General features: G+C 38.9%; 57 protein-coding genes (1 of these 57 running past the window's edge). 20 read left to right on the top strand and 37 right to left on the bottom strand.

Translation table 11 applies throughout. The features are described 5' to 3' along the window. Positions 1 to 275 carry the 3' portion of an acetate--CoA ligase gene (acsA, locus tag ACI48O_RS16110; protein WP_435562859.1) on the top strand. 1,447 nt of this gene lie to the left of the window's left edge, so 275 of the gene's 1,722 nt are visible here — the last part of the coding sequence; its start codon lies off the left edge, out of view; it ends in the stop codon at positions 273 to 275. A 143-nt stretch (positions 276 to 418) separates the two neighbouring features. Here the strand turns inward: acsA and ACI48O_RS16105 are convergent, their stop codons facing one another. After that, the gene (locus tag ACI48O_RS16105) at positions 419 to 1,189 is read right to left on the bottom strand and encodes a phytanoyl-CoA dioxygenase family protein (protein ID WP_435562858.1); all 771 of its coding nucleotides are present in this window, start codon (positions 1,187 to 1,189) and stop codon (positions 419 to 421) included. A gap of 209 nt (positions 1,190 to 1,398) precedes the next feature. On the opposite strand from ACI48O_RS16105, the gene ACI48O_RS16100 reads away from it, so the two are divergent. The 5 genes from ACI48O_RS16100 (at position 1,399) to ACI48O_RS16080 (ending at position 6,734) form a co-directional block, all read left to right on the top strand. Then, positions 1,399 to 2,913, top strand: coding sequence for a glycosyl hydrolase family 28-related protein (locus tag ACI48O_RS16100; RefSeq protein WP_435562857.1), 1,515 nt, complete (start codon positions 1,399 to 1,401; stop codon positions 2,911 to 2,913). Between the two features lie 594 nt (positions 2,914 to 3,507). Next, positions 3,508 to 3,897: a DnaJ family domain-containing protein gene (locus ACI48O_RS16095; RefSeq protein ID WP_435562856.1), complete on the top strand. Its 390-nt coding sequence runs from the start codon at positions 3,508 to 3,510 to the stop codon at positions 3,895 to 3,897. A gap of 104 nt (positions 3,898 to 4,001) precedes the next feature. Beyond that, on the top strand, positions 4,002 to 4,754 hold the full coding sequence (locus tag ACI48O_RS16090) for a YwaF family protein (RefSeq protein WP_435562855.1): 753 nt from the start codon (positions 4,002 to 4,004) through the stop codon (positions 4,752 to 4,754). A gap of 152 nt (positions 4,755 to 4,906) precedes the next feature. Beyond that, the gene (gene rluF, locus ACI48O_RS16085) at positions 4,907 to 5,614 is read left to right on the top strand and encodes a 23S rRNA pseudouridine(2604) synthase RluF (protein ID WP_435562854.1); all 708 of its coding nucleotides are present in this window, start codon (positions 4,907 to 4,909) and stop codon (positions 5,612 to 5,614) included. Between the two features lie 175 nt (positions 5,615 to 5,789). Then, on the top strand, positions 5,790 to 6,734 hold the full coding sequence (locus ACI48O_RS16080; RefSeq protein ID WP_435562853.1) for an HD-GYP domain-containing protein: 945 nt from the start codon (positions 5,790 to 5,792) through the stop codon (positions 6,732 to 6,734). Between the two features lie 33 nt (positions 6,735 to 6,767). Here ACI48O_RS16080 and ACI48O_RS16075 read toward each other — a convergent pair whose 3' ends face one another. Then, positions 6,768 to 7,661 (bottom strand): GNAT family N-acetyltransferase, encoded by an 894-nt coding sequence (locus ACI48O_RS16075; RefSeq protein WP_435562852.1) that lies wholly within the window; start codon positions 7,659 to 7,661, stop codon positions 6,768 to 6,770. A 19-nt stretch (positions 7,662 to 7,680) separates the two neighbouring features. Further along, positions 7,681 to 8,094, bottom strand: a complete 414-nt coding sequence (locus ACI48O_RS16070) for a MarR family winged helix-turn-helix transcriptional regulator (RefSeq protein ID WP_435562851.1) — start codon at positions 8,092 to 8,094, stop codon at positions 7,681 to 7,683. A 129-nt stretch (positions 8,095 to 8,223) separates the two neighbouring features. Between ACI48O_RS16070 and ACI48O_RS16065 the strand changes: the two genes are divergently transcribed. Further along, positions 8,224 to 9,672, top strand: coding sequence for an MFS transporter (locus tag ACI48O_RS16065; RefSeq protein ID WP_435562948.1), 1,449 nt, complete (start codon positions 8,224 to 8,226; stop codon positions 9,670 to 9,672). Positions 9,673 to 9,750: 78 nt separating this feature from the next. Here ACI48O_RS16065 and ACI48O_RS16060 read toward each other — a convergent pair whose 3' ends face one another. The 15 genes from ACI48O_RS16060 to ACI48O_RS15990 all read right to left on the bottom strand — a co-directional run bounded on the left by ACI48O_RS16060 (position 9,751) and on the right by ACI48O_RS15990 (position 22,800). After that, positions 9,751 to 10,467 (bottom strand): SIMPL domain-containing protein, encoded by a 717-nt coding sequence (locus tag ACI48O_RS16060; protein WP_435562850.1) that lies wholly within the window; start codon positions 10,465 to 10,467, stop codon positions 9,751 to 9,753. A 147-nt stretch (positions 10,468 to 10,614) separates the two neighbouring features. After that, a complete protein-coding gene (locus tag ACI48O_RS16055) occupies positions 10,615 to 11,280 on the bottom strand; it encodes a GyrI-like domain-containing protein (RefSeq protein ID WP_435562849.1) in 666 nt (221 codons plus the stop codon). A 191-nt stretch (positions 11,281 to 11,471) separates the two neighbouring features. Continuing rightward, on the bottom strand, positions 11,472 to 11,630 hold the full coding sequence (locus ACI48O_RS16050) for a hypothetical protein (protein ID WP_435562848.1): 159 nt from the start codon (positions 11,628 to 11,630) through the stop codon (positions 11,472 to 11,474). Between the two features lie 12 nt (positions 11,631 to 11,642). Continuing rightward, a complete protein-coding gene (locus ACI48O_RS16045; RefSeq protein ID WP_435562847.1) occupies positions 11,643 to 11,810 on the bottom strand; it encodes a hypothetical protein in 168 nt (55 codons plus the stop codon). 159 nt (positions 11,811 to 11,969) lie between these two features. Further along, positions 11,970 to 12,671, bottom strand: a complete 702-nt coding sequence (locus ACI48O_RS16040) for a hypothetical protein (RefSeq protein WP_435562846.1) — start codon at positions 12,669 to 12,671, stop codon at positions 11,970 to 11,972. Next, complete coding sequence (locus ACI48O_RS16035) at positions 12,668 to 13,417, bottom strand: hypothetical protein (RefSeq protein ID WP_435562845.1); 750 nt, start codon at positions 13,415 to 13,417, stop codon at positions 12,668 to 12,670. Before ACI48O_RS16035 ends, ACI48O_RS16040 begins: the two co-directional genes overlap by 4 nt. After that, a complete protein-coding gene (locus tag ACI48O_RS16030) occupies positions 13,389 to 14,300 on the bottom strand; it encodes an ATP-binding cassette domain-containing protein (protein WP_435562844.1) in 912 nt (303 codons plus the stop codon). Before ACI48O_RS16030 ends, ACI48O_RS16035 begins: the two co-directional genes overlap by 29 nt. Further along, positions 14,300 to 14,680 carry a GntR family transcriptional regulator gene (locus tag ACI48O_RS16025; RefSeq protein ID WP_435562843.1) on the bottom strand — a complete coding sequence of 127 codons (381 nt, stop codon included), beginning with the start codon at positions 14,678 to 14,680 and terminating at the stop codon, positions 14,300 to 14,302. The genes ACI48O_RS16030 and ACI48O_RS16025 overlap by 1 nt, the downstream gene beginning before the upstream one ends. A 203-nt stretch (positions 14,681 to 14,883) precedes the next feature. Then, positions 14,884 to 16,296, bottom strand: coding sequence for an NAD-dependent succinate-semialdehyde dehydrogenase (locus ACI48O_RS16020; protein WP_435562947.1), 1,413 nt, complete (start codon positions 16,294 to 16,296; stop codon positions 14,884 to 14,886). Between the two features lie 102 nt (positions 16,297 to 16,398). After that, the gene (locus tag ACI48O_RS16015; RefSeq protein ID WP_435562946.1) at positions 16,399 to 17,235 is read right to left on the bottom strand and encodes an amino acid ABC transporter ATP-binding protein; all 837 of its coding nucleotides are present in this window, start codon (positions 17,233 to 17,235) and stop codon (positions 16,399 to 16,401) included. A gap of 4 nt (positions 17,236 to 17,239) precedes the next feature. Next, positions 17,240 to 17,947 carry an amino acid ABC transporter permease gene (locus tag ACI48O_RS16010; RefSeq protein WP_435562842.1) on the bottom strand — a complete coding sequence of 236 codons (708 nt, stop codon included), beginning with the start codon at positions 17,945 to 17,947 and terminating at the stop codon, positions 17,240 to 17,242. Between the two features lie 43 nt (positions 17,948 to 17,990). Further along, a complete protein-coding gene (locus ACI48O_RS16005) occupies positions 17,991 to 18,839 on the bottom strand; it encodes a substrate-binding periplasmic protein (protein WP_435562841.1) in 849 nt (282 codons plus the stop codon). A gap of 164 nt (positions 18,840 to 19,003) precedes the next feature. Then, positions 19,004 to 20,203, bottom strand: coding sequence for an MFS transporter (locus tag ACI48O_RS16000; RefSeq protein ID WP_435562840.1), 1,200 nt, complete (start codon positions 20,201 to 20,203; stop codon positions 19,004 to 19,006). Between the two features lie 96 nt (positions 20,204 to 20,299). After that, entirely contained in the window at positions 20,300 to 21,433 is a 1,134-nt protein-coding gene (ald, locus tag ACI48O_RS15995; RefSeq protein WP_435562839.1) for an alanine dehydrogenase, read from the bottom strand. Positions 21,434 to 21,471: 38 nt separating this feature from the next. Continuing rightward, positions 21,472 to 22,800 carry an aminotransferase family protein gene (locus ACI48O_RS15990; RefSeq protein WP_435562838.1) on the bottom strand — a complete coding sequence of 443 codons (1,329 nt, stop codon included), beginning with the start codon at positions 22,798 to 22,800 and terminating at the stop codon, positions 21,472 to 21,474. 899 nt (positions 22,801 to 23,699) lie between these two features. Between ACI48O_RS15990 and ACI48O_RS15985 the strand changes: the two genes are divergently transcribed. Together ACI48O_RS15985 and rpoN are read left to right on the top strand one after the other, a co-directional pair. Then, positions 23,700 to 25,091, top strand: a complete 1,392-nt coding sequence (locus ACI48O_RS15985) for a sigma-54 interaction domain-containing protein (RefSeq protein ID WP_435562837.1) — start codon at positions 23,700 to 23,702, stop codon at positions 25,089 to 25,091. Positions 25,092 to 25,257: 166 nt separating this feature from the next. After that, positions 25,258 to 26,565, top strand: a complete 1,308-nt coding sequence (gene rpoN, locus ACI48O_RS15980) for an RNA polymerase factor sigma-54 (RefSeq protein WP_435562836.1) — start codon at positions 25,258 to 25,260, stop codon at positions 26,563 to 26,565. Between the two features lie 74 nt (positions 26,566 to 26,639). On the opposite strand, the gene ssuE is transcribed toward rpoN, so the two are convergent. The 9 genes from ssuE to ACI48O_RS15935 form a co-directional block, all read right to left on the bottom strand. After that, positions 26,640 to 27,185, bottom strand: a complete 546-nt coding sequence (gene ssuE / locus ACI48O_RS15975; protein WP_435562835.1) for an NADPH-dependent FMN reductase — start codon at positions 27,183 to 27,185, stop codon at positions 26,640 to 26,642. Positions 27,186 to 27,296: 111 nt separating this feature from the next. Then, positions 27,297 to 27,638: a hypothetical protein gene (locus ACI48O_RS15970; RefSeq protein ID WP_435562834.1), complete on the bottom strand. Its 342-nt coding sequence runs from the start codon at positions 27,636 to 27,638 to the stop codon at positions 27,297 to 27,299. 104 nt (positions 27,639 to 27,742) lie between these two features. Then, a complete protein-coding gene (gene sfnG / locus ACI48O_RS15965; RefSeq protein WP_435562833.1) occupies positions 27,743 to 28,822 on the bottom strand; it encodes a dimethylsulfone monooxygenase SfnG in 1,080 nt (359 codons plus the stop codon). A 304-nt stretch (positions 28,823 to 29,126) separates the two neighbouring features. Then, the gene (locus ACI48O_RS15960; RefSeq protein WP_435562832.1) at positions 29,127 to 29,582 is read right to left on the bottom strand and encodes a flavodoxin; all 456 of its coding nucleotides are present in this window, start codon (positions 29,580 to 29,582) and stop codon (positions 29,127 to 29,129) included. A gap of 561 nt (positions 29,583 to 30,143) precedes the next feature. After that, a complete protein-coding gene (gene cysI, locus ACI48O_RS15955; protein WP_435562831.1) occupies positions 30,144 to 31,859 on the bottom strand; it encodes an assimilatory sulfite reductase (NADPH) hemoprotein subunit in 1,716 nt (571 codons plus the stop codon). Between the two features lie 27 nt (positions 31,860 to 31,886). After that, positions 31,887 to 33,716, bottom strand: coding sequence for an assimilatory sulfite reductase (NADPH) flavoprotein subunit (locus tag ACI48O_RS15950; RefSeq protein ID WP_435562830.1), 1,830 nt, complete (start codon positions 33,714 to 33,716; stop codon positions 31,887 to 31,889). A gap of 704 nt (positions 33,717 to 34,420) precedes the next feature. Further along, positions 34,421 to 34,954, bottom strand: a complete 534-nt coding sequence (locus ACI48O_RS15945) for a DinB family protein (protein WP_435562829.1) — start codon at positions 34,952 to 34,954, stop codon at positions 34,421 to 34,423. Positions 34,955 to 35,082: 128 nt separating this feature from the next. Continuing rightward, positions 35,083 to 35,508, bottom strand: coding sequence for a DoxX family protein (locus tag ACI48O_RS15940; RefSeq protein ID WP_435562828.1), 426 nt, complete (start codon positions 35,506 to 35,508; stop codon positions 35,083 to 35,085). Positions 35,509 to 35,552: 44 nt separating this feature from the next. After that, positions 35,553 to 36,332 (bottom strand): DODA-type extradiol aromatic ring-opening family dioxygenase, encoded by a 780-nt coding sequence (locus tag ACI48O_RS15935; protein WP_435562827.1) that lies wholly within the window; start codon positions 36,330 to 36,332, stop codon positions 35,553 to 35,555. A gap of 187 nt (positions 36,333 to 36,519) precedes the next feature. On the opposite strand from ACI48O_RS15935, the gene ACI48O_RS15930 reads away from it, so the two are divergent. From ACI48O_RS15930 to tatC, 4 genes are all read left to right on the top strand, one after another. Next, entirely contained in the window at positions 36,520 to 37,059 is a 540-nt protein-coding gene (locus ACI48O_RS15930; RefSeq protein WP_435562826.1) for a helix-turn-helix domain-containing protein, read from the top strand. A gap of 260 nt (positions 37,060 to 37,319) precedes the next feature. Then, positions 37,320 to 38,939, top strand: a complete 1,620-nt coding sequence (locus tag ACI48O_RS15925) for a PhoX family protein (protein ID WP_435562825.1) — start codon at positions 37,320 to 37,322, stop codon at positions 38,937 to 38,939. Between the two features lie 55 nt (positions 38,940 to 38,994). Further along, positions 38,995 to 39,195 carry a twin-arginine translocase TatA/TatE family subunit gene (locus ACI48O_RS15920; RefSeq protein WP_435562824.1) on the top strand — a complete coding sequence of 67 codons (201 nt, stop codon included), beginning with the start codon at positions 38,995 to 38,997 and terminating at the stop codon, positions 39,193 to 39,195. Between the two features lie 88 nt (positions 39,196 to 39,283). After that, a complete protein-coding gene (gene tatC, locus ACI48O_RS15915; protein WP_435562945.1) occupies positions 39,284 to 39,991 on the top strand; it encodes a twin-arginine translocase subunit TatC in 708 nt (235 codons plus the stop codon). 325 nt (positions 39,992 to 40,316) lie between these two features. On the opposite strand, the gene sdaAA is transcribed toward tatC, so the two are convergent. From sdaAA to ACI48O_RS15890, 5 genes are all read right to left on the bottom strand, one after another. After that, positions 40,317 to 41,222 carry an L-serine ammonia-lyase, iron-sulfur-dependent, subunit alpha gene (sdaAA, locus tag ACI48O_RS15910; RefSeq protein WP_435562823.1) on the bottom strand — a complete coding sequence of 302 codons (906 nt, stop codon included), beginning with the start codon at positions 41,220 to 41,222 and terminating at the stop codon, positions 40,317 to 40,319. A gap of 71 nt (positions 41,223 to 41,293) precedes the next feature. Beyond that, on the bottom strand, positions 41,294 to 41,953 hold the full coding sequence (gene sdaAB, locus ACI48O_RS15905; RefSeq protein WP_435562822.1) for an L-serine ammonia-lyase, iron-sulfur-dependent subunit beta: 660 nt from the start codon (positions 41,951 to 41,953) through the stop codon (positions 41,294 to 41,296). A gap of 355 nt (positions 41,954 to 42,308) precedes the next feature. Beyond that, positions 42,309 to 43,325: an ABC transporter substrate-binding protein gene (locus ACI48O_RS15900; RefSeq protein WP_435562821.1), complete on the bottom strand. Its 1,017-nt coding sequence runs from the start codon at positions 43,323 to 43,325 to the stop codon at positions 42,309 to 42,311. 271 nt (positions 43,326 to 43,596) lie between these two features. Next, positions 43,597 to 44,352, bottom strand: coding sequence for an ABC transporter permease (locus ACI48O_RS15895; RefSeq protein ID WP_435562820.1), 756 nt, complete (start codon positions 44,350 to 44,352; stop codon positions 43,597 to 43,599). Further along, positions 44,285 to 45,127, bottom strand: coding sequence for an ABC transporter ATP-binding protein (locus tag ACI48O_RS15890; RefSeq protein WP_435562819.1), 843 nt, complete (start codon positions 45,125 to 45,127; stop codon positions 44,285 to 44,287). Before ACI48O_RS15890 ends, ACI48O_RS15895 begins: the two co-directional genes overlap by 68 nt. 247 nt (positions 45,128 to 45,374) lie before the next feature. On the opposite strand from ACI48O_RS15890, the gene ACI48O_RS15885 reads away from it, so the two are divergent. After that, on the top strand, positions 45,375 to 46,427 hold the full coding sequence (locus ACI48O_RS15885; protein ID WP_435562818.1) for a cytochrome-c peroxidase: 1,053 nt from the start codon (positions 45,375 to 45,377) through the stop codon (positions 46,425 to 46,427). Positions 46,428 to 46,517: 90 nt separating this feature from the next. On the opposite strand, the gene ACI48O_RS15880 is transcribed toward ACI48O_RS15885, so the two are convergent. After that, complete coding sequence (locus ACI48O_RS15880) at positions 46,518 to 48,509, bottom strand: DUF2325 domain-containing protein (protein ID WP_435562817.1); 1,992 nt, start codon at positions 48,507 to 48,509, stop codon at positions 46,518 to 46,520. A 212-nt stretch (positions 48,510 to 48,721) separates the two neighbouring features. Between ACI48O_RS15880 and ACI48O_RS15875 the strand changes: the two genes are divergently transcribed. The 4 genes from ACI48O_RS15875 (at position 48,722) to ACI48O_RS15860 (ending at position 51,481) form a co-directional block, all read left to right on the top strand. Further along, the gene (locus ACI48O_RS15875) at positions 48,722 to 49,744 is read left to right on the top strand and encodes a 4Fe-4S dicluster domain-containing protein (protein WP_435562816.1); all 1,023 of its coding nucleotides are present in this window, start codon (positions 48,722 to 48,724) and stop codon (positions 49,742 to 49,744) included. Next, positions 49,728 to 50,390, top strand: a complete 663-nt coding sequence (locus tag ACI48O_RS15870; protein ID WP_435562815.1) for a formate dehydrogenase subunit gamma — start codon at positions 49,728 to 49,730, stop codon at positions 50,388 to 50,390. Before ACI48O_RS15875 ends, ACI48O_RS15870 begins: the two co-directional genes overlap by 17 nt. Positions 50,391 to 50,566: 176 nt before the next feature. Then, positions 50,567 to 51,055: a cytochrome c-type biogenesis protein CcmH gene (locus tag ACI48O_RS15865; RefSeq protein WP_435562814.1), complete on the top strand. Its 489-nt coding sequence runs from the start codon at positions 50,567 to 50,569 to the stop codon at positions 51,053 to 51,055. 114 nt (positions 51,056 to 51,169) lie between these two features. After that, positions 51,170 to 51,481 carry an ArsR/SmtB family transcription factor gene (locus ACI48O_RS15860; RefSeq protein ID WP_435562813.1) on the top strand — a complete coding sequence of 104 codons (312 nt, stop codon included), beginning with the start codon at positions 51,170 to 51,172 and terminating at the stop codon, positions 51,479 to 51,481. Positions 51,482 to 51,524: 43 nt separating this feature from the next. Here the strand turns inward: ACI48O_RS15860 and ACI48O_RS15855 are convergent, their stop codons facing one another. Continuing rightward, a complete protein-coding gene (locus tag ACI48O_RS15855; protein ID WP_435562812.1) occupies positions 51,525 to 51,974 on the bottom strand; it encodes a DUF5392 family protein in 450 nt (149 codons plus the stop codon). Positions 51,975 to 52,368: 394 nt separating this feature from the next. On the opposite strand from ACI48O_RS15855, the gene ACI48O_RS15850 reads away from it, so the two are divergent. Beyond that, positions 52,369 to 53,256 carry an MBL fold metallo-hydrolase gene (locus ACI48O_RS15850; RefSeq protein WP_435562811.1) on the top strand — a complete coding sequence of 296 codons (888 nt, stop codon included), beginning with the start codon at positions 52,369 to 52,371 and terminating at the stop codon, positions 53,254 to 53,256. Positions 53,257 to 53,322: 66 nt separating this feature from the next. On the opposite strand, the gene ACI48O_RS15845 is transcribed toward ACI48O_RS15850, so the two are convergent. Continuing rightward, entirely contained in the window at positions 53,323 to 53,685 is a 363-nt protein-coding gene (locus ACI48O_RS15845; protein ID WP_435562810.1) for a Na-translocating system protein MpsC family protein, read from the bottom strand. A gap of 155 nt (positions 53,686 to 53,840) precedes the next feature. Then, positions 53,841 to 55,010 carry an SLC45 family MFS transporter gene (locus ACI48O_RS15840; RefSeq protein WP_435562809.1) on the bottom strand — a complete coding sequence of 390 codons (1,170 nt, stop codon included), beginning with the start codon at positions 55,008 to 55,010 and terminating at the stop codon, positions 53,841 to 53,843. Between the two features lie 206 nt (positions 55,011 to 55,216). Between ACI48O_RS15840 and ACI48O_RS15835 the strand changes: the two genes are divergently transcribed. Further along, complete coding sequence (locus ACI48O_RS15835; RefSeq protein ID WP_435562808.1) at positions 55,217 to 55,894, top strand: SOS response-associated peptidase; 678 nt, start codon at positions 55,217 to 55,219, stop codon at positions 55,892 to 55,894. Positions 55,895 to 56,164: 270 nt separating this feature from the next. Here the strand turns inward: ACI48O_RS15835 and ACI48O_RS15830 are convergent, their stop codons facing one another. Continuing rightward, positions 56,165 to 57,268: a cytochrome-c peroxidase gene (locus ACI48O_RS15830; protein ID WP_435562807.1), complete on the bottom strand. Its 1,104-nt coding sequence runs from the start codon at positions 57,266 to 57,268 to the stop codon at positions 56,165 to 56,167. Positions 57,269 to 57,671: the final 403 nt, after the last annotated feature.

Genomic DNA, 57,671 nt, shown 5'->3' with positions numbered 1-57,671 from the left:
TTGCAGAAGCTGGTGTTATTGGTGTACCAGACCCTGTTCGTGGTGAAATCATTAAAGCGTTCTTAACATTGCGTCCTGGATATGTTGAGAGTCAAGAATTACTTGAGGAGATCCGCAACCACGTTAAGACAAAGCTTGCCGCTCATGCTGCACCACGCCTTTTTGAAATCCGCGAGTCTATTCCGAAGACACGTTCCGGAAAAATCATGCGTCGTGTTCTTAAAGCTTGGGAGCTTGGCCTTCCAACAGGTGATTTATCAACAATGGAAGATTAATCTTTAAATAAAAGGTGCCTGACCTCAGTTGTTTAACAGAGGATCAGGCACCTTTTATTGTCGCATTCTTTAGCAAATTACCGCACCGGGGGACTGTCCCCCGACGCAGTAATGCATTAATGTGGTGGTGGCGATGAACTTGGCTAGATTTTATATTCGTGGTTTTCTCCTGGTTTTCTTTCAAAATCAGGTGGAAAGCTGATTCGTTTATTTTTATAATATTCTTCTCGGTAATCCCCTTCAGATAGTTTGTTAAACGTTAAGAAGATCATTCTTCTTGTTGTATCTGTTAGGTTAGCTCCTGATCGATGCGGTGTATAGGAATCAAAAATGATCATATCCCCTGGCTGCATTGGATAAGATACCCAATCTAATGAATCAACAACCTCTTTCGGAAGTTCTTTAAACATTGGGCCAAGAAGTCCTTTTTGGTGTTCACCTAATGCACACTCTAAACAGCCATTCTTCTCATTGGCCTCATCTATACAAATAGCAACAGAAATATGCAACGTATGGCCAAACTCGTCCCAGCCTGCCAATACATCCTGATGCGGTTTGAAACCTTCTCCACCTGGAAGTTTAAAATTTATTTTCTCCTTATAAAGTACAGCCTGTTCACCAAACAATTGCGAAACAAGCTCTAACATCTGTTTACCATTTACTAAATCGTCAAGCTCCTTATGGTATGGAAGAAAATTTTCAATTCTATTTAATATTTTCGTTCCATCCTTCAAACTGTTCTCATAATATTTCATCCATTTTCCTTTTGTTTCAGGTAAGTTTTGAACTTCATCAACCCACTTAATTAGTTTTTCTTTCATCTCATCACTAAATAGCTCCTGGCGAGGAATAAAGAGACAGCCGTTTTGTTGCCATTTCTTAAGCTGTTCTTCCGACAAACCCTTAAGTATCATATGTTATGTTTCAATCCTTTCTTATGGAATCTATACAATATATGTAACTTACTTTATTTGTTGAAGAGTTGATTTTTAATCAGCAAAATGCTTAAAACAGATATGATTTTTTCTGCCGAAAGCTATACTATTATGAACCCAAAATCAAACTCAATTTATAAATGGTACAATGATAAGTAACCATAGCGCTTAATTTGGAGTGAGCCAGTATGTTCCATTTAGAAAAAACTCATGATCCCAGAAAAAACAAACAACTATTGGCACAAATAAATGAAGGCCAGTTCGATTTGAATGAAGCCGTTAAAGAGACAGAACAGTTGTTTATTCAGTTAAATGAGAACCGACTACCCAATTTAAAAGTTTATCCCCCCTCCACTTCCATTCCATTCACTCAAAAAACAATCGAATGGCTTTGGCGCCTTTTTTCCAAGCCTACAAGAATTTTAGATCATACTCAGATTTCGGTTGATTCTGAGGGCAACATCTACCCTGATTGGAAGGAAAAGCTGGATCAAGAATTTAGCCGACTAAATAGGAACATAACAAGAGAAGTGAATGTGGTTGATTTTGGTGCAGTAGGAGACGGAAAAACAGATTGTACGATCGCGTTTAAAAAAGCAATCGGAAATGGACAGGTTAAAGTTATTGTCCCAGAGGGTATTTATATCACAAAGGGAATACAGCTTCCTTCATGGACCATTTTAGTTGGGGCTGGTAAAGGTGTTACCACCATTAAACTGAATGATGTGGCCGTTGTAGGTACCAGACTTATCACAAACGCAAACCATTGGCGAGGCAACCACCATATTTTCGTGGGAGCATTAAGTCTAGACTGGAATGTTGAAAGGCTCGGCAATGTCGCAAAGACATGTACTTGGGGGAATCATTCAAGTTGTTTGACGTATGCAAAGGTTAAGTATGGCTGGGTAAGAGATGTGGAAGCCATCAATCCAGGTCTCCATTGCTTTGATATTACCTCTACTCTGTATAATTATGCAGGAGATGGACACAGGGCCCGGGGCGGAAGCCAGTATGTGTGGCTCGATGGACTAACCGGATTCGGCTTTGGGGACGACGGGATCACCACCCATCATAGTGATGATATTTTGATTACTTTTTCCCACATGTGCGATCCAAGCGGTCGGGCTCATCAGAAAGGGTTCTCTAATTCGAATGGGTTTGAGATCGATGACGGATCTCGAAATGTCGTGCTTGTAGGAAATTCTTCAACAAGATGCTTTGGTGGCGTAGAAATTAAAGCGCATCAAAATTCCTCGGCTGCATCAAATGTTCATATTGTCGGGCATCTTTCCATAAACGATAACCGTTCATATAATTTTCGCCATATCGGTCATCACAAAAGTACTGATGTTGAATCTAAAACTGCCTATAATATTGTCGCGACTAATTTAGTTTCTGTTGCCCCTGTCTGGTCAGATTTATATAAGGACTCCACACCACGCGGGTTAGTGGTATCCGCATATAAAAATGTTGCCATTAACCATTTCACTTTAATAGGTGACCCCGATTATGATTATCAGGGAAACCCCGTTTGTGCGATTCAGTACCGAGCAAGAGATGTGCTTCTAAAAAACTTTACCTTTTCGGGCTTTCAAAGTGCCGGTCAACCAATTAAGGTATTCGGAGGCAAGAATGGTGCGGAAGCTGTTAGGATGATGAAGATTAAGGTGGAAGCTGATAAAAAAGCAGTCGTCGTGGATTAAGGGATATCTAAGTATTACTGGCGGAACAAAGTAGGTATTTTAGCCTTTATTGAAAAATTCATGTGACCACTTTGACGTTTTTCGCTCTTGGTTTTGGTCACATAAACTCTTCATGTGACCACTTTGACAATTTTTCCTGTTGGTATTGGTCACATGACCCCTTCATGTGACCACTTTGATGATTTTCCCTCTTAGTTTTGGTCACATGAGCCCTTCATGTGACCACTTTGACGATTTTCCTTCTTGGTTTTGGCCACATGAGCCCTCCATGTGACCACTTTGACGATTTTCCTTCTTGGTTTTGGTCACATGAACCCTCCATGTGACACTTTGACAATTTTCCTTCTTGGTTTTGGTCACATGAACCCTTCTTGTTACCACTTTCATGGTTTCCATTTCGCCATTTGTCACAAGCAAGGACTCTACTTTTCATGAGACTATTTGACCACCTACAAGTCTTTTCCAGACCATCTGGCTCATTATTAACCGGCAGCTATTCAATCAGCTTGTTTTAGCAATTATTAAAATTTTGATACAATCGGTTTGAACATAATACAGTTGCTTTTTATCTATCACAATGGAGGTTAAATATGTATGGACGTTTTTTCAATCATTGCTGAGGATAAAATTCGTCGAGCAATGGAAAAAGGTGAATTTAATAACCTTCCAGGGCAAGGAAAGCCAATGAAGCTCGAGGACTTATCCCATATTCCAGAAGATCTTCGAATGGTGTACTCAGTTTTAAAGAACGCTAATATAATAGATGATATCGATCGCCTAAAGGAAGAGCTAATGACAATCGATAACCTGATTGATCTTTGTGAAAACAATGATGATTTGAATCGTCTAAAAAAACAAAAGCATGAAAAACAACTTAGGTTTGAAGCTTTATTAAATAAAAGAAAAACATTGGATTCACCTGCATCAGCATTTTATAAAAAGCGAGTGTTAGAACGGTTTAAAAACAATACAAAAAATAAATGAACTCTTGATAATACCAGAAATTGAAAATGGTCCATAGGGTCCACCCGTTAGATTTTGATATAGCCTTATCGTTTGGTTAATATATTAATTAGAGGTGGTATAATATGGAGTGGTTTGACCGCAGTTATGTGCATTTTCCATTTAAAATGTATTCTGGCAGTCATTTAACAATCATGACCATCTTTATTTTAGTAAGTATCGGAATATATCTAATTAGGGACAAATTAAATGATACAATTTGGCGAAAAGTAGAAGTCGGTACTGCTTTGTCTTTAATTGTGGTTGAAGGAACCTATCATGTGTGGATGTTTGAAAATGGAATTTGGAACGTTAGTCATTCAATTCCCTTAGAATTGTGCAGCATCAGTGTTTTATTAAGTATCGTTTTACTCATCACTAGAAAATCGATTATCTTAGAAATATTATTTTTTACTGCTTTGTTAGGCTCTACACAAGCTATATTTTTCCCTTCCTTACATTATGATTTTCCCCACTTTCGTTTTTTTCACTTTTTCTATACACATTTGATGGTAGTTTGGGTGGCATTATATTTCACGTGGATACAAGGATTTCGACCCACCATTCGATCCGTTTTAAAATTGTTTGTATTCTTAAATATCCTTATGCCAATTATGCTATTCATTAATAAGTTCACTCAAGGTAATTATTTATATTTGAGCCATAAACCTAAGCATACCAGCTTGTTGGATATTCTTGGCCCTTATCCTTGGTACATAGTATCTATGGATGTTTTATCACTCATTTTAAGTTTTTTAGTTTGGTTGTTATTTCGGGAAAAAGCAAGCTCCGTTATTGATAAAAAGCTTTCTCATGAAAAATCGATCGGCGGAGTATGAGTCAAAAAAGTGCCAATAATATTCCCGATATTTCTGGATCATAAATTAATGATTGTGGTTATACTTAAAGTATTATAAAGTGAATTTTATAATATAGAAGGAAAATGTTATTTCAATGAAGATTCCATTCTCCACTTAGAGGTGTAGTTAGCATGCGTATTAATAAATTTATTAGTGAATCCGGAAAAGCCTCCAGACGCGGAGCAGATAAATTAATTAGTGAAGGAAGAGTTACGATCAACGGAAAAGTTGCCACCGTAGGAAGTCAGGTCAATCCTGGTGATGATGTACGAGTTAGTGGAAACCCGATTCGGATGGCCAGAAATTATGTGTATATTGCCTTAAACAAACCCGTTGGAATTACAAGCACAACCGAAAAAAATGTGAAGGGAAATATTATTGATTTAGTCAATCATCCTTTAAGAATTTTTAATATTGGTCGTCTTGATAAAGAATCTGAGGGTCTTATCCTCCTTACCAACGACGGCGATATCGTAAATGAAATATTACGTGCTGAAAATAAGCATGAAAAAGAATATATCGTTACCGTAGATAAGCCAATCACTCCCGATTTTTTGAAAAAGATGTCCGAGGGAGTCAAGATATTAGATACGAAGACGCTTCCATGCGAAGTAACACAGCTATCAAAATATGTTTTTCAAATTATTCTAACTCAAGGATTAAACAGGCAAATCCGACGGATGTGTGAAGCACTTGGATATGAGGTTTATCGACTTCAACGGACCAGGATCATGAATATCCATTTAGGCACCCTCCCACCTGGGCAATGGCGTGATTTAACTAAGAAAGAACGCACGCAATTATTCAGAGAATTAAACTATGAACCAAAAGAGTGGTAAAAAAAAGATGAACTTACAGTATTCAAACTGTTGAAGTTCATCTTTTTTTCTAAAACCGTCACAATGTGCCCATTTTTTTGTAATGAATCTAATAGAATATCATTAAAAAAAGTTGTATCTTATAATTATCATTTTAACTATGAAAAAATACAAATAAACTTTGAGGTGTTTTCGTTTGGATACAAAGATGTATTTCTTTTTAGAAAATACAGTTCTTTTCCGGAGCCTTTTTTTTATTTTTTTAATAGCAGTCCCGGTAATAAATCTATTTTCGGATGAATTTAATTCCATGTATGTATTGATCGTTATTTTTTTAGGAATTGGCTATTCTTCAAAAGCAAAGTGGTTTTTAATCTTGATGAGTTTTTTTGTAGTAAGCCTTAGATCAGCTATTATTTCAGACTTTGAACACCCTTCTGCATTTATCATGCGTTTGCTGGTTTATTTGGTCGTCACCTTCATTTCAGCCGAAGTAACAAATCAATACCTATTGCAGAAGCAAAATAAGACCGAACTAATTATGGCTCTTTCTAAATTATTGGATTCAAGAGATACCTATACGGCCAATCACTCTGAAAATGTGGCTAATTATTCTTTAATGATCGCCAAGGAAATGGGTTTATCAAAAGCCCAAGCTAAAGCTATTTATATTGGTGGATTATTGCACGATACCGGAAAAATTGGTGTTCCTGAATCCATTCTCCTTAAACCAACGGCATTAACGGATGACGAGTATGAAATAATTAAACAACATCCCCTATTGGGGTTCGAATCTCTAAAACACATTTCTTATATTAAAGACTCTGGAGTTTTAGATATGATTCTCTATCATCACGAGCGATATGATGGCTCAGGATATCCGCAAGGTCTTAAAGGGACTGAAATCCCACTTGCCGCCCGGATAATGGCCATCGCGGATTCATTTGATGCTATGACCTCAAGACGCGGTTATAATGATGTATTAGATGTCCATTATGCAATAAATGAAATAAGCAAAAACAAAGGTACACAGTTTGACCCTGAAATTGCTGATGTTTTTTTGAACATATTGAAAAGAGAAGCGAATTATTCTCAAACCATTGTGAACCAACAAGCTAAAATAAACATTAAAATCCCTTAAACCTCTTGATCTAGAAGTTAGGGATTTTTTTATTTATAGAATATATTGATAGCACGCTACTGCTTCAACTTGTTTAAATCCTTCTTGGATATATAAAGCTTTAGCCCGATCGTTCTCACCATTGACGGATAGCAAGGTCCTTTTATAGGATTTTTCCCTGGCCAAGCACAACACTTCTCTTAACAACATTCTTCCTAAGCCTTTACCTTGATACTCGGGAATAATCGCGACCGGCCCAATCCACATAACTGGTTGGTCCTCGTATTCATCTTTCGCTCCCCTTATAATGCCTACGGGCTTATCCTTATGAAACAGAATTTTCATACCACCCTCGATATAACTCTCATCTAGATTCATTTTTGCCACCATTTCCGGTGTAATCGGGGTTTCATTTCCTAATAAATTCGCAAAGGCAGCATTTCTTATTTCACTCCAGATTCGTTCATCCTTACCTGGTTGATAGGATCGAATCATATAATCCTCAGGTAGTTCCATTTCTGGAACTTCCAAGTCTTCTCTTAAAAGTAGAAAGGCGTATCTTTCGATAGAAAAATTTAATTGCTCAACATAATTTGCCAAGTTTTGATTCTCAACTGTGATGAAGATAAAAAATTGATCTAACCCCTCAGTATGATTTAACAGTGCTTTAAGTAAATTGGCATAAATGGTACTATCGTCGACTTCAGCATGGAAAATTCTAAACCGCGCTTTTTTTCCTCGACGATGATAGTCATTTATGATCAGAGACGCCGTCGCAATGATCTTGCCATCATCATTTGTAACGATATAAGTGGGATTTTCAGAATCGGGTTCAAAATCTTTTAAATGATGATCATATAAATAGGATTCATCTATTTCCGCTCTATGTTTTTTACAATAGAATAAAAATTCATTCACTCTTTCCCTTTTCAAAGCCTCCAATATCATTCTTGCCACCGCCTGCGCATTAGTCTTCAACCAATTTTTTGAGTAAACAAATCAATTGATCTTCTTCATCCATCGTTAATTTATTCGTTAATCTTGTGTTGGCAGCTTTTAATATTTTGCGAAGGGTTGGGAGAAAATCAATTCCCTTTTGTGTTGGATATAAACGATAAGAACGGCGATCATTTTCATCTATCTGCCGTTCAATAAAACCAGCGAGCTCCAATTGCTTTACCGTCCTGGCAGTAGTTGCTTTATCAAAACGCAATTCAGAAGTTAGCTGATCCTGGTTCTTTCCAGGCTGCATGATAATTTCTATTAAAAAACTATGTTGGCCACCGCTGCCAATATTGTATTTTTTCAATTCTCTCGTTAAGTATTTTTGACTTTGACGGTTAATAACGGAAATAAGCTTCCCAATCGGTTGTTTTTGCATAGTGCAACTCCTAGTAAACCTCTTTTATAAAATTGTACCTTAAAATTAGTTGCGTACGCAACTAAAATAAGATAGACTCGAATTAGTTGCAGACGCAACTATTGTTTTTAAAAAATGGGGTGCTTTATGATGAATGCTCAAGTTAAAACCTATCAGGACGATTCCTATGTCCAAAGCAAACGCTGGACGATATTAATCATTTTAAATTTGTTTATTTTTATGTCTACTTTGGATGCTAGTATAGTCAATATCGCTCTACCCGTAATCTCGAATAATTTAAGTCTACCGGTCTCACAAACCCAATGGGTAGTGACGAGTTACTTAATCACGATATGTACGTTTATCCTTTTCTTCGGAAAATTAGGAGACATGTATGGAAAAATTAAGATTTTTAAAATAGGTTCTGTCGTGTTTTTGATCGGCTCGTTCCTATGTGGATTTAGTATTAACTTACCTCTGTTGATCCTTTTCAGGGCCATCCAGGCCATTGGAGCATCGATGACAATGGCAAACAGCCCGGGGATTGTCACTGATATTTTCCCGCCACGCGAACGCGGAAAGGCGATGGGGCTTACTGGAACCTTCGTCTCACTTGGGAGCATTGCCGGTCCAAGCCTTGGTGGAGTACTTTTATCTGTTTTCGGCTGGCAATCAATATTTTGGGTTAATATTCCGATTGGTGTCATTGCGATTGCAATTGGTTGGAAAATGCTGCCGAAAGATCTTAGTTTTCTAAAAGTTAAGTTGGATGTATCAGGCAGTGTCTTGTTCTCCATCTTTGTCATTTCTCTTTTTTCTGGTCTATTGCTTGGACAGCAGCTTGGTTATCAAAACAGCTGGATTTTGTTGGCCTTTGGCCTTGCATTGATTACTTTCGCCCTGTTCTTAGGAGTGGAATTGCATAAATCTGAGCCGATGCTGCAATTATCTATTTTTAAAAACACGCTGTTTTCACTTAGCATTGTTTGCGGATTTCTCGTTTTTGTCGCGACATTCTGCTTCAATATTATTGGTCCATTTTACACGCAAAACATCCTGAATTTATCTCCGCTTAGCGCGGGCTTCTTATTAATGCTATTTCCGATTACAATGGCGATTGTCGCACCGTTTAGTGGGGCTTTGTCAGATAAAATCGGCTCAGAGCTTTTGACATTTGCAGGCTTACTTGTCATGGTTATCACCCAAATTGGTTTTGCTTGGCTCGACAGTAAAAGCTCGATTTTCAGTGTAGGGTTCCTTGTTGCGTTAATAGGAATTGGAAACGGGCTGTTTCAGTCACCAAATAATTCTTTAATTATGTCGACCGTTCCAAAGCCACATTTAGGCATTGCAGGAAGTGTGAATTCATTAATTCGAAATTTAGGTATGGTGGTTGGTATCTCTGTAGCAACGACCACCCTATTCACCGTTATGAGTCAAAAAGCTGGCTATCGTGTAACCGGATTAGTTGCTGACCGTCCTGATCTTTTTATAGAGGGCATGCATGTTGTGTTTATTGGTTCCGCAGTTATTTGTCTTGTTTCAGCCATATTAACGGGATGGAGATTAGTAAAAGCGCGACAGGTGGCAGTAAAATAGAGTTGATGGTAATTTCATACAAATAAAACAAGCAGTCTTCCTGAATGAGACTGCTTGTTTTATTTTCTGTAAAAAAAATCAATTTCTCTCCCGATATTCATAAACAACTGTTACATAAGCATCAATCGTATATTCGCCCTTTTGGATCGGTGGAGTTACTGCTGCAGCTTCTGCAGTGAGCTTATAAGAAAACATTGGGTATACTTCGGGTGGCTGAACGTTCTTTTCGATTATCTTTATAGGTATTCTTTTTAATGCAGCTCCGATCGTTTGAGCCATTACTTCTGCTTTTTCTCTTGCATCATTCAGCGCTTTTTTTAGTGCTTCACGATAATAAACCTCCGGTGTTGCTACGATAAACTGAATGTTTCCGGCCCGATTTGCTCCATTTTTAAAGGCTGTATCGAGGATTAAACCAACTTTTGCGATGTCTTTAACAGTAACCTCTAACTGATGTTCTACTTGGTAGCCCCTTAAAATTTGTTTCCCTTCTATATAATCATATTGGGGCTGGATGTTGTAGATAATCGTTTTAATAGATGCTGGATCAATTCCTAACTGTTTTAAAGCTTCAATTACTCGAGTTGAAATGACGGAATTTTCTTGTTGAGCCTGGAGAAGTTGTTGATTTTCAGTTACAACACCGATCGAAAGCTTTGCCTGGTCAGGTCTCACCGTAATCTGCCCTTTGCCCTCTACTGTCATCGAATAACCATTATTGTTTCGATCCGTTTGATGCGGATGTGAAATATTTTTGTAACCCTGCATTCCGACAGGATTCATCCCATATTGCATTAGAACTCACCTTCCCAGATTCAAAGTATGAATACTTAAATGTATGAAGGAAATGAAGTTTGTATCCTCAATTTGATTAGCTCTGGTATTATTATTGAAAACACAAAAAACCTCTTCGCAATCAGTTAGAGGCTTTTGAGTGGGTTTCTAGTTCGTTTTTTCAACAGGTATTCTTATAACTGTCTTTAATTTTTCAGGCTTTGTTCTTCGTGGATCAGATAAATAAATTTCGTGATGTTGGCGAGTTTTCCCTTCACGATTCACCGTAGAAATTGCATTCTTCAAATGATTCGCTTCCGTGAAAACGTCTATTTTCTCTATTGTTGCAGGTTCTTCATCGTAATGGCCAACATGCAAAATTTGCACGCACATTCCTTCTGTAAAGGTATCCAAATAGGCCTTTGATGGATCAAGTCCAGGCTTTTTCCTTCTCACCTCATCACAAGCCCATTGAAAAACTTCTTCAGTGACAAAGTCAGGCTGACGAATCATCGACGTCCAGCAAAACAAATCTTTGTTGATAAATTCAGGCTTTTTATTATCGGACATCCACCATAATCCTTCAAGCGGAGGGACTACATAATCAAAATAGCCCGCTGGTTGATTCCCGCTTTTCTTGCTCATTTTGATTGTATAGGAGAAAGCATAAAGCAGTTCAACGGCCTGTTGATATTCTCCATTTTCGTCATTTGGATTCCCTTTGCCATCGACCATGATAAATTTCATTTCCGGAACATCAATTAATACAGGCTTTTTAGGTGGCAGGTATAGATCCTTATACTCTTTTTTAAAATCCACCTTTTCAGTTTCCATAATAAACACCCCTTAAAATATTGTTGAATCTAGGAGTTTATTCCATGTAATTCTATTTTACAGTAAGTTAAATGTAAATTTGGTGGACAAAAATCAACGGTTTATTTGTGTTTTCTAATTTATTTCAAAAAAATGTTCATAAGTAAATAAACAAGCGCCACCCATAGTCTGGATAGCGCCTTTTTATTATTTTAGTTATCCGGTTCTTCTTGAAAATGTTCATTCAAATATGGATTTTCAGTTGTTGCAAAATTAACAGACTGAAGACTAAGTTCAGCCTCCACTCCAAAATGTCCATTTTCTTGATTCTGTTCTTGAGGGTTGGTTTTTTCGCGTTTGATTTTTTTCATTTTTACCTCCAATCAATACTGGCTACGGTCCGCAGTAATATCCTTGTATGGCATAATTCTTTTTTTTGCTTCTTCGAAGGTTAAGCCATCTGTCTCTGTATCCTCCATAAAGCGGTTGATCACCTCTTGGGGATAACCATACTCTCGAAGTAATTGGTTTAATAATTCTTTTTGATCCATGGTCTACCTCCACATCCCATATTTACAAAACATAGTTTTTCACTTAACAGCTTTTTTATGTTCGTTAAATATTCCTTCTCAAAAAAGAATGATTGTTGGGATCAGATACGAAAAAGGATGAAAACTCACAGTTTTCACCCTTCCAAACATGAACCATTTTTAATTTACAAATTGGAGGTTTACGTATTTTTTTTCGATAAGTTCCAGGTCTTTCGGTATTTTCAAATACAAAATGCTCTGTCCATCAATAAAACTAGAATTATTATTTGTCCAACCTGTTCCGGTAAATTGGTTGATCGCAAAGACACTTCCTAGCTGTGAGAATTCAATTTTGACAAACTCAGGATTGATAATTTTAAGTGTGTCTCCAGTTAATCTGACCCTTATTGGATTTATCAACTTTGTAACATCCCAATCATTTACTACTGATCTGGATTTTAAAAAAACTGCCTCTATTTTTTGATCATTGGTTTCCTTCTTTTCAACAACTATCTGGTTATAAAATTCTCCTTCTTTTTCTACTTCTATATGAAGAGTTTTTTCTGAATAATTGAAGGTCCATTGTTTATTTATTAATGCAGGATTAACCTCGTTAATTCTTCCTTCTACTGCTGCATAGTATAATTCTTCATTTTCCTTCGAAAGGTCTTCACTATTATCTATTTTTTCGTAGGTCATTTTATTTACAGGAAGTAAAGTAACTATTCCAGCGCTGATCAATAAGATGACAACATATCCTGCAAATATCCACTGAACTCGGTTATTAATTAGAATTTTTCTATTATTAAAGATCTTTGCTATAAAAAATGAGATAGCAATTAGGATGAATAGGATAAATAGAAAAGGTATGAATCCAATCATTGTTTTACCTCCATTCTATTCGAAAATGCAAACGCACTGGCAAACAGGAGACACACCATGACGATTACCTTAGTGATGAACATGATTAATGATGACTCCTTAAAGAAAAATTCAAAAACAAATGATACTATTTTTGCTTCACCTAATCCTTCGTCAAGAATTAACATCCCGAAAAAACTTGCAGGCAGGATGAAAGCAAATACTTTATGAATTTGGACGAGGGTTCCTGCGAAATATCCAAGCGCACAAAATAGGAAAACGTAAAAGCTTGTTGAAGTAATCCCAATAAGGAATTCTTTTGGATTAGACATGACGGTATGACTATTTAAAAATTGTTGATCAGAAAAATAATAAAAAATTATAACTAATAGATTGGTTGATAAGATGGCAAGAATCGCTCCTAAAAACCCTACCGTTATCAAGAATAACGCATTTGAAAGATTGCTGCTCAATCTATTCGTAACAAAAGAAAAATCAATATCTCTGTTCACTTTTGTCGTTACGTTAAATGCTGTCACAAACGCCCAAATGAACGTAAAAATAACCACTATGTCTCCTGAATAATAATGGACCGACATCTCAATATTGTCACTACTCGCCCCTGACATCCCAACCCCATTAAATGAGAACAAAATCGCTAGTACCTGTATAAATACGAGATTGAAGAAAACTGGTGTGTAGGCCTTTAGTTTATAAAAATATTGTTTTTTTACCACATCAACAAGACTTGGATTGGTTAAAGACATAATCGATTCCCCCGTTCGGATTACCAGTTAAATAGATACATAGATCGTTTAAAGAAACAGGTGTTACCAAAACCCCATCGACAAAAACCTGGTCCAATTCAGCCTGAGAAAAATCGTTTTTTACTACGACATATGTACTGTCTAAGCCAACACTTTTCGAATATAAGACTTCTCTGTCATCGGCCCATTTCTTAACAACCGTATCTTTACCTTGAAAACCAATTGCCCATTCTTTTAAATCCGCTGCCGGCAGATGAAGCAATTCTTTTCCATCTTTAATCAGTAAAATATCTTCCAACAAATCCTCCATTTCGTTCAAGTGATGGGTGGAGATTATGATGTTCCGAGGATGAGCTAAGTAATCCTTTAGCAAAGCGCGATAAAAATCCTTTCTAATTCCCGCATCCATTCCTGATGTTGGTTCATCAAATATCGTTAACGGACAGTGTGCCGCTAAACCTATAATGGCAAGAAACGTACATTTCATTCCCTTTGATAACGAGGTGTAAGTCTCTTTGGTGTTAAAAGAGAAATGATGAAACAGTCGGTCGGCTAATTCCACGTCCCAATTTTCATAAAAGCTTCCTGCAACATCCAAAATCTCCTTTAAGGATAAGGATGCAGGAAGATTCATCTCATCATGGATAAAGATCAGGTTTGCAGAAACAGTTAGATTGTTAAACGGCTTTTCCGAAAAAACATTGATTTCACCTGATGTTTCCTCAAAATAACCTGAAATAATTTTTAACAGAGTTGTTTTCCCCGCACCATTCCTGCCGATGAGTCCGGTAATTTTATTTTCTTCCAGTTTAAAGGAGATGCCATTTAAAGCTTTACTATTTAAGAAAACCTTTGTCAGTCCATTGCATTCAACCACAGCCATTACTCTGCCGCCTCCCCTTTTTCTGTTGTTTTTATCATTTCAATTAATTCTTCTTTACTCACATTTAACCGTTCCGCTTCTATTACAATTTCTAATACTAAACGTTTTAGTGTTTGATTTTTTCGTTTGTTAAGAATCATTGCTTTTGCTGAAGAGGAAACGAACATCCCAAGTCCCCGCTTTTTATATAAAATCTGTTCTTCCGCCAAAATATTTAGACCTTTTGCAGCAGTGGCCGGATTGATATTAAACATATCTGCAAGCTGATACTGGGAGTATATTTTTTGATCACTTTTAAAATTGCCATTCAAAATTTCTGTTTCTAGCCACTCTGAAATCTGTAAATAAATCGGCTTCGTGCCATCAAAAATTGGAAGCAATCCTTTTTCCTCCTCCCTGATATAGTGCATTAGTGTTGTAATGTAGTATATACTATATTGTTAATATACACAATAATTTTTGAAATGATTTCCATTCGATTATCCAACAAAAAAACGCTAGAGCTTGTTAATATAGCTCCAGCGTTTTTTATAAGATTGCTTCTTTTTTAATGATCATTGTCAATTCAAGTAAACACCAAATGTTACTTAAGTGAAATGGAAATAAGCTTCGTTTCCAAGAATTCCTCAATCCCATGATGTCCACCTTCACGGCCAAGTCCACTTTGCTTAAAGCCTCCAAACGGAGCTTGCGCCACTGAAGGAAGACCGTCGTTTAAGCCCACAATTCCATATTCCAATTGTTCACTCACTTGAATTGCCCGGCTTAAATTTTGGGTAAACACGTAGGCAGCAAGCCCAAACGGCGTGTTATTTGCCCTCGCAACTACTTCTTCTGCTGTTTTAAAAGTAGCGATTGGTGCCAACGGGCCAAATGTCTCTTCGTTCATACAGAGCATATCATCCGTAGCATTTATCAACACAGTCGGCTCAAAGAAATATCCTCCATTTATCGAAAGTCTGTCCCCACCCGTTTTGATTTTTCCACCTTTTTCTACCGCATCAATAATTTGATTTTCAACCTTGTTTAGGGCAAGTTCATCAATTAGGGGGCCAATCGTGGTCCCTTCCGCCAAGCCATCACCAATTTTTAGTTCTCTCACTTCTGTTACATATTTCTCTGCAAAAGCATCTACAATGGATTCCTGAACATAAATTCGATTAGCACAAACGCAGGTTTGTCCCGCATTTCTAAATTTAGAGGCGATCGCTCCCTGAACTGCTTTATCTAAATCTGCATCGTCAAAAACAATGAACGGGGCATGCCCGCCTAATTCAAGGGACACTTTTTTCACGGTATCTGCAGCACCCCGCATTAAGATTTTCCCAACCTCAGTAGATCCTGTGAAGGTAATTTTTCTTACACGGTCATCTTTAAGCCACACTTCGCCAATTTCCTTCGGATCACCCGTGATGACCGTAAACACTCCCTTTGGAATGCCTGCCTTTTCGGCAAGTTCTGCTAGCTTCAAGGCTGTTAAAGGGGTCTGTTCTGCTGGTTTAACCACTACGGTACAGCCTGCCGCTAAGGCTGGCGCTGCTTTCCGGGTTATCATCGCCGCAGGGAAATTCCATGGTGTGATTGCAGCCACAACGCCAACCGGTTGTTTCAACACAATAATCCGTTTATGTTCATGGGAAGCTGGGATGGTTTCCCCATAAATTCTTTTCCCTTCTTCTGCATACCAAGATACAAAACTATTGGAATAAACGACTTCACCAATCGCTTCCTTCAAGGGCTTTCCTTGCTCGCGTGTCATGATTTCACCAATTACTTCCTTTTCTTCATCAATAAGCTTGTACCACTGCATTAAGTGTTCGCTCCGCTCTGCTGCTGTCATTTTCGACCAATTGGAAAGGGCCTCGTAAGCTGCATCCACTGCCTGTTTTGCTTCTGACGCTCCACCATTTCGCACAGAAGCAATAACTTCCCCCGTTGCTGGGTTGACTACAGAAATTCCGGACAAAACATCTGATTCAACTGATTCTCTACTCATATATGATTGGTTTATTGTCATTTTCTTTTCTCCTATTCTGTAAAATTATAGAATCGAGGAAACCAACTAGATCGTTTCCTCGATTCATTGTTTAAACTATTATTAAAGATTAGAAGTTGCAGGAATTCTTCCTAATTCCTTTCGTTTCCCCATACTAACTGGCAATTCATCATTTGAATAGGTTCCCGTCATCGCTTCAGGATGTTCTACCTTATTAATAAAGGCTCTCGTCCGTTCATGCTTAGGAAAGTGGAACAACCTCTTCGGATGTCCTTCTTCAACAATGACGCCTTTATCCATAAAAATAACCCTGTCACCGACCTCTTCGGCAAATTTCATTTCATGAGTCACGATGACCATTGTCATCCCTTCATCAGCAAGCTCCTTCATAACATTTAATACTTCCCCAACCAGTTCGGGATCAAGGGCAGAGGTTGCTTCGTCAAATAGCATGACGTTTGGTTCCATTGCTAGCGCTCTGGCAATGGCAACCCGCTGCTGTTGTCCCCCTGAAAGTTGACTTGGATAATGATTCATGCGATCAATTAAACCAACTTTTCTTAAATACTTTTCGGCCGTTTTTCTTGCCTCTTCTTTCGATTTTTTTCGAATTTTCATTTGTGCGGCCATGACATTTTCGATTGCAGTCATTGTTGGGAAAAGATTAAATCTTTGAAAGACCATGCCAATCTCAGTCCTCAATTTTGCTACGTGTTTTTCATTATATTTTTTAGAAGGCTCTACAAAGTACTCGCCTTCCACTTTCACAAAGCCTGAAGATGGTGTTTCTAGAAAATTCAGACATCTCAATAAAGTCGATTTCCCAGAACCAGAAGGACCAATAATAACAACCTTTTCCCCTCGCTTCACTTTAAAATTGACTCCTTTTAATATCTCATTAGATCCAAATGATTTATGCAATTCTGTAACTTCGATCATCACCTCATGCATGTTTTAATAACCTCCGTTCCAATAAACGTATAATTTGGGCCATAGGTAGGCTGATTAATAAATAGGCCACTGCTAGTAAAGTATAGGACTCGATTGTTAAAAATGTTTGTGATGCGTAGGATTGTGTTCGTAATAACAACTCATTGACGGTAATGAAAGCTAACAATGATGTATCTTTAATCATCATGACCAGATAATTTCCTAGAATAGGAATGGAAGATCTGGTCGCTTGCGGCATGATGATGGACCACATTGACTGACGTTTCGTATAGCCTAAGGCTAAGGCGGCTTCATTTTGACCTTTATCGACTGCCAAAATCGACGAGCGAATGACTTCGGATAAGTAAGAGCCGTAGTTAATCCCTAAGCCTAACATACCTGCCATAAATGGACTGATTGTAAATTTATAATCCGGAATCCAAACTTGCAAGAGTAATGTGATAAGAAGCGGGACCACATAATACATATACACTAGTTGAACAAGCAAAGGGGTTCCACGAATAATCTCTAATATTGTGACCAATACACCATTTAATAGTTTTGATTTTGACAGACGCCCAAGCGCAATGACTACCCCTATTACAATTGCCAACGCAAATCCACTGATGGTTGCTTTTAAGGCAATCCACATTCCCTCTAGCAGGATTGGCAATAAATCAGATAAAGCTGTATTGAAATCTAAATTCTCGATAATGTTCATCGGAAACACCTCTTTTCAAAATTTCTCCAACACCCTGATTTTTCTATTCTTTACCTGGTACGTAAAAATCCTCATTTAATCCATATTTCTTTAAAACTTCTAAAATAAATCCTTCTTCCTTTAATGCTGCTAATTCTTTGTTAATCGCTTCAACTAAAGCCTTGTCTTCCTTACGTGCTGATGCAGCAATTTTCCCGGATGCTTGAGCTTCATATGGCGAAACCATTTTTAAATTCAACGATGGGTCCTTTTTAATACTGTAAGCTGCCACAACACCATCCGTTAAGGTTGCGTCGATCTTCCCTGTATTTGTTGCGAGGAGCAAGTCTGCTGATGAACCAAAAATATCAACTCGGCCAATTTTGCCTTCCTTTTGTAAGCTTTGAGCCAATTCTAGAAAAGAAACTCCCTTTTGTGCTCCAACTACTTTATCCTTCAAATCTTCAATTCCCTTAATTGTAGAATCCATAGGAACGACCAATGCCTCCCCCTGCTTGTACCAAATGTCGGTGAAAAGGGCGATTTTCTCTCGTTCTGGTTTTCGATACATTCCGTCAGCAACCAAGTCTATGTTTCCATTGTTTAACTCAAGTAATAGATTCTCAAACTTAACCTCTTTCATTTCTACCTTCTGAATTCCTAAACGCTTAGCCACTTCTTTGATAATTTCAGCATCAATTCCAGCGAATTCCTTTGTATCTTTGTCTATGTAAGCAAAAGGAGCATCATTCGAAGAACCAACTACTAGTACTCCTTTTTCCTTCGCTTTTTCCAACGTATCTTTTTTTTCCTCGGCTGCGCTAGTAGAATTCGTTTTACTGCTGCTTCCACAACCTGCTAGTATCGCTGGGATCAAGGTAACCATCAGGATCAATGTAATTAATTTTTTCATTTGTATGCCCCCATTATTATTTTTTATTTTTAAGTTGATAGATTTTCTTTTTCATAATGTCCCCTACTACCCTACTTCCTTTCCTTCTCTTTTTTGAGGTTAACATGTATTTTTTGAATATACTAACCACATGTCAGATTTTCTTACATGGTATTTTTATAAGATTAATAGGTTAACTGGGTAAAGGGCTTTTTTTGCCCTGCTTTTCTGCCATGAAGGTAAAAATATAAGAAAATACACGCTAACACTACGATTGCTGCTATGACATATACACCTCTAAAACCTACGATAGGAATGAAAAACCCTAATAAAAATGGGCCTATCCCAATCCCGCCATCGATAAAAACAAAGAATGTGGACGTAGCCAGTCCCATCCGGTGACGTGGCGATACTTTTACCGAGATAGCCTGTGCACTTGACAGAAATGTTCCAAAACCAATTCCGACAAAGGCTGCAGAAATTAAGAGAAAAAAACCGTGTTGTGCCTGGCTAAGAATCGCCAGTCCGATTGAGAACAATAGGAAGGATGGATACATCACGAAATTCTCTCCTTTTTTATCAAACCATACACCTGTGAACGGTCTTGAAATTAAAATGAATAAGGCATATACAATAAAGAAAAAGCTGCCGGCCTCAACTAGACCGATTTCCATTGTATAGGAGGTTAGAAAGCTTAGAACAACGGAGTAGCTTAAGCCCATAAAGACGCTAATGAAGGCAATGGGAAGTGCATTCCATTCGAAAAAGCTGGAGAACTTGATGCCTTTCAATTGCTTAACCTGTTCTTTTGAAAGCTCCATTTTCGGTACTTTTAAAAAGAAGGAAGAAAGGAAGCATATCGATAAAATCACGGTGCACACGATAAAAATAGAGTGGAAATTAGCTATTTGAGCCAAGTACATTCCTAAAAATGGACCAATCGCTGAAGCGAGTGTCGTACTCATCGCATAATATCCCGTACCTTCCCCGCGCCGCTCATCCGGAATAATTCTTGAAATAATCGTTCCCGTTGCAGTGGCTGCCACTCCAAACCCTGCCCCATGTAAAAAGCGAACAACGAAAAGGAAGAATAAACTATTAACGATAAAATAGAAAAGAGTCGTAATAAAGAAAAATATTAAACCGAAATAGAGCATCCTTTTCATACCAACATGCTCGATTGATCTTCCGGCAAAAAGTCGACCGATAAGTGCACCAAGAATGAAAATACCTGAAGCCAGTCCCGCCTCACTGGGGGACGCATCGAATTGATCGGTAGCATAAATCGTCATGATCAGCATTAATAAATAATAGGTTAAATAGATAAAGAAATTTGTTAAAGAATTAATTAAGAAATCCTTCGTCCATAATCGCGGTTTATCCATCTTCCTTTCTCCTTTGGTTAAAAATAATAAATTTACGGCTTACTTTTGGATATAACCGGTATAAGCAAGCATATTGCATGCTTATACCGGAATGAATTAAACATTCAACATCGGCTTAGTTAAAAGGTTTTCAATTGAAATGTATGGATATCCATGGGCTTCCGCTACGGATTGATAAGTCACATTCCCTTTGATAACATTGATTCCTTTAGCTATGGCCTTATTTTCTAAAGCTGCTGCTTTATAGCCTTTGTTTGCAATCTGTACGCCATAAGGCACTGTCACATTGGTTAATGCAATCGTTGAAGTACGAGCAACCGCACCAGGGATGTTTGCTACAGCATAATGGATGACTCCGAATTTTTCATAGGTTGGGTTGCTATGGGTGGTAATATGATCAATCGTTTCGATGGAGCCTCCTTGGTCGATCGCAACATCAACGACAACTGAGCCAGGCTGCATGGCTTGGATCATTGCTTCGGTTACAATTCTCGGTGCCCGCGCCCCTGGAATGAGTACCGCACCGATTAATAAATCAGCGTTCTTAACAGCGGCTGCAATATTAAAGCTATTGGACATCAGCGTGTTTAATTTTCCTTGGAACAGATCATCCAATTGCCGAAGTCGATCTACGTTTGTATCTAGTATTGTTACATTTGCGCCTAAGCCTAATGCCATTTTTGCCGCATTTGTTCCAACTATCCCACCCCCGACAATCGTTACTTCAGCAGGTTTCACACCTGGAACACCACCCAACAGGATCCCTTTCCCACCCTTATGCTTTTCAAGATACTGTGCCCCGATTTGGACTGACATTCTGCCAGCTACTTCACTCATCGGCGTTAATAATGGAAGTGCCCCATTATCGAGCTGGATCGTTTCGTAGGCAATCGCGATTACCTTATTATCGATTAATGCTTTTGTTAATTCAGGTTCAGGCGCAAGGTGAAGATAGGTAAATAGAATCATGCCTTCACGGAAGTAGCCATATTCAGATGGTAGAGGTTCTTTTACTTTCATGACCATATCCGCTGACCAAACATCCTCAGCAGAAGTTACGATCACGGCTCCCGCCTCGATATAATCGTGATCAGCAAAGCCGCTGCCAATACCTGCTCCCGCTTCAATCCATATTTCATGCCCGTTTTTCACAAAATCTGTTACTCCTGCTGGTGTAATGCCAACACGATTTTCATTGTTTTTAATTTCTTTTGGAATTCCAATTATCATGGTATCCACTCCTTTTGTTAGTTTTAGTAGAAAAAAATTTAGCCTAATAGCTCTTGTTCAACTGCTGAAATGGCATCATCTAATATTTGGATCAATTGATCAATCTCTTGTTTATTTATAATGAGCGGTGGAGAGAAGACGAGCGTGTCTTGATCAAAGGTCACCGTACGAATAATTAAGCCTCGTTTGGCTGCTTCGGTAACAATCTTCGGTGAAACATGTGTTTCAAAGCTTTCACCAGTCTGTTTATCTTTAACAATTTGGATTCCACCCATCAGGCCTAGTGCCCTTACATCACCAACAATTTGGTGTTTTTCCTGAAGATATTTGAATCCTTTCAAGAGCTCCTGCCCCATTAGTCTTGAATTCTCAACAAGATTATCTCTTTCAATAATTTCAATATTTTTTAAGGCAACACTGCAGGCGGTTGGATGGCCGCTGTACGTATACCCATGAAGCAGTGTTCCATTGGATAGTTTGATTAAATCCTTATGAACCTTTTCTGATAGGAGTACTCCACCAAGTTGCGCATATCCACTGGTGACTCCTTTAGCGAAGCACATTAAATCAGGTGTAATTCCATAATGCTCAACCCCAAAGAATGTCCCTGTTCTCCCAAATCCTGTAATGACTTCATCGGCGATCATTAAGATTCCGTATTCGTCACATATCTTTCTTACCTCTTGCAGATAACCCTCTGGAGGGAGGTTGACTCCCCCGGCCCCTTGTACGGGCTCCGTGATAAACGCTGCGATCGTTTCTGGTCCTTCTTGCTCAATCACTTTGTGAAGTTCTTCAATCGATGATCCATCAACATAATAGAAGTCAGGCGCTAACGAGTTGGTGAAATCCCGAAATGGCTTTAAGCCTGTTGCACTCGTTGCTCCCATGGCAACACCGTGATATGACTTTGTACGGGAGATAATTTTCTGGCGGTTCGGCTGCCCTTTCAAAATCCAATAATGGCGGGCTAATTTAAATGCCGTATCATTCGATTCAGACCCACCGGAAGTAAAGAAAACAGCGTTTAAATCTCCTGGTGCGATTGAAGCAAGCTTAGTTGCTAAGCGAATCGCCGGCTCATTGCTAAAAGTTGTAAAGCATGAGCTGAATGCAAGCTTTGACATTTGGTCATAAGCGACTTGGGCCAGTTCCTGATTTCCGTGGCCGATGTTAACATTCCACAATGAGGACATTCCGTCGATGACTTTTTTTCCTGACACGTCGGTTAAATAAATTCCCTTTCCTTCTGTAAAAATAAAGCTGGGTCCCTTCTGTTGCTGATCGACCAGTGATGTAGTTGGATGAACGAAGTGCTTTTTATCTAATTCAACTAATTCTTCTGCCGCTGTTATTTCTTTTAACATGTAAACACTACCTCTCTCTATAAAATTTTGATTTTACTAACTTAGTAGCAAAGTTCATGCCAAAATTGAATTTGTTTAAAAATAAGGGTTTTATGGGTTATTTTTTTGGTGGTTGATTCATTTTTGAATCATTTTTAGCGATTTGTGATTCATTTCTTGATTGTAAACCCTTTAATGATTTATATTTGAATCAACAGAGTGTGTTTGGTAGGTTTTGGGTTGGGTTAGATGGCTATTGGCCGTGCTCCTCTCATATGCTCACGGGCTGATATTGATTACGTTTTCGGTTTCTTGATTGGACTTTGGTCTGTGGGGGCAGCTCTATTGGCCACTTTTTCGGGTTCTGGTACTGGTTTTGGCCAGTGAGACCTCTCTATTGGCCACTTTTTCGGGTTCTGGTATCGATTTTGGCCAATAAGACCTTCTCTATTGGCCACTTTCTCGGGTTCTGGTACTGGTTTTGGCCAGTGAGACCTCTCTATTGGCCACTTTTTCGGGTTTTGGTACCGGTTTTGGCCAGTGAGACCTCTCTATTGGCCACTTTTTCGGGTTCTGGTACCGGTTTTGGCCAGTAAGATCTTCTCTATTGGCCACTTTTTCGGGTTTTGGTACCAGTTTTGGCCAGTAAGACCCTTTCTTTTGGCCACTTTCTTGGGTTCAAGTGGTTTTTCTGTGGAGATGCTTTACTGACCTCTTTTCGGTTTCTTGAACAGGTTTAGGGCAGTAAAATACCTTTTACTACCACTTTTTCGGTTTCTTGAATGGTTTCAGGGCAGTAAAACCGCTCTACTAACCCACTTTCCATTTTCTAGTTTTGATTATGCCAATAGAACCACCCAGTTCATATCTCAAATTCGGAGCTATTAATAGACTCGTATTATAGAAAGAGAGAGATTTTTATGAAGAAATCGATCGAAAGAAAGCTTTTGGATTTAATTATCGAAACGTCCAACAACAACATCACCATTGCAGATGACAAGGGGTATATTTTGTATTCAAACCCGAATCATTGGTCTATTTACGGTATTACGCCAGAACAATACAAAGGAAAAACTGTTTATCAGTTACAAGACGAGGGAGTTTTATCTCCTTCCATTACCGTAATGGTCCTTAAGGAAAAGAAAAAAATGCAGGTTATGCAGAATACGCGGACGGGGAGAGTCATCATGACGATTGGTTATCCGTTATTTGATGATGACGGAAAGTTAATATTTGTTATCAGCTATTCTCAAGATCAAACAGAGATTAGTAATCTGCAAGACCAGTATGAGCAGCTCGAAAGAAAACTAAAAGGATATCAAGCTGAGGTTGAGGAGCTGCGCGGGAAGGAAGGCATTCTTTATCGAAATAAAGAAATGGAACAAATCGTCAAAACAATTCAGCGCGTGGCCAAAACGGACGCAACCGTTTTGCTTTTAGGAGAATCAGGCGTCGGAAAAAGCATGTTTGCCCGTCAGCTTCATAATCAAAGCACTCGCCATAAAGAGCCCTTTATTGAAGTAAACTGCAGTACAATCCCGGAAAGTCTGTTTGAATCGGAAATGTTTGGCTATGAGACCGGTTCGTTTACGGGAGCGCAAAAACAAGGGAAACAGGGGCTGATTGAACAAGCACATAACGGAACGTTATTCTTGGACGAAATTGGGGAGTTACCATTAGCCGTGCAAGTAAAATTATTAAAAGTATTGCAAGAAAAGAAGTTTATGAGACTAGGTGGAAATAAGGAGCGCCATATCGATTTCCGATTAGTAACGGCAACAAATCAAAATTTAGAGGAAATGGTTCAGCAAGGGACTTTCCGGCTCGATTTGTATTATCGGTTAAATGTTATTCCGCTTCATATTCCTCCGTTACGGGAGCGAAAGGAAGATATCGCCTTCTTAATCAATCATTATCTCGAGGAGATTAATAGGAAATATGCAACTAGAAAAAAACTGCATCCCTCAACGTACGATATTCTCATTCAATATGGATGGCCCGGAAATGTTCGTGAATTGGAAAATATTATTGAACGGTTGATATTAACAACTGAGGAAATGGTCGTTTTCCCAAACTCCCTTCCCTCTTCGATTCTTGGGCAACGGCAATCCGAAGGAAAAGATGCTTCAATAGGGATTGACCAAACAATCGGAGAGGATCAAGATCTTAAAACAGTTTTAGAAAAAGTAGAAAGGCATATGTTCCAAAAAGCTTACAAACAGTGCAAATCCACATACGACATGGCCAAAATGCTTGGAATAAGCCAGCCATCGGTTATCCGTAAACTTAAAAAATATAAAGAGCAATTTTAAAAGGACTAGAAACGTAAAACCTGCTAAACAAAGCAGGTTTTTTTATTTATCACAATTCACTGTCAGATTTTCTAACACGACACTTGAACGGTAATCAATTAAGTTTAAGATTAAGACATTAATATTATTCAAATATTTCGACAAAAAATTGAATCAGGTGAACATTATGCATTTAAATGTTGAATTAAATCAAAAACAAACATTGAATCTAAAGCTTAACCCTGAATTGCGGCAATCAGTTAATATTTTACAATATTCTTCACTTGAACTCGTAGATTATCTCCAACAACAATCGGTTGACAATCCTGTTTTGGAGATAAAAGAACAAACGAGGTATGAAGAGGAATTCAACTCCTCCAAAAAATCAGCAGTAAGTTCTGATTACAACCCCATTATTCATTGTTCAGATACAAAGACATCACTCGAAAAGCACCTAATGGAACAGGTGATGACCTTACAAAACACTACACCTTTGCAGATTAAAATATTAAAATTCTTGATTGGCAATTTAAATCATCATGGCTTTTTAGAAATTGAGCCCGCGATAGCCGCCCGCATTTTTTCCATCCCCTTAACGGAAATAGAGCAGGTAATTACTATTTTACAATCATTTGAACCAATTGGGGTTGGAGCAAGAAACTTAGCGGACTGCCTGCTGATCCAAATGCGAGCCAGCACAGATTATCCTTCGCTTGCTTTTCTCATTGTTGAAAAACATTTAGCTGATCTCGCTTCAAAAAATTATCGAAAACTCGCCAAGACACTCAACGTAAGTTTACCAGAAATACAGGAAGCAGAAGATTTTATCAAGACCCTTAATCCACGCCCTTGCAGTGAATACCACCATGAAATGACACAATATATTGCTCCTGATGTCATCATTGCGTCCAATCAAAATGAGTATGTAATCACCGTAAATGATACGTTGATGCCAAAAGTTTCGATCAATTATTCCTATCAACTTGATCAAAATATGGAGAGCGCCAATGATTTTTTAAAAGAAAAATATCATGAAGCAATGATTTTATTGACCGGAATTACCGAAAGAAAACGAACACTTTACAAAGTAACTCAAGCTATTGTCGAAAGGCAAAAGGAATTTCTTCAAAAAGGCCTAAGCGGACTAAAACCCATGACGCTGAAGGACATTTCTGAACAACTGGGCTATCATGAATCAACAATCAGCCGTGCAACAAGCAACAAATATATTCAAACACCACACGGTCTCTTTAAGCTAAAAAGCTTGTTTACATCAGGAATCAACCGTGCAAACAGTCTTGAGACTGATTCATCTACTTCAGTGAAGGCAAAAATAAAAGCTTTGATTGATCGAGAAAATAAACAGAAACCATTTTCTGATCAAAAATTAGTTCAACTTTTAGAGAGACACGGTATTCTCATTTCACGCCGAACGGTAGCAAAATATCGCGAGGAAATGGGGATTCAGGGGTCTACTAAGAGAAAGAGATATTAATGTATTAAAATTAGAGACAGGTGAAATTTCCTGTCTCTTCAAATTACCTGCCAAGAGAAATACTAATTAATTAATTAATTAATTAATTGCTTTGTTTGAAACCGCTCCAAAAGTCCTTTTAAGGAATTTTCTAACCTTTGCTTAATCTCGTGATCAATGAATGAAAGCTGGTCTTCCTTGTAGCTAATTTGATTATCCTGGAAATACACGCCGTTTAGTATTTCCTGACTGCCCAGTACCGAGAATACTGGCTTGAAAGCATATTCTAATGATAGAAGATGTGCAATGGTCCCACCTGTAACAACAGGCAGAACCGCTTTATTTTCAAAGCCCTTTTCTGGAATTAAGTCTAAGAATGCTTTTAATGCTCCTGGAAAGCTTGCCTTATAAACAGGACTTACAATAATGACTGCATTGGCTTGCTGAATTAATGTAAGTTTTTCTTTAATCACTGGACTATTGAAGTTAGCAAATAACAAATCTTCAGCGGGTAAATCGCGAACAGATATTTTGCTAACCTTTAGCCCTTCCTCTAAAGTTTTGTTTTCTAAAAATGTGGAAATGGCTGATGATCTTGATGGTTGAGATGGACTACCTGAAATAATAACGATATTTGACATTGTATATACACCTTTCCTCTTCCGTAATATTGTTTATGAATAGGGTGTAATTTCCGGTTTTGGTCATTAAGAACCCTATTTCCAATTGCGGATTTTTATAGTCTAATTGGATCATGCAGTGTAAGGATGGTTACTCTCTAAAAAATGCTTTAATTTTATTGAAAGACCGCCACTTCCGAATCGAATAATATCATGGTGATTCGATTCATGGTCTTCCTTTTTAACAAATTCCAAGAAAGCTAGAATGGATCTCCGGCGGAGAATAATCGGAACGACCCCTTGATCATAAAACCATTTATCGATCGTATTATAAATGCCTTTGTTCAGCTTATATTTCTTTTGGCACCATAGGAAAAAATACAAATCAGGTAAGTCTAGATATTCAGGATTTTTTACAACTCCACCCATTTTTCGCTCAATTAAATCTTTTGTGCTTAACTTGATATCGACCATAAATTTTTCACCCCTCACTGTTTGTAAAATTAACGAGGCACCAGGACATCACTTTATAGCGCCTCTCTTCTGAATTAATTAAAATTAACTACAAAAGGAAAAGCCTATGCTTGTAAAGTTTTTATCAGCTTTGCTTCTTTTTGTCTAACAAGCGGCAGAACTTTTTCTCCGAATGCCCGGAGCTCTTCCTCATAGTGAAGAAATCCTGTCAAAACAATGTCAATTCCAATTTTTTTCAATTCAATGATCTGGTCCGCAACTTGTTCGGCCGTTCCAATTAAACCTGTCTTGAATCCATCATTATATTGAACAAGATCTTCAAACGTTGATTCAGACCACATTCCTTTTCCTTCAGGTGAAGATGCTCCGGCAGCTTTAACTGAATCTCTAAAACCTTCTACTGCTTCGACATTTGCATTCTCCACAATATCGCGCAATACTAGTTTTGCCTCTTCTTCTGTATCCCGAACGATAACAAAACCATTTACTCCAAATTGAATTTCATCTTTCCCATTTGCTTTTCTTAACGCTTTGACTTCGTCAATTTGTGCTTTTAACTCTTCAAGGGTGCCACCGTTCGTGAAATACACGTCGGATACACGCCCGGCCATTTCTTTTGCCGCCTTTGACGTTCCGCCCTGAAAGATTTTTGGAGGATTTATTGGTTTTGGCTTTAACGGCGCATCATTTAATCGATAAAAATTACCGCGATAGGTAGTTGAATCTTTGGTCCATAGGCTGCGAAGAACTTCGATAAATTCTTCCGAGCGTCGATAGCGCTCGTCGTGATCAAGCCACGGTTCCCCGTAACCGTTAAACTCACCTTTAAACCAACCACTTACGATATTAATAGAGGCACGACCATTGCTAATGTGATCGATCGTTGAAATAATTTTTGCCATCACCCCAGGATGCCAAAAGCCGGGAAGAACCGCAGTAATGATATTGATTTTTTTGGTTGAGGCAGCAAGCGCTGAAGCTAGTGCGGCGGCTTCTAACTGATTTTCTGCCCCGTAGCTTGCCAAAAAACGAGTTTGTAATAAAACATAATCAAATCCAATCTCTTCGGCAATTTGGGCATACCTTTTATTATCCTCGTATGACCAGCCAGTTTTTTGAGAAAGGTTCGAAATAACCAAACCTCCGCTAACATTCGGTGCCCAATAGGCAAATTGTAATCCCATGCCTTTTTCCTCCTTAATAATAGTTAATAAAAAAGAGGCCCACATCAATCCTTTGTTAAGGATTGACATGAGCCTCCGGTGAACCAGTGGGCAATTTTGGATATTAAGTAATATATTGCTATTGATTATAGTATATTTACATTATTCCTATAAGTCAAGTTGGTTTTATAAAAATATTAATTTTTTTGAAAACCGTTCGGGGGGCCTACTTCTACACGAATTCTTCCGGCCTTTTTTTCATTCATGAGCCGTAGGCCGTGCATTTATCGGGTATGAAAATTAGGTAGAATTCCCGTCCAAATGATTATTTAAGTGCCAATACTTCCTTCAATTTTTCTCCAAATTCCCGTCCGAATGAAACACATATTTCTTCATCGTCCGGAGCTAATTCGATCTTTAATCCGTCCTGAATAATGGTAGCACCAAGTTCAGTCAATTTATCAGAAAGGATGTTAACCGCCACACAAAACTGATCGTAAGCCGTGTCACCTGACCCAAACACTGCAGCAATCTTCCCATTTAGATTCAAACCATCCATTTCTTCGTAATAATCTAAAAACTCATCTGCTAGCTCACCGTCTCCATATGTATAAGAACCGAGGATAATCCCATCAAAATCTTCTAATTCCTTTGGTTCTGCAGCTGGTAACTCCCGGATTGTAAGGTTGACTCCAGTTTCTTCAACACCTTTTCCAATTAGCTGGGCCATTTCCTCTGTATTCCCTGTCATACTCGCAAAAACTAAAATTACATTTGCCATTTCGTTCTCTCCTTCTAGTTGCCTTTTCGATTTCATTATTATTTTAGCGATAATGATAATCATTATCAATAGGAAAACGCAATATTTTTAAAAGAAAGTTAGTTTTGGCGTTATGGACATCACAATATGCAGCAAATCTCTTTTACGATCGCGTGGGTTAAAGCCATGCGGACACAGAGGACCTTACTTTGATAAAATTACCCTTTTTTTTGATTTAGCTGACACAGGAGACCTTATTTTCATAAAAACCACTGAATTATACCCGCTAACTAACGAATAACGGCTCTGGTGTCCTTTAACCTATAATAAACGCCGTTTTTACATGAAATAACGGCATTGGTGTCCGCCAAACATGAACGACACTGATAATGGGCAGGGATTCACCAACCCCAGTGATTGTCCCCTAACAAATCGTGCGCACCAAAAAATACAAATTAGAGCACTTATTTTAAAAATAACAATAAAAAATGACGAACAAATTTACATACAATTTGTTCGTCATTTTTTAATATTTGGAAATCGCAAATGGAACCTTTTAACAACAAACTGCCTCTTTAACAATTATTCATGAAAATTCGTACCATCTGTTGTAGCTTTGATAATCCCGGCACGAATGACAAAGTCTCCGAAGTGCTCGCCTTCGTTTCGTTCCTTCGCATAGCGCGGAAGAATCGTGCCAAGCTCGCTTAAAATCTCTTTCTCACCGATGTTTTCGAGGTACATTTTGCTAAGGCGGCTTCCGTCATGAGCTGCACCAAGATACATATTGTATTTGCCTGGTGCTTTTCCAATAAAACCGATTTCACCTAGTGCATGGCGGGCACAACCGTTAGGACAACCAGTCATCCGAATCGTAATCTCTTTGTCGCGCAGACCGTTTTCATCGACAATTCCTTCGATTTTATCAATTAAAGTTGGTAAATATCGCTCTGCTTCTGCCATTGCTAAACCACATGTTGGGAGCGCCACACACGCAATCGAGCTGCGTCGAAGCGCAGAATAATGCTTACCATCCGTTAAACCGAATTGTTCAATCAACTCATTGATCTTTTTCTTTTTTTGGCTTGATACATTAGCAATGATAACGTTTTGATTGGACGTCAATCTGAAATCACCTGTATGGATTTTCGCAATTTCATGCAATCCTGATTTTAACTTATAATCATCAAAATCTGCTACACGACCGCCTTGGATAAACAAGGTAAAATGCCATTTTCCACCGACACCCTTTACCCAGCCATAGCGATCTCCATTGTGGTCGAAGTGAAACGGCTTGGCTTCAGCAAAGCTCCAGCCAAGGCGATTTTCCAATTCATATTTAACATTTTCAAGCCCCAGCCGATCGACGGTATACTTAAAGCGAGCATTTTTCCGGACAGAACGATTCCCGTAATCGCGCTGAATGGTGATGACTTTTTCTGCGACATCATATAACTGGTTCGGTTTACAAAAGCCGATTACTTTCCCAAGCTGCGGATAAGTCGCTTTGTCACCGTGTGACATACCCATGCCTCCGCCAATTAACACATTAAAGCCCACCAGTTTGTCATCCTCAACAACGGCAATAAAGCCAAGATCCTGGGAAAAGACATCAATATCGTTGGAAGGAGGAACGGCAATGCCAATTTTAAACTTCCGTGGCAAGTAAAGCGGGCCGTACATTGGTTCTTCTTTCACATCCGGTGTTCCGGCCACTTTCTCCTCATCCAGCCAAATTTCGTGATAGGCTCTTGTTCTTGGCAGTAAATCATCACTTAATTTTTTCGCCCATTCATAAACTTCTGCATGGAGTTCAGACTGATACGGATTGGAGGTACACATTACGTTCCGGTTTACATCCCCGCACGCTGCAATCGTATCCATCAGTGCCCCATGGATTTCTTGAATCGTATTTTTCATATTCCATTTTAAGATTCCATGCATTTGAAATGTTTCACGTGTCGTCAGCTTCAATGTGCCATTGCCATACTTATCAGCGAGTTCATCCATAACCAGCCATTGATTTGCTGATGCCACTCCCCCTGGCAAACGAACACGCAGCATGAATTGATATGCGGGCTCAAGCTTTTGCTTTTGCCGTTCATTTCGAAGATCACGATCATCCTGCAGATAGCTGCCGTGATGTTTCATCAGGCGGTTGTCATCTTCGGGAATTCCTGCGGTAAGCCGGTCCAGCATGACTTCCTTTAGTGTACCGCGTAAATAATTGCTTCGCTCTTTAATCCCTTCGACATCGCTCGGCGGCCCGTCTGGGGCTGTTAAAATTTTATTCACCATGTTGGAATATCTCCTTTCACTGCAAAATCAGTATACATCGCGCTGGTAGCGTCTTTGCTGTTGCATTTCAGCTAAATAGCTTTCCGCTTGTTCACGGTTCATATTGCCTTCTTTTTCAATTATTTCAATTAAAGTTTGGTGAACGTCATGCGCCATGTTTTTCTCATCACCGCAAATGTAAACTGCTGCTCCGTCTTGAAGCCAGTCGAACAATTCCTTGCTGTGTTCAAGCATACGGTGTTGAACATACACTTTTTCCTCTTGGTCACGTGAAAAAGCAACATCCATTTTCGTCAGCACACCGTCTTTGATCCACTTTTGCCATTCTGTCTGGTAAAGAAAGTCGGTAACGAAATGCTGATCCCCGAAGAACATCCATGCTGCACCGGTCGCTCCACTTTCTTCACGTTCCTGCATGAAAGCTCGGAACGGTGCTACTCCAGTTCCAGGACCAATCATAATAATCGGAGTTTCTGGATTGTCCGGAAGCTTAAAATTATCATTGTGCTGAATATAAATCGGAAGTGTATCGCCCGGCTGCAAGCGCTCTGCTGCTAAAATCGAGCAAACTCCTTTACGATTACGTCCATGTGTTTCGTAACGGACAGCGCCGATCGTAAGATGCACTTCATCCGAATTGGCGGATAAACTGCTTGCAATCGAATAAAGACGGGCCGGCATTTTGCGAAGAATCGAAACAAAGTCTTGAGCCGAATTGCCCCAAGCTCCAAAATCACGGACGAAGTCGAGCAAATCACGTCCGTCTATATAGGCTTTTACTTTTTCTTCATTACCTGGTTCTAAAAGCTTTTGTAAATCCTTATTGTCAGAAAGCAGAGCCACTTTTTCAAGAAGCGGTTTTGTTAAAACGGTTATTTCAAAATAGGAAGTTAGAGCATCCTTAAGTGTTTTTGTCTCATCTTGTTTATTTAAGGTTACTGTTTCTTGCGGATTATATTTCAACTCCTCAAGTAACATGTCAACTAACTCTGGATCGTTTTCCGGATAAATTCCGAGGCTATCACCTGGTTGGTAGGATAGGCCCGAACCTTCAAGCGATAATTCAAGGTGACGAGTCTCTTTATTAGACCCACGACCGTTTAAATTTATATTTTCTAGTACTTCCGCTTTGAACGGATTGGTTCTGGAATAAGTTGATTCGATAACTTGAGTTGCTCCAGTTGAGGCTATCGCAGCAGAAGTTCCGCTTTGTCCTTCCGTCAAACTTGAAAGTACACCTTGGAGCCATTCAGCTGCAGGCTCATCAAAGTCAAGATCGCAGTCGAAGCGGGGATAAAGCCGGGTCCCGCCAAGTTCTTCGAGTCGTTGATCGAATTCTTTTCCAGTCTGACAGAAAAATTCATAAGAGCTGTCACCAAGTGCCAAAACAGAATAATGGAAATGATCCAGTTTTGGAGCCCTTTTACCATGAAGAAATTCGTGGAAAGAAAGAGCATTATCCGGTGGTTCACCCTCACCATGGGTGCTGACGACAATAAGAAGATTTTGGACTTTTTTAAGATTATTCGGTTTGAAATCACCCATCGATGAAATGATAACCTGAAAACCATTTACCTCTAGCGTTTTGGCTGTCTTTTTTGCAAGACCTTGGGCATTGCCAGTTTGTGAACCAAAAAGGATGGTTACTTCTTTTGGAGTTGTTTGCCCAATCGGTTGAGCTGAAACTTCTGTAGTGTTACCTGTAGTTGTTGTACCCGGAACAAATACGGCTGCCTGAGTTGCGGCCAAGTAACCACTTAACCAAACCTTTTGCGATTCAGTTAAGGTTGGCAGAAGCCGATTAAGAAGCTCCGCCTGCTCATGATTAAACGGACTGTTTTCTACTTGTAGTTGCAACAATATCCACCTCACTAATGAATATAAACTTATCGTGCGCAAATTTAGTTTTACGATTATGGTTAACTTGTCTTATTCTTTTTTTAAAATAATGATAGTTTTATAATATACACACAATTCCTATGTGTCAAATAGGTTTTATTATAATTAAAAATATTTAGTTAATTTGTTGGGGCTAAAAGGGGCTTGGTGTAAGGACTGCGTGGGTGCATTTGATCTTTTAGATTTATACCATAAAGGGGTAAAGATGGGCATATAGGGGAAACTTGTACCATATATCTTGAGACTTGTCCCATATAATTTGGAAGTTGGACCATATATTTTTAAAGTTGGTCTATATATTTTTAAAGTTGGTCTATATATTTTTAAAGTTAGACCATATATTTTTTGAAATGTCCCATATCCATATTTAGATGAGCATAACGGCCTTCCCGCGGGCAAATATTTTTATAAAAAAGCAAAAAATCCCCAAAAAAGTGTTATTTAAAATGAAATAACAGATTTTTTATCGAAAAATAACCAATTTCATCATAAATCCAGGGCAATTCTTCAAAAAAAATTGATTTTTTATAAAAATCACCCCGAAAATTAACAGAAATTGCATCATAAAGAACAGAACTGGGTTCAATCTCAATAATGCGAATAACAAAATTAAAAGAGGCAGTCCCCCAACTATTTTTGGAGACTGCCTTACAAAGTCGAATCTAACTTGGAAATCCTTCAGATTGTATATACCGTTCACTAATGATGGTTCGGTGATGCAATTCGTGGCCGGCAATAATAAATGCAAGGGCACGAACACTCACTTCGTGTTGATTCGCTGTTCCACGACGAAGCCATGCGTCAGTCGATAAACTTTTTAATAAAGCTAAAGTGGACTTGCGGACTATTGTAAATTGTTCTAATAGTTCTTCCAGAGTTTGTTTGTCAAATTCTGCATGTCGAACATATTCGTTCTCATCGAAACCTGGGAGTGATAATGTTTCCCCGCGCGCAATCGCCAACAGTCGGTACGCCATGATTCGCTCGGTATCTGTCATATGACCGAAGACTTCCTTTATGCTCCATTTATTAGGACCGTAACGAAACTCGGCCTGGTTTTCATTTAAGTTTTTAAAAAGTTTTACAGTATCCTCCAATTGCTGATGTAATGTCTCGAAGATGTCACCTTCGGGAACGGCATTTATGTAGGGTCCATAATACGGGGCGAACTCGCTAGGGTCCATTTGCTTTTTCATGTATATCTCTCCTTCCACCTTTTATCTTTTATTTTACCTGTATGATTGGACTATTTCATCTTTTGTCTAAAGAAGATCTCCATAAAAAAACAAGGTCACCAAAACGGAGCCTTGTTTGTCATTCTTCATTATGCAGCTGAACTTTTACCCTTTGACTCTTTCTCTTTGAAAAGGAGCTGATCGACTGAAAGCAACTGACTGCCAGTAATAGCAATCGCCAATGACATCGCAAATAAGGCAATATCTAATTCATACCCAGCCATTTGCCCATTTCCTAAAAAGCCAAGTGCCAGCTTTACTTTTATCGTTGCTCCAAGCATTAATATTGCGAATAAGGCAGATATTACGCGGCTCCCTAGTCCTATAACTAAAGCGATGCCCCCGACAGTTTCTAATATAGCAACACCGTAGGCTAAGAATCCAGGCAATCCAATACTGCCGAACCAGCCAACTGTATTTTCTATTCCCCCTTGAAACTTAGCTAACCCGTGTACAAAGAAGGTTAATCCTAATACTACCCGTAAAATTAATGTTCCAACCTCATGATTTCTCATTGTTTTTCTCCCCTTAGAAGTAATTATTTTTTATATTAAGAACATTATCCAAATTGCCAAATGCTATGGCTTAGATTTCCATAACGATAACTGCGATGCAGCAATTTGGCTGTTCGATCTTTGTCAGCTGCACCCATGGCGTAGAAAATCGGTATAAAGTGTTCAGCCCCATGTGGCGGAACGGCAAACTGAGCATTTGGTGCTAAAGTCGAATAGTTGAACAGTGACTCTAAATCCCAGGCTGTAATATGTTGTTCTAACCACTGATCAAATGCCAGCGCCCATTGATCCACACCATCTTCTTCCCCAAATCGAACGGCACGAAGGTTGTGAACCGTTCCGCCGCTGGCAACAATTAAGATATCCTTTTCTCTCAATTCCGCTAACGATTTTCCAATTTTGTACTGCTCCTCTGGGGTTAAGTTGGGAGCGACGGACATCGAAATGACCGGAATATCGGCGTCAGGGTAGAGCATACTTAGAATGACCCACGCCCCATGATCAAGTCCGCGTTTACGATCCACTTCAAAAGGAATCCCCTGATTCGCTAACATCGCTTCTATCTCTTTAGCAACTTTCGGCTCCCCTTTTGCCGGGTATTTAATGCGGTACATTTCTTCAGGAAATCCATAGTAATCGTAGATCGTTTCATAGTCACTTACTTCACTCACCTGTTGGACACCCGACTCCCAGTGAGCAGAAAACACAATAATAGCCTTCGGACGCTGCAGCTTTTCCCCTAACTCATTTATTAATTGGGTATATTCATTTCTTTCAATCGCCAATAGCGGTGCGCCGTGAGCAATAAAATAAGCTGGAATCATCTTTTCATCCCCCTTTTTGTCTTTTTTCTAGTGTAACACTATATTCTGTTCTGATATATTTTACGTTTTGTTTACTAATATGAATATTTGTTGTTTATAAGATAACAATTCGCACTCTAGATTGTCAATGGTTTTTTTGCTAATATAAAATTAAGTTTTTTATTAGGAAACATTTGAGGTGGAAAAATTGGATATTGGATCTAAGATTCGTGCAATCCGGAATAGAAAAAAAATTACGATTGCCCAAATGTGTGAAGGGACCGGCCTTTCAAAAGGGTTTATCAGCAATGTTGAAAACAATAATACATCTCCATCTATTAATACTTTGCAGACCATCGCGAGCTTTCTTGATGTTCCACTCCCCTACTTATTGCTGGAAAAAAAGCAGCATATGCGGGTTGTTAGAAAAGAAGAAAGAACGCATTCCGCTTTAAATAGTTTAAAAATCGAACATTTAACATCGATTGGTGGATTAAGGCTGATGAGTGTTGAATGTCCTCCAGGCGCTTCCATGGGTGAAGCGATTGCGCACCAAGGGGAAGAATGCCATTTAGTGTTGGAAGGCAAAATTCTTGCCCAACAAGGCGAAGACTCGGTGATTTTAGAAGAAGGTGATTCGTTCAGCTGGCATGCCAGTGTACCGCACTTTGTGAAAAATATCGGGGATAAAAAATCCGTCGTGTTAATCGCGGTTTATTCAGATACGGAATTGAATGATGTTTTTTAACTATTTTTTCTGATGATAATTATTTTAAAATATTCCAATAGAGGCTGGCTCAATGGTGATTTAAAATGACTAATTGAGCCAGTCTCTTTTATTTAAAACCGGAAACAAATTCCTTATAACCAACGGTCCTGCTTTTACAAACCCTTAAAGTTTTCATAATCTTTTAACAATTCTTTACACCCCCTTTATTAACATCGTTATATTACTAAACTTATAATCAAGATAGTAAAATATTATATCGATTAAAGGGGAGACTCACATTGGATCGTCGTTTATTTCTAACATACGTAGGAAGCAGTACTGCCGCATTAGTTGCAGCATCAACCGGAATTAGTACCTTAACAGGAAATGCTATGACAGCAAATCATTTAATGAATGGACAACCTTCTGGAACTGGAAAGCCATTAACCGCACCGTTCAAACCGGTAAGCCGGACTTGGGAGGACGAATTAATGCTTCCTGAAGGATACAAATACAATATCATCGCCTCTTATGGTGATGTCATCAATTCAAAGGGTGAAAAATTTGGAGATGCTGCAGACCTTACCGTCTATTTTCCAATTGATAGCTTAACAGGCGGGAATAATTCTGAAGAAGGCTTAATCTGGATCAATCATGAATTTCCTGAACCTGAAAATTATCTGAAACTGCTAGGAATGAATCCAGCCAACTTTAGAAAAGAAGATCTTGCTAAATATCCTGATCTACTAAAAATGGAAAAAGAAGCGGTTGGCGGATCGGTTATCCATGTTAAGAAAGAAAATGGTGAATGGAAACTCGTTCAAAATGATACATACAACCGCCGTGTCGATGGGACAACCCCTATCGAATTAACCGGTCCTGCTCGCGGAAGTAAAGCTGTTAATGGGGCAACTAAGGTCGAGGGTTCTCTTGGAAACTGCAGCGGTGGCCGGACGTTATGGAATACCGTCTTATCCTGTGAAGAAAATACTGAATATGGCAGCTCTTATGGTTGGCCAAATTTCGATAATAGTCATTATGGCTGGGTGGTCGAAGTAGATCCGTTTGATCCTAATAAATCTGTTCGCAAACATTCTGCACTTGGCCGTTTTGCTCACGAAAATGCAGCAATGGGATTAACAAAGGATGGAAGAGTAGTTGTATACATGGGCGACGATAAAGGTGATGAGTGTTTCTATAAATTTATTAGCAGTAAACCGTTCAATCCTACAAATCGCGAAGCAAATTTCGATATTTTAGAGAGCGGAACTTTATATGTCGCTAATCTTAGCAAACAAAAATGGGTAGCGCTTGATCATGCAACCAATCCTGCCCTTCAAAGTCAATTTGCTGATCAGGCTGCAGTATTAACGAACGCACGAGCAGCTGCAAAAGCAGTTGGTGGTACAAAACTTGATCGTCCTGAGGATGTAGAAATTCACCCGCTTGATGGAACGGTCTTCTTAGCCTTAACAAATAACTCCGGTCACGGAAATTTCCATGGTCAAGTGATCCGTTTTGCCCCTGCTAACAGTGACCATGGCAGTGATTCATTTACGTTTGAAGTATTTATTTCTGGTGGACAACAGAGCGGTATTACCTGCCCGGATAATCTTCATTTTGACAGCAAAGGGAACCTTTGGGTTGTTGAAGACTACAGTGCCACTGAAGATAATGTGTATGCGGCTTATAAGAACTGCGGTGTGTTCATGATTCCTACTGATGGCAAAAGCTATGGAATCCCGCACCAATTCGCATCAGGTCCAAAGGGATGTGAGATGACAGGTCCGTGGTTGTCACCGGATGAGCGTACTTTATTCTTAGACGTTCAGCATCCTGAGACATGGAATCCATACCCTGGTCAGCAGTTTGGACGCTCTTGCTTAGTTGCAATACAAGGCGGAAGCTTTAGCAAGTAATCGACTAGTCAAACAACTAATAGGTTCGACTAATATCTAGAAGGAGGTGCTTTCCATGCTGCAAAACATTGGGATTCCCGGTTTAATATTGATTCTTGTCATTGCGCTCATCGTTTTCGGCCCGTCAAAACTGCCTGAACTTGGGCGTGCGGTCGGGTCCACTCTTAAAGAATTTAAAAAATCAACGAGAGAATTAGTATCCGATGATGAACCTAGCAAGGTGACCACGAAAAACACTGAAGAAAAAACCGTTTAGTTCAGGAGATATTATGTAAGATGCAGGATAGCCGTGGCTGCTTGCATCTTCTTTTTAATGAAGGAGGTTAAAGATTGTGAATCAAGATATGGACCTTATTGGTCATTTTGAGGAACTGCGGAAGCGGATTATGATTACCCTTGGTGCTTTTATACTGCTTTTTATACTTTCGTTTATATATGTAGAGGATATATATAAATGGCTTGTAAAAGATCTGCCTGTAAAGCTTGCCATTCTTGGTCCAAGTGATATTTTATGGGTTTATTTACTGTTAGCAAGTGTTGTAGCGATAGCAGGAACAATCCCGATTGCTGCTCATCAGGTTTGGCTTTTTGTTCGGCCCGCTTTAAAGGAGCATGAGCAAAAAGTTACGTTATCCTATATTCCGGCTTTATTTCTATTATTTATCGTTGGAATAAGCTTTGGCTATTTGGTCATATTTCCAATTGTGTTTCAGTTTCTGCTTTCCTTATCAGACGGGGTGATGATGAACTTTTTTACGACGGAAAAATACTTCAAATTTGTCGTTCATATGACGCTTCCCTTCGGATTTCTATTTGAACTTCCGGTTATTATCATGTTTTTAACCAGTATTGGAGTATTGAACCCTTACCGTCTGCAAAAAATGAGGAAGTATTCCTATTTTATCTTGATTGTTACGGCGGTTTTTATTACTCCTCCAGACCTTCTGTCAGATGTCTTGGTCGTAATTCCCCTACTGTTTCTTTATGAATGCAGTGTTTTATTGTCAAAAGTGGTATATCGACGAAAGCAAAAAATGGTGCCAGTTGCGTAGTATTTTTATATTGATTGTTTAGTATACACAATTGGGATAGGGCTATTGGTGACTGATTTTCTGATACGATTAGGATTTCGGTCTCCAATACTGGGGATTAGTTCCCTTTTTGTTGGAGAGCATCATGATTTAGGGCACTAACTAGGGCATTAGTTCCCTTTTTTAAAAAAATCTTCATGGGTTAGGGCACTAATGGAAATTCTTTCTTTTTACAAAGAGTAAATAAAAAAATACACCAAAACATAAATAATCCCCGACCTAAACCTCAAAAAAAGCGCAGTGCACTGAAAAACCACATAGTGCCCTGCGCCTTATTTTATCAAAATTAATTGGTCACCAAATAATCGACAAGCTTCGCTTTCGGCGCCCCAAAAATTTCCGCTTCCAGTCTTCTTCCTGTTGGAGTCGCAGCAAGTCCACCCTCGGCCGTTTCGCGCAACGTAGCCGGCATGGATTGGCCAATTGCGTACATAGCACCAATCACTTCATCACACGGAATTCTACTCGTGATGCCTGCTAATGCCATATCTGCCGCCGTCAATGCATTCGAAGCACCCATTGCATTTCTCTTGACGCACGGAACCTCAACGAGTCCTGCGACCGGATCACAAACTAATCCGAGCATGTTTTTTAAGGTGATTGCCATGGCTTCTGCTGATTGCTGAGGTGTACCGCCTGCCATTTCAACAATTGCTGCCGCCGCCATTCCTGCAGCTGAACCAACCTCTGCCTGACATCCACCGGCTGCTCCTGAGATTGATGCATTATTGGCGACGACAAATCCGAATGCAGCTGCCGTAAACAAAAATTCTATCATTTCCTGCCGAGTCGGATTGAGCTGATTCTTCACGGCAAATAATGTACCCGGAACAACTCCTGCCGAACCTGCAGTCGGAGTGGCACAAACGACCCCCATCGCAGCATTTACTTCATTTGTGGCAACCGCTTTACTGACTGCGTCTAATAGCAATGGTCCAGACAATGCTCGCCCGCTATTGATGTAATTTTGTAGTAAAACTGCGTCTCCACCTGTCAAACCGGTCTGCGATTTTACTCCTTTAAGCCCGCGTTCTACCGCTTTTTCCATAACGGTTAAATTGGTATCCATTTTTGCAATGATCTCTTCGCGAGTTAAACCTGAAATTTCTATTTCCTGCCGTATCATAATCTCGGCGATTTTCACTTGATTTTGTTCTGCTAATTCAACAAGCTCGGCTACATTCCGAAACATGGCTTGTCCTCCTGATGCTCGATTTTTTCTGTGGTAAGCTCCAAATCTCTGCCAACGCTCTATTAGTTTATTTACTCGACCATCCTAATTACTTTCTTAACATTCTCAAGCTCTTTTAGTTCCTTAATTACTGCGTCCTCTATTTTCTGGTCGACCTCAATAACCATTATCGCCATTTCACCCTTTTCTTTTCTGGCAACCTCCATATGACCGATATTGATTTCATATTTTGATAGAACAGTCGTTACCGAGCAAATAATTCCATAGCGGTCCTGATGAATAACGAGGATCGCTGGATCTCCAGAGAGTTTCAGCTTAAACGAATTAATCTCCGTGATTTCAATTGTTCCACCACCGATTGAGATACCGATCACTTCAAGTTCATTTTCATCATCATATAGATTTATTTTTACCGTATTCGGATGCTCCGGAACCGCTTCTTCTTCTATAAAAATCACTTCTAATCCAGCCTTTTCAGCGATTTCCAACGAATCTGGTATTCTTTCGTCAAACGTATCAAAATCTAAAAGCCCGGCCACAAGTGCCAAATCCGTCCCATGTCCTTTATACGTTTTAGCAAATGAACCGTAAAGAGAGATTACGGCCCTTTTTGGCTGTTTTTCAAATAATGTTCGGGCTACCCGCCCAATACGGGCTGCGCCTGCTGTATGTGAGCTGGATGGTCCAATCATGACTGGACCAATGATGTCAAAAGCTGAACGATATTTCATCACTACCGCTCCTTTTCTTTTGTTAATACCTTGGTTAACCTACTAAATTATATTAAAATAATTTTTCGCCTGCTGAATCATACCATATTTATAATAGGATTCAAATAAAATTTTTATGGGAAATCGCTATTATTGTTTACGCAACTGAAAAGTGCCATGAACCATTCTTATTTTGGTCCATGGCACCTAATGAACAAGATAATCCGTTGATTAACCATTGAAATTGCATTTAAATCATTTAACCCCGGGCTATGCTCGTTTGGCATTTCAGGTAACACGAATTATTCTTACAACCATTCTTTTTCAAAATAAAAGAAGCCAAGTCTCACCATTAATGTGGTCTTGGCTTCTTCGATTATTTCGAAGCTTCTTTTAATATACTTAAATCAATCAAACCGTCAATCTTATTACTTGGGATATAGCCCGCTTCCTTGCTGATATCCGCCATCTCTTGGATAACCTTCTCATTTACATCTGTTGTTACAATAAGACGAGAAAACGCTGCATTCACTTCATCTTTATTTAATTCTTTTCCGGTTAATTCTTTAAGATGAGCAATAACAATGTCTTGGGCTTCTTCAGGATTGTTTTGGATAAAATCAACCGCTTTTTGATGGGCTGATAAATAAGCCTTCGTTAGATCCTTTTTGTCTAAGAAATCCTTGCGGGCAGCCACCACCGTATTAGTTGATTCTTTCCCCCATGCAAATTGATCCCAATCTAGTAAAAGCTTACCGTCTGCTTGGTTTTCCAGGACATAGCCCCAAGGCTCTTGAGTTGCTGCGGCATCAACGGATTTTTGAATGAATAGCCCAGCCGTATCTGCCGGAGCTGCTGCGAACAAATCGACAGTCCCGCCGCTTGTTTTTGCTTTTAAACCAACATCTTTAAGCGCTTTTCTAAGCATAACATCCTGGGTACTTCCAATAACCGGAATCGCCACTTTCTTTCCATCGAGGTCCTTTAAATTTGAAATACCGGTTCCGTCTCTTGCTACAAGGACAGCACCACCGTTTACTGCACCAGACACGATGTGGTACTCCGGATTTTTCACGTAGAAGTTTAGCAGCGGACCAGGCCCGACTGTTCCGATATCGATTGCTTTTGTCGCCATCGCTTCCATAAACAAGCCACCGTTTGCTACTGTCTTCGTTTCAATTTTTACACCTTTGCCAAACGCTTCTTTAAAATAGCCCTTTTCAAGTGCAACGATTGTTGCAATATGAGTTAAGTTAGGAAAATAGCCAATTTTTACGGTTTGCTCCCCTTTAGCATCACTTTTGTCTTTTTCAGTATCGGCTCCTGTGCAACCTGCTAAAATTCCAATCAATAATGCAGATATCAGTAAATATACCCATGATTTTCTCAACATTTTCACTACCCCTTTTTTTAAATTTGGCTGTTGATTTCCGCTCCAGGTGCTCGCGCACCTTAGGGGGAGTCCGGGAGCCTCCTCGGCGCCATAGCGCCTGTGGGGTCTTCCGTGACACCTTCTCCCGCAGGACGTGAATAATCATCCTTGAATGAACACCGCACGATAAAATGCCTAAGCATTTTAGAGGAGTCTCGCACCTTCCGCTCCAATCAACAGAGTGTTCAAAATCAACATTGTTCTTTAGCAAAGCCTTAAAATTTCCTTTTGATTATCGCTTAACTCCCCACTTTGTTTGGACATTCCGTTCCAAGCGAGTAAAGACGACATTGTCTACAACTGTACCAATCACTGCAATGATGAACATGACGGATAGTACAAGATCCATTTGTCCGAGCGAGCGCCCCATTTCTAATAGCTGACCTAGACCTCCGCCGCCACCAAGCAGCTCACCAGCCATTAGAGCCCTCCAAGAAAAGGCCCAAGCAACTCGCAAACCAGAAATAAGCTGCGGAACTGAAGCGGGTAAAATCACGGTCCGAATGAAGTGGAACCCAGTCGAACCATATGTCTTAGCTACGCGCTGATAGAGCTGCGGAACATTTTTAAACCCGCTTGTTGCATTAACAGTCATGGTCCAAGTAGCCCCAATGGTTACGATGAACAAGATTGAAACATCGTTCAAGCCAAACCAAATGATGGCTAACGGAAACCAAACGATGCTTGGAATCGACTGCAGTGCGGTGACAAGAAAGCCAAGTGTATCCTCTACTAGCTTATAGCGCCAAATAAAATATCCCATGATTATTCCTAGAATAATAGCAATTGAAAAACCTAATAGAATACGGCCCATACTTTTCCCAATGGCGGTTGTTATTTGACCGCTCACCAGACCATTCAGTAATGTATCGAAAACCTGAGTCAGGCTTGGGAACATGAATTGCGGGAGACCGGAGAACTTAGATGTGACTTCCCATATTATCGCTATCATCGCGATGAATATGATTCGTCTTAAAGCTGTAGTCATCACCCATCTCCTCCTTTAATACTTTTTCGATCTCTTCTTGTAAAATAGATAAAATCTTCTGTTCTTTACTTAAAGTTACACTGTCTGGCATAACGCCATCCTTCATGGTTTTAACGGAAACAATCTCTTTGATTCGTCCGGGACGTGTTCCAAAAACGACCACTTGTTGGGAGAGCAATACTGCTTCGCGAATGTTATGCGTAACGAAGAAAATTGTCACCTTCGTTTTCCGCCAAATTTCGAGCAGTTCTTTGTGCAATACCATTCTTGTTTGTTCATCTAGTGCTGAGAAGGGCTCGTCCATCAACAGGATGTCCGGTTCCATAACAAGTGCTCTAGCAATAGCCACCCGCTGCTTCATCCCGCCTGATAATTGATGTGGATAGGCGTCCACGTATTTACTGAGGTGAACCATTTTTAACACTTCAAGCGCTTTTGCTTTTGCCTCACCCTTCGGCATTTTCTTAATTTGTAATCCGTATGTTACATTTTCTAGAACCGTTAACCACGGGAATAATCCTGCTTCTTGAAAGACAACCACTCGCTCTGGTCCAGGCTTCGATACCTTATTCCCTGCTACACGAATGTCCCCTTTATCCGCCTGATCAAGGCCAGCGATTAAATATAATAATGTTGACTTTCCGCAGCCTGATGGCCCAACAATCGAAACAAAGCTGCCCTTTTCAACTTCAAGATTTATATCGTCTAGGACCTTCAAATTTTCCTTTTTATCGTTAATGAAACTTTTTTGAATTCCATCGATCGTAAGATACATGTGTTTCACCTCGTTTTAATCCCAAGTAAACTTATTGGTATTCATGTATTATATAATGCTAAAATCGACCAAATTTGTCAACTATTTTTTGTAATGTTTTGATTTTTTTAGTTATTTCATTCAGATTCGCAAATCTCTATCTTTAATAATTTGGTCAAATTCTCGCCCTATTTTTCCAAAAATAAGAATTATACTTATTATTGAAAAAAGGCTTTCGTGAAGATTATTTTAAGGGGGGTAATACTTCATGAGAAAAATAACATTAACGATGCTTTTATTAATATTGGGGTTCCTTTTAGTTGGCTGTACCGACAAAGAGGAAGTTGAAAAAAAAGAAGTTGATCCTAAGGAGTTATTGCTTTCGTTGAAAAATGATAGTCCATTAGTCCCTATAGGTGACATTCCCATCCCGGAAGATAACCCGATGACACCCGAAGTGCTGGATCTCGGGCAAAAGCTGTTCTTTGATCCGCGCCTATCTGGCAATAACGAGAGAAGCTGTTCTTCTTGTCATGATCCAAATTTAGGGTATGGCGATGACCGCCCAACCTTCGAAACATATGACGGCGGTGATGGAGCTAGAAACAGCCCAACCATCATTAACGCAGGGTATTATAAAGTGAATTTTTGGGATGGACGGGCAGGTTCATTAGAGGAGCAGGCACTTGGACCCATCCAGAATCCAAACGAGATGAATCAAAAAATGGATGAGCTTGTCAAAGAATTAAAAGCGATAAATGGCTATGAAGGCCTTTTTATGGCGGCATTTAATGAGGGCATTACCGAACAAAATATTGCTAAAGCCCTTGCTGCATTTGAACGGCAAATTGTTGTAACGGATACTCCGTACGATCGTTTTTTACAGGGCGACACGAAAGCACTTAATGCTCAAGAACTGCGTGGGTTAAGCTTGTTTAGTGACAAAGCCTTTTGTTCAAAATGTCATAATGGACCAAACCTTTCCGATAATAATTTTTATAATACCGGGATTGAAAGTGATGATGAAGGCCTATTTGCCATTACAAAAAAAGCGGGGGATGTCGGAAAGTTCCGGACTGCAGGATTGTATGGAATTACTCATACCGCCCCGTACATGCGTGACGGCAGCATTGCTACACTGGAGGATGTAATTGAATTTTATAATAATGGCGGCGGTGACCACCGAAACAAAAGCTTTTATTTTAAAAATTTCATGCCGTTAAACTTAACGAAGCAGGAAAAAGCCGATTTGCTAGCGTTTTTAAAAACATTGGGCGGCGAACCGCCAATCTTTGAAAAACCGGAGCTGCCAGGAATGTAATGACCAATACCATTGAAAAAAGCGTGCTAGACAAAGCACGCTTTTGCTATGGTTCCCACACCGTTTGCTTCCTAAAAAAAATCAGTTTATTTAAGAAGGTTGCACTATTTTAAGAGATACTATTTCCGTGAGGATTGTTGGGATATTCGTAAAAGCAGTGAAATGAATCGGCTTTTCCTCCAATATTGCGTATTCTTTTGCTTCCCACATTGCCCTGTGCGAAATAAATCGGGTTAAAACGATAATCACATCTGCTTGACGTACTAATTCATAAAAGGTAGGATCCAGTATTCGAGCATCATGAGTTTGGATGATATAGCCATTCTCTTCCCTTGTCTGCTTTGCTCGGTACCCCCCTAAAATGAGGATACTCTTCCCTTGTAAAATCGTTTCAAGCGAAACTGGCTCCTCCTGATGAAGAGGTTCCTCGGATAATACAATCCCTTCCTTTTGTTCATCCGCTTCTACTTGATGCTGGGGTATTTGGTCCAGTTCAAACTTAAGTTCCTCAATCAAGCCTTTAAGCTGCTGGATTTTTAATATATCCGTTTTACTTCGGAACTCATGAGTGATTGTTGCAGTCGATTGCTCCAGCTCACTAATTCTTTTATAAGACTCCCCTAATTTTTCAGTTAAGCGTCCATTCTCCTGCTGCAATTGTTTCAAGAATTCATGTTGGCGGTCGATTGTCTTTTGTAACTTAACAGCCTCATGGATTCCTTTATCTGTAAATATCGAGGCATGTTTCTCATAAAAAGGCTTTAACTCTGTAGGAATCGGTAAGTATTGAAAAATAAACTGTGCTCGATTTTGGCCTAGAAGTCCAATCTCCTTTTTCACAGCCCACCCAAATACGGTTAGTAGTAAATAATGTCTGATCACCGCTTCATTGGCTTTCATCCAAAAGATCCCTTTTTCTTCTTCGGTTAACCCAAGCTGCTTTACCCTACTAAGCAGCTTTTCTTTCGAGATGTTTTTTGGAACTTGCGGGTAAAAGTTTTGCAAAGCGTGCCAAAGTTCTTTCCTTGTCAGCTCTTCAATATAAACATCCCATTTTCTCAGTGCTACAAAGGAATAAGCAGACCAAAAGGATTCCTCAAACCGGTGAAAAAAGTGACGATGCTCTACAGCTGCTGTTAATACCCGTTGCAGCTCCTCATGGTCCCCTAACGTTCCAAGCAAGACTAGGTCATCTATAAATCGTTCTGCTAACGGCTTGTTGGCTTGGAGATCTTTTATTAAGATTCTTTCCTTTTTAACACTGGTTTGGCATTCGTTACAAACCAATGGTTCGTCGACAACCATGATGAGAAGGTCATCAATATGACTTTCCAACGACCTTAGATTTATATTTATAGGAGATGATTGACTGCTAAAAACGGCACCATCACAGGAGGGACATTGTCCCGCAGATTGGATGGATACTTCCAGAATATCGGTTTTATATTCCTCTTCTGAAATTGGGTTTAGAAGTGGTATCGTGGTGACAAAAATCTTTTGATTTTCCTTGGCTTCTGTGTGTTTTTCAAGATTTTGAATGATTTTCACAACATTCTGTTGGGCAATTTCTTCAATTAATTCTTCCTCATTGACTGATTGCGAAAAATAATAATTTGTCTCGATCTGGACAGCGCAGACTCCACCGTTTTTTTCAACTTTTATTAAGATGTTTAAATAATCCGCACTGATTTCAAAATCAATCAGACCATAAGATTTCAATTCTTCTGCAAGTCTTGCCGCCAGCTCGGATACCACTCTTCTAAATTTTTTTTCAAGCTTATTTTTTTCATTCGCTTCGATATTCGCGATTGTTTTATCCAGCAGCGCAATAATGGAATGATCTGCAAGAGCCATTCCATACAGTTGAGGGTCTCCCTTTTTGTTCGTCCATTGATCATGATGATAGATCTCAAGTGTATCAAGAGTGAAATGACTTCTTTTATGGAAAGGGAATAATAATTCCGCTCTCAACCGCTGATTATTTTTAGTAAAATACACAAATATCTTTGTGTAAAAATGGTGTTGATGATCAAAAAAATGCACGATTGAATTTAGATCCGGTTTAACGTTGGATATCAGCACCTGTTCTTCCCCTTTTTGTTCGCTAAATTACGATGATTATTTTATTAAAATAATAACTTATACGAATTCCATAAGTCCAACTACAATTGATTTTTTAGCTGGTCACCTATGATTATCGTAAAAAATCCAGATGGGTGTGATATTTATTACATTCAAAATACCCTAATAGGTATTATTATATACCCATGTAGGTATAACGAGGAGGAATTAATGTGCACGACAAAACAAATAGAAGAGATTTTATTAAAAGATCTGGAGCCGCACTGACTGTCGGAAGCTTGATGCTGGCAACTGGTGACAAGGCTTTTGCAAACAAAAACACTAACAGTGAAAAGGGAACTCTAATTGACTTAACTGTTTGTGATGGCTGTAAAGATAAAGATACCCCCGCTTGTGTAGTTGCATGCAGGAATAAAAATCAACAACAGTTTCCGAAGGTTAATCAAGACGAGTTAAAACCATATTGGCCGCAAAAAAAATATGAAGACTGGTCCGATAAACAGGATGTAACCAATCGTTTAACCCCTTACAATTGGACTTTTGTTGATCGGGTTGAAGTGGAGCATAACGGAAAGAATGAAGAGGTTTTCATCCCCCGCCGTTGTATGCATTGTGATCATCCTACCTGCAAAGGCCTTTGTCCATTTAGTGCCATAAGTAAGGATGAACATGGGGCCGTTGTGATTGATGATGGTATGTGTATGGGCGGAGCCAAGTGTAGGGATGTTTGTCCATGGGATATACCGCAAAGGCAGGCTGGAGTAGGGATTTATATGAAAATGGCACCTGAGTATATCGGAGGCGGTGTCATGTATAAGTGTGATTTCTGTGTAGACCTACTACGTCAAGGCAAACAACCCGCTTGTGTTACCGCATGTCCAAAGCAAGCTATTACATTTGGAACAAAAGAAGATATTTATACCCTCGCTTATGCTCGAGCAAAAGAGATCAATGGCTACGTTTATGGTGATAAAGAAAATGGCGGTACAGCAACTTTATATGTATCTAAAGTTCCATTTGCCAAAATCGACAGTGCGATAAAAAAGCATAAACAAGAAACAAATGACTTATCCCCTGGCAGACCTGCGATGAATATTAAAGTAGAAAATAAGCTTGATACGTTAAGCGGGATGGCATTAGGTGCGGCGATTGCCCCAATTGCTGGAGCAACAGCTGCCGGTTTCGCTGCGTATCGAAAATTGAAGGGAGCAAACAGCAATGGAAAAGAAGAATAAAGGAAAAGTATATAGGCAGAGTCGGTCAAATCGTCTCGTTCATTGGTTAACCGCCGCTTCGATTTTTTCACTGATTATTACAGGATTTGGGCAAATGCCCGTTTATAAACGCTATAATGTCGTCAAAATTCCCGGAGCAGAATGGCTCGGTGATTATTCAATTACTTTGATCCTCCATTATATCGGTGCTATCGTACTTATTTTTATCGTTTTCTACCACATTTTTTTTCATCTCTTGCAAAAACAATTTGATATTATGCCGAAAAGAGGAGATGTAAAGGAATCGGTTCAAATCATTAAAGCGATGATTACAAAGGGAGAAGAACCCCCAAGTGAGAAGTATTTAGCTGAGCAAAGGCTTGCATACGCAGCAATAGGAATCGTCGTTTTATTCTTGATATTAACCGGATTTATCAAAATAGCCAAAAATGCAAATTTATTTGATGTTCCACAAACTTTATTAACGATTACGACCAATATTCATAATTTCTCAACCATTGGATTAATAGTTTTAATTGGAGCACATTTGCTGGCGTTTATTATTAAAGCAAATCGGAAATTATTGCCTGGGATGTTTTCTGGGTTTGTTGATGAAGATTATGTTAAACACCGCCACCCTCTGTGGTATAAGAAACTCAAAAAATGAGTGGAACATTAAATGGGAATTCAATCGTTTTCAATTTTGTCAAATTAAGTTAATAAGCATTTAATTAAATAGTAATATAATTAAATTGTTGCTAATGAAGTTCTTATCCATAAGTAGTTGCACGCCCAATAATACCCCGATAGGTTTTTAGGGCAAAATATAAGAGGAGGTTGATTATGAAAAGAATTACAGGTTTCATAATACTTTTTTCCATTCTTTTCGGGGGAATAAGCGTTTCAGCAGAAAGTAATGTAAAAAATGAATTTGATTATTCTAACCCTGAGTTTCAAGCTACCGTTGATATGCTCTCGATGGAGGGTCATGGAAATGATGATGTAGCATCTTGTAGTGTTAAACAATTATATTATCAAGAAGTAGCCGAAATGTTTGAAAAAGGGATGACAAAGCAGGAAATATTAGATTATTATGTTGAAGAATTAGGCGTTCAAGCTTTAAAAGCACCTCCTAAAAAAGGGTTTAACCTGACTCTTTGGGTTACCCCGTTTCTGTTGATCTTCCTGGTACTGATATTGATTTTCATTTTAATTAAAAAGTGGAAAAAGCTTACACCGGCCCTACAAACTGGAACCGAACAGCCAGTTACAGATATAGAAACAGAAATATATCATTCCATTATTGAAGAAGAGCGGAAACAAATTTTATAAATCAAGATTACCGAAAAAAATTCAGATTGAAACATTATAGCAGCATATTTTATAATATAGAATTAACGGCTATATTATAAAAACCATTAAGGATTCCTAGGGAGCTGTCTATAAATGCAAAAAGAAGAGTTAATTGCAAAAATGTTTAAAGCCATGGGACATCCCATTAGATATAAGATTATCTTATTTCTTTTAGATGGTAAAAAATGTGTATGTGAATTAAACGGGAACGTTGAATTTAGCCAAGCAAATCTATCTCAACATTTAAAAATTCTTAAAGACGCAGGAATCCTTTCAAGCGAAAGGGATGGGTCAAAAGTATTTTACAGTTTGAGAAATGATGATATCAAAAAGTTGGTTCATTGTGCGGATGAATTTCTGGTTCAATATATTCAATCCTTAGGTAATAATATTAGAAATGCGTGACCATTTTTAAATGGGCCACGCATTTTTTTATTTCAAGAAGAAGCTAGTCAAGATTTAGTTCCCTTTTTCTTCGTTCGTTTTCTTCCCTTAAGAAATTAATAAAATGGTTCATCATTCTAAATGGTTGTTCCTTGACTAGCCGGAAATAGGCTTCTTTTCGGTAAACGGACATGATGTCACTTTTCTTTATGCGTTCCACTATATAGTTAACACTTAGTTTGTGAAGTTCCGCTTGCTGATGCTTTGTTTCTTTTGACAGCGCCATTCCAACTGCACCTAGAACTGCGTAGAGCATCAATGCAGTCCAATTGTCATTCGTCTGTGGTGTTAAAAACAAAATTAAAAAAAGGTTAAAAAAAGAAATGATCTTTAACGGTGTAGCCCAAAACATATATTTCGACATTTTTGTCATTATTGGAGAAATATGGTTTTGTAATTGTTCCATTTCTTTTTTAATAAACATCGGCATATTGTCACTGATGAAAAATTTCATCTTAACCACATCCTTATAAATATTATTTGAAGAGAAATAAAAAATATCCTCCTCCAATTTGTGGTTAAAATCGAAAAAAGTAAACTTGGTTCTATCGCCGTGTTTGCTTTAGCTTTGGCTGTCCTCATTCTTCCCTTTTTCACCGTATTAAAAGAAAGTTAATTCAACGCAAATTACAACTAGCTTAGACATGAGTGGTACGTGTCTATGCAAAAAAAAAACGGGTTTGATGTTTTACCAAAACACTATTGATATCCTTTTTACCTATTTATATAGTATAAATTGGAAGAACGACGATTATGTGGTATAATGAATGAATAACCATTCATTTCTCATTCGTTTCGACATCCAAAAAAATCTAAACCCATACCCCTATTAATAAGAGGTGAAAACATTGAATCGTATTGGCCCAATTATTATTGTGGAAGGACCTAAAAATAGCAAGGTTCCCTTTTCACGAAGTTTGTTTATCGATTGTCAGGAAAAGGTGCTGATCGATTCCGGTGCAGACCCTAATGCGCTTCGCGAGATTGAACGGGAATACGGAGTAGAATTAATTGTGAATACTCACTATCATCCCGATCACACTACTTATAACCATCGTTTCCCTAATGCAGCTAAATGGATTAATCCGATTGAGTTCAGAACATCACGGACAATTAAAGGTGTTGCCCAGGTATATGGTATCTATCAGGAATGGGGACCAGACGGTGCAGAGCAGTGGGAAAAATCAATTCCAGCCGAATGGGTGAAAAACCTCGAAGAAATTTCGGACTTTTATGAGTATGAAAAGATTTATAATTTTGGTGGGATAAAGGTCCAATTTTTGCACACACCTGGTCATACGAAGGGATTATCTTGCCCCTATTTCCCGGACCTCGGAGTTGTCTATGCCGGGGATTATGACATGACTTCATTCGGCCCTTGGTATAACGGGACCGATGGGGATATAGAGGAGTTTATTAGGTCAGGAAATCAACTATTAACCGTTGATGCAGACACCTTTATCACTGGACATCAAAAAGGAATTTTCACCAAACAAGAATTTAAACAAGCTATGGGAAACTATCTTTCTATCATTGACAAACGGGATGAATTGATTGAAAAGCACGTTCGCCAGGGAATGAACTTTGATGAACTGACTAGTGTTGGCATTTTCTATCCTAAGCATGCACTTGCCAAACCATATTTTAAAATGTGGGAACGCATTGGAGTTCGCAAGCATTTAGAACGGTTGGGTTTAACCGTCCCTGAAACCGGGGTAAAGATTTTCACAAAATAAAGGGGCGCCATGTGCGTCCCTTTATAGCTTGTTATTTAAATTTATGTTCTAATCAGGAAATAGAAACTAGCTCTGAAACTTTTTCTGCAAATTATTTTCAAGGATAAACACAATTAGTCTTTCCCCGGTTCGAGTGCTAATGTCAGTATGAAAACTGATCACTCTCTCCCCCGTTAAATTATAGATGATCTCTTCCAGCTGTTCCCTTCCAGACTCTATTAGTTGGGCACGGTTTTGTTTTATCGATAATAAACCGTCGCTTGTTTTCGAAACATTTTGTTCTGCAGATGAAAGAATGCCTCTTAATAATACTATAATCATATTTCGCAGGATATCGGTTTTGACCAATACAGAGCCACGACCTAAATATTCTTTTTCCCACTTTGTTAATTCTTTACTAATTTGATTTTCTAAATCTCCAATCGACATTATCCTTAAAGCACCTCTTCCATTTCATAAAAAAAAATCAGCATATCTTTTATATGGTATTATAACCAAAATAATTATACCAATGTTTTCTCCAAAATTTAGATATGAGCCAATTGCCGCTATCATATTCTATGACAAAGTTAAAATGGACATCATCAAGAGGAAAGTACTTCAGGTTGAGGGACTTTTAACAAACATGCGAGTGCGCACAGCATGCTAGCTGCAGCAGCATAAAATAAGATTCCAAACCCAAATACATCAACAAGTAGGCCCAATGTTGGCGGAGAAATAATCGCTGAAAGTGAAGATACCAAATAGTACAAACCGGTTCTCGTTCCGAAACCTTGTTTTTTCCCCGTTGAGACGATGAATGGATACGCATTAATATTGATACAGGCCCAAAAGACCCCTCCAACCAACAACGTCATCCTTAACGCCAGAATTGTTTCTATAAAACTTAATACAATAAAAACAATAACCAAGCCAAGGACCCCGATTACGATTATTTTTTTCATACCGTATTTTGCCCCTAAATGTCCGCACGGAATTGAAGAAAGGACAAAACTTAACGAGAAGAAAGCTAACGAAAATGCGGAAGCACTAACTGATAAGCCTAACTCCTTAACACCATATAAGGTAAATAATGCCTCCATTCCCTGTATTGCTATAAACCAAAAGAAGATTGAGGCAAGCAATAAAATAGTCGGTACATTTAATTCATTTTTATAATCGATTTTATCACCGGTATGAGTGATATACCTAATCGCATCTCGGTTTTCATTAATATTGTAATATATTACAAATAAAGCTATTAAAAAAACAGCTGAAACAACTAGGAAAGGAATAGAAGGGTCCAATTTATATAAATAGGAGCCAACACTGAAGGCCAAGATAGCGCCACAGCCACCCATAAAGTTAATGATCCCATTTGCCTTTGTCCGCTCTTGCTCTGGGGTAATGTCCGGCATGAGTGCAATCGTCGGAGTCCGGAAAATCGCCATCGATAAATTCATGCAAATCATAAAAATGATTAATGAAGCTAAACTTTGATGAAAAGGAATTAGCCCATAAAATAAAGCAGCAATTGGGATCCCTATTAATAAAAAAGGCATGCGGCGACCGAACCTCGTTTTGGTCCGATCGCTAAGATTCCCAATATACGGTTGTAAAAATAGGGCAACATAATTATCGAGGGTCATCAAAAAGCCAATAAGTGCTGTACTGCCTAGATAATGATCAAGAAAAAATGGAACAAAGCCATTATACAATGCCCAGCCAATACTAATGCTAAAAAAACCAAAGCCTAACAACCAAGTTGTTTTCATGCTAATCTCCTCTATTCCCACTCAATGCCCGTTTCCAAGCAAAAAGGAAGTGCTACTATCTTATGCATAGTAACACTTCCATTTGCTTGTTTTTATCATCTTTCAGTTAACGTTTTCATTTTACAAAATAACAGATTGCTTACGGTTTTTGTATTTCAAGACTAGATTTGATACGATTATAAAAAAATGGATTGGAGGTGCTGGGAATGTGTGGGAGATTTACGTTAACTTCTACACTGGAGGAGATTTTAAACAGGTTTGATGTTGAAGCATTTCTTGATGAGGAAGGCTATTTACCCAGCTACAATGTGGCACCTTCACAATCCGTTTTAGCAATAATTAATAATGGCTTGATAAATAAAATGGGGTATTTAAAGTGGGGACTTATTCCGCCTTGGGCAAAAGATCCTTCAATAGGCTTCAAAATGATTAATGCCCGCTCAGAAACTCTATCTGAGAAGCCAAGCTTTAAAGAAGCCTTTAAAAAAAGACGCTGCCTGATTATCGCTGATAGCTTCTATGAGTGGAAGAGAACGGATCCAAAAAATAAAACACCTATGAGAATTAAACTTAGGAATGATGAGTTATTTGGAATGGCAGGTCTGTGGGAGCACTGGAAATCACCTGACGGAAAATCGATTTTTTCTTGTTCTGTGATTACCACAACGCCAAACGAGCTTGTCCGGGATATTCATGACAGAATGCCTGTCATATTGAAGCCTGAGGATGAAAAAGTATGGCTCGACCCTGCAATTACTGATACCCATTATCTCCATCATCTTTTACAACCGCTTGATAGCGCCTTAATGGAAGCATACGAGGTTAGTCAGCTAGTAAATTCACCCAAAAACAATTCTTCCCAATTAATTCAAAAAATTTGCTAAGTATCCAAAAACAAAAGCGAAAGCGCCCGGGTAGCTCACGACAGGACTGGAGCACATCGACTGAGATAAAGGAAACACGAAGAGCGATAGCGATTCGATGTTGACTTATCGTAGGGAGGTGGGCGAAGTACACTAGGAGCTGGGCGCTGGAGCTGGACGAGTCTAACTGTGCAATAGTTATCCACAGCTTTGAATTCTATAATTTTCTAAAACACAAAAAAGGCTAGAAAACATTTTAGTTTTCCTAGCCTTTTTTTATATTCGTTCTGCCTACTTCATCCCCGGAAGCTCTGGTGCAGTATAGATTGGTGGGTTCCCGCCAAGAGTCTTTAAAAAAGCCAAGAGATCCGCTTTTTCTTCGCTGCTTAACCCGACCGGCTTCATAAATTGCTTCATAAAGAAGCTTGTGTTAGGGTGACCGTCGCCGCCACGATCATAAAATTCGATTACTTCTTCGAGTGTGGCGATACTCCCGTTATGCATATAAGGGGCTGTATGAGTAATTCCATATAAACTTGGAGTTCGAAATCTTCCCAAATCGCCTTCAATCTTGGTGATCGTATAGCGTCCTTCATCCTCAGTTTTCGTTCCGATATTATAAAACTTGTTATCCGAAAGATTCGGGCCATTATGACAGGTTACGCAAAATGCTTTCCCCGTAAACAAATTTAGTCCACGAAGTTCTTGCTGGGATAATGCCTCGGTATCCCCATTTAAAAATTGATCGTAACGGGTATCTTTAACGACAATTTGCCTTTGAAAAGCTGCAAGGGCCTTAGCAATATTTTGCTCGGTAATCCCCTCTGAAAACGCAGCTTTAAAAAGCGCGTCATAGCCTTCAATTCCTTTTAATTCTGGGATAAGCTCGACCAATTTTTGATTCATTTCGTTCGGGTTTTCAATTGGACCCAGCGCTTGCTCTTCCAAGCTTGAAGCTCGTCCATCCCAAAAGTTTGATGTGTAATATCCAGAGTTAATAACAGTGGGACTATTTCTCGCGCCTTCAGTGCCATCAATTTTTTTAAAAGTAGGACGGTTATCACCATAGCCTAAATTGGGGTCATGACACGTTGCACAACTAACCTCGTTATTCCCAGATAAACGGGGATCAAAAAATAATGCCTTCCCGAGCTTAAGAACTTCCGGATTCATTGGATTATCTTCTGGAATCGGAATATCTCCCAGTGGCGCAACCATCGAATGATTTTGCAAACTAGCTAAAATAACCTTCGGATCCAATTCTTTGGATTCCTTTTTAGTTTCTTCCTGTTCCTTAACCTTTGTCGGTGGAGACACTTCCTCTATATTCGAACATGCTATTAAACTGATACTGATAAAAAATATAATCAGCAAACTGAGTTGTATTTTTTTCATAGCTGTATTCCCCGCTTGTGTTTTATTAGTTGCTATTCTCATTATAATTTGAGCAACCAAGAAAGAGAGGATAATAATGTGAATAAATTATTAACGGTGATAAAATTAACAATCTTTGTTTGTTTGTTAAAAGAATATCCTTTCATTTGGTAAATAATAGGGACATCATTTTTATATCAATCATCATCGGGCAAACGGGCATAAGTGGGTTTTAACGAGCATAAGTCTAATTCAGCGAGCATATCCGGGTAAAGTTGTCCGATATATTTTTAGAGTTGTCCGATATATTTTAAAAGTTGGTCTATATCTTTTTAGCCCCCTTACTAATTTGGACACCTAAATTTAGTAGGAGTACAATTTAGTCATAAGGGGAGGAGTCCACTATGAGTAAGAGAAATAGTGT

Origin of the sequence: Neobacillus terrisolis (assembly GCF_051233475.1) — a bacterium.
Taxonomy (GTDB): domain Bacteria; phylum Bacillota; class Bacilli; order Bacillales; family Cytobacillaceae; genus Bacillus_BU.
The sequence above is the reverse complement of the archived record's forward strand: the minus strand, read 5'-3'. Positions and strand labels throughout refer to the sequence as shown.

What these genes read in the sequence shown, in the direction of transcription:
- ACI48O_RS15835 (WP_435562808.1), top strand. Translation starts at nt 55,217, where the DNA reads ATGTGTGGGAGATTTACGTTAACTTCTACACTGGAGGAGATTTTAAAC.
- ACI48O_RS16015 (WP_435562946.1), bottom strand. Translation starts at nt 17,235, where the DNA reads ATGATCGAAGTTACAGAATTGCATAAATCATTTGGATCTAATGAGATA.
- ACI48O_RS16055 (WP_435562849.1), bottom strand. Translation starts at nt 11,280, where the DNA reads ATGGAAACTGAAAAGGTGGATTTTAAAAAAGAGTATAAGGATCTATAC.
- ACI48O_RS16070 (WP_435562851.1), bottom strand. Translation starts at nt 8,094, where the DNA reads ATGCAAAAACAACCGATTGGGAAGCTTATTTCCGTTATTAACCGTCAA.
- ACI48O_RS15885 (WP_435562818.1), top strand. Translation starts at nt 45,375, where the DNA reads ATGAGAAAAATAACATTAACGATGCTTTTATTAATATTGGGGTTCCTT.
- sfnG (WP_435562833.1), bottom strand. Translation starts at nt 28,822, where the DNA reads ATGGGATTACAATTTGCCTATTGGGCACCGAATGTTAGCGGAGGTTTG.
- ACI48O_RS16075 (WP_435562852.1), bottom strand. Translation starts at nt 7,661, where the DNA reads ATGATATTGGAGGCTTTGAAAAGGGAAAGAGTGAATGAATTTTTATTC.
- ACI48O_RS15895 (WP_435562820.1), bottom strand. Translation starts at nt 44,352, where the DNA reads ATGACTACAGCTTTAAGACGAATCATATTCATCGCGATGATAGCGATA.
- ACI48O_RS15960 (WP_435562832.1), bottom strand. Translation starts at nt 29,582, where the DNA reads ATGGCAAATGTAATTTTAGTTTTTGCGAGTATGACAGGGAATACAGAG.
- ACI48O_RS16060 (WP_435562850.1), bottom strand. Translation starts at nt 10,467, where the DNA reads ATGCAATATGGGATGAATCCTGTCGGAATGCAGGGTTACAAAAATATT.
- ACI48O_RS15945 (WP_435562829.1), bottom strand. Translation starts at nt 34,954, where the DNA reads ATGAAAAAGCAAATGGACCCTAGCGAGTTCGCCCCGTATTATGGACCC.
- ACI48O_RS15920 (WP_435562824.1), top strand. Translation starts at nt 38,995, where the DNA reads ATGCTGCAAAACATTGGGATTCCCGGTTTAATATTGATTCTTGTCATT.
- ACI48O_RS15860 (WP_435562813.1), top strand. Translation starts at nt 51,170, where the DNA reads ATGCAAAAAGAAGAGTTAATTGCAAAAATGTTTAAAGCCATGGGACAT.
- ACI48O_RS16045 (WP_435562847.1), bottom strand. Translation starts at nt 11,810, where the DNA reads ATGGATCAAAAAGAATTATTAAACCAATTACTTCGAGAGTATGGTTAT.
- ACI48O_RS15940 (WP_435562828.1), bottom strand. Translation starts at nt 35,508, where the DNA reads ATGAGAAATCATGAGGTTGGAACATTAATTTTACGGGTAGTATTAGGA.
- rluF (WP_435562854.1), top strand. Translation starts at nt 4,907, where the DNA reads ATGCGTATTAATAAATTTATTAGTGAATCCGGAAAAGCCTCCAGACGC.
- ACI48O_RS15870 (WP_435562815.1), top strand. Translation starts at nt 49,728, where the DNA reads ATGGAAAAGAAGAATAAAGGAAAAGTATATAGGCAGAGTCGGTCAAAT.
- ACI48O_RS15845 (WP_435562810.1), bottom strand. Translation starts at nt 53,685, where the DNA reads ATGTCGATTGGAGATTTAGAAAATCAAATTAGTAAAGAATTAACAAAG.
- ACI48O_RS16105 (WP_435562858.1), bottom strand. Translation starts at nt 1,189, where the DNA reads ATGATACTTAAGGGTTTGTCGGAAGAACAGCTTAAGAAATGGCAACAA.
- ACI48O_RS15990 (WP_435562838.1), bottom strand. Translation starts at nt 22,800, where the DNA reads ATGTTAAAAGAAATAACAGCGGCAGAAGAATTAGTTGAATTAGATAAA.
- ACI48O_RS15900 (WP_435562821.1), bottom strand. Translation starts at nt 43,325, where the DNA reads ATGTTGAGAAAATCATGGGTATATTTACTGATATCTGCATTATTGATT.
- ACI48O_RS15855 (WP_435562812.1), bottom strand. Translation starts at nt 51,974, where the DNA reads ATGAAATTTTTCATCAGTGACAATATGCCGATGTTTATTAAAAAAGAA.
- ACI48O_RS16095 (WP_435562856.1), top strand. Translation starts at nt 3,508, where the DNA reads ATGGACGTTTTTTCAATCATTGCTGAGGATAAAATTCGTCGAGCAATG.
- ACI48O_RS15970 (WP_435562834.1), bottom strand. Translation starts at nt 27,638, where the DNA reads ATGGTCGATATCAAGTTAAGCACAAAAGATTTAATTGAGCGAAAAATG.
- ACI48O_RS16065 (WP_435562948.1), top strand. Translation starts at nt 8,224, where the DNA reads ATGAATGCTCAAGTTAAAACCTATCAGGACGATTCCTATGTCCAAAGC.
- ACI48O_RS15840 (WP_435562809.1), bottom strand. Translation starts at nt 55,010, where the DNA reads ATGAAAACAACTTGGTTGTTAGGCTTTGGTTTTTTTAGCATTAGTATT.
- ACI48O_RS15935 (WP_435562827.1), bottom strand. Translation starts at nt 36,332, where the DNA reads ATGATTCCAGCTTATTTTATTGCTCACGGCGCACCGCTATTGGCGATT.
- ACI48O_RS15830 (WP_435562807.1), bottom strand. Translation starts at nt 57,268, where the DNA reads ATGAAAAAAATACAACTCAGTTTGCTGATTATATTTTTTATCAGTATC.
- ACI48O_RS16090 (WP_435562855.1), top strand. Translation starts at nt 4,002, where the DNA reads ATGGAGTGGTTTGACCGCAGTTATGTGCATTTTCCATTTAAAATGTAT.
- ACI48O_RS16010 (WP_435562842.1), bottom strand. Translation starts at nt 17,947, where the DNA reads ATGAACATTATCGAGAATTTAGATTTCAATACAGCTTTATCTGATTTA.
- cysI (WP_435562831.1), bottom strand. Translation starts at nt 31,859, where the DNA reads ATGGTGAATAAAATTTTAACAGCCCCAGACGGGCCGCCGAGCGATGTC.
- ACI48O_RS16040 (WP_435562846.1), bottom strand. Translation starts at nt 12,671, where the DNA reads ATGATTGGATTCATACCTTTTCTATTTATCCTATTCATCCTAATTGCT.
- ACI48O_RS16100 (WP_435562857.1), top strand. Translation starts at nt 1,399, where the DNA reads ATGTTCCATTTAGAAAAAACTCATGATCCCAGAAAAAACAAACAACTA.
- ACI48O_RS16005 (WP_435562841.1), bottom strand. Translation starts at nt 18,839, where the DNA reads ATGAAAAAATTAATTACATTGATCCTGATGGTTACCTTGATCCCAGCG.
- rpoN (WP_435562836.1), top strand. Translation starts at nt 25,258, where the DNA reads ATGCATTTAAATGTTGAATTAAATCAAAAACAAACATTGAATCTAAAG.
- ACI48O_RS16035 (WP_435562845.1), bottom strand. Translation starts at nt 13,417, where the DNA reads ATGTCTTTAACCAATCCAAGTCTTGTTGATGTGGTAAAAAAACAATAT.
- ssuE (WP_435562835.1), bottom strand. Translation starts at nt 27,185, where the DNA reads ATGTCAAATATCGTTATTATTTCAGGTAGTCCATCTCAACCATCAAGA.
- ACI48O_RS16000 (WP_435562840.1), bottom strand. Translation starts at nt 20,203, where the DNA reads ATGGATAAACCGCGATTATGGACGAAGGATTTCTTAATTAATTCTTTA.
- ACI48O_RS16030 (WP_435562844.1), bottom strand. Translation starts at nt 14,300, where the DNA reads ATGGCTGTGGTTGAATGCAATGGACTGACAAAGGTTTTCTTAAATAGT.
- ald (WP_435562839.1), bottom strand. Translation starts at nt 21,433, where the DNA reads ATGATAATTGGAATTCCAAAAGAAATTAAAAACAATGAAAATCGTGTT.
- ACI48O_RS15865 (WP_435562814.1), top strand. Translation starts at nt 50,567, where the DNA reads ATGAAAAGAATTACAGGTTTCATAATACTTTTTTCCATTCTTTTCGGG.
- ACI48O_RS16020 (WP_435562947.1), bottom strand. Translation starts at nt 16,296, where the DNA reads ATGAGTAGAGAATCAGTTGAATCAGATGTTTTGTCCGGAATTTCTGTA.
- ACI48O_RS16050 (WP_435562848.1), bottom strand. Translation starts at nt 11,630, where the DNA reads ATGAAAAAAATCAAACGCGAAAAAACCAACCCTCAAGAACAGAATCAA.
- tatC (WP_435562945.1), top strand. Translation starts at nt 39,284, where the DNA reads ATGGACCTTATTGGTCATTTTGAGGAACTGCGGAAGCGGATTATGATT.
- ACI48O_RS15985 (WP_435562837.1), top strand. Translation starts at nt 23,700, where the DNA reads ATGAAGAAATCGATCGAAAGAAAGCTTTTGGATTTAATTATCGAAACG.
- sdaAB (WP_435562822.1), bottom strand. Translation starts at nt 41,953, where the DNA reads ATGAAATATCGTTCAGCTTTTGACATCATTGGTCCAGTCATGATTGGA.
- sdaAA (WP_435562823.1), bottom strand. Translation starts at nt 41,222, where the DNA reads ATGTTTCGGAATGTAGCCGAGCTTGTTGAATTAGCAGAACAAAATCAA.
- ACI48O_RS15890 (WP_435562819.1), bottom strand. Translation starts at nt 45,127, where the DNA reads ATGTATCTTACGATCGATGGAATTCAAAAAAGTTTCATTAACGATAAA.